This window comes from Vibrio sp. 1CM8B, assembly GCF_023161685.1.
Taxonomy (GTDB): Bacteria; Pseudomonadota; Gammaproteobacteria; order Enterobacterales; family Vibrionaceae; genus Vibrio; species Vibrio coralliirubri.
Genome location: NZ_JALNTU010000010.1, coordinates 1 through 57,050, shown reverse-complemented (window position 1 = coordinate 57,050; position 57,050 = coordinate 1). Strand labels below are relative to the sequence as shown.

Annotated in this window: 58 protein-coding genes and 1 other RNA gene; 27 read left to right on the top strand and 32 right to left on the bottom strand. The window is 44.8% G+C overall.

Annotated elements, in window-relative coordinates; genetic code table 11:
- Positions 1-173 precede the first annotated feature (173 nt).
- Complete coding sequence (locus MSG36_RS17825) at positions 174-1,043, bottom strand: patatin-like phospholipase family protein (RefSeq protein ID WP_050622070.1); 870 nt, start codon at positions 1,041-1,043, stop codon at positions 174-176.
- A 231-nt stretch (positions 1,044-1,274) separates the two neighbouring features.
- Here MSG36_RS17825 and MSG36_RS17820 point away from each other — a divergent pair, with 231 nt between their 5' ends.
- Both MSG36_RS17820 and MSG36_RS17815 read left to right on the top strand, forming a co-directional pair.
- Complete coding sequence (locus MSG36_RS17820; protein ID WP_082151294.1) at positions 1,275-2,165, top strand: AraC family transcriptional regulator; 891 nt, start codon at positions 1,275-1,277, stop codon at positions 2,163-2,165.
- A 138-nt stretch (positions 2,166-2,303) separates the two neighbouring features.
- On the top strand, positions 2,304-3,011 hold the full coding sequence (locus tag MSG36_RS17815; protein ID WP_248369099.1) for a fibrobacter succinogenes major paralogous domain-containing protein: 708 nt from the start codon (positions 2,304-2,306) through the stop codon (positions 3,009-3,011).
- 142 nt (positions 3,012-3,153) lie between these two features.
- On the opposite strand, the gene MSG36_RS17810 is transcribed toward MSG36_RS17815, so the two are convergent.
- Positions 3,154-3,645 carry a VOC family protein gene (locus MSG36_RS17810; RefSeq protein WP_050650295.1) on the bottom strand — a complete coding sequence of 164 codons (492 nt, stop codon included), beginning with the start codon at positions 3,643-3,645 and terminating at the stop codon, positions 3,154-3,156.
- Positions 3,646-4,091: 446 nt separating this feature from the next.
- Between MSG36_RS17810 and ahpC the strand changes: the two genes are divergently transcribed.
- Both ahpC and ahpF read left to right on the top strand, forming a co-directional pair.
- Positions 4,092-4,649 (top strand): alkyl hydroperoxide reductase subunit C, encoded by a 558-nt coding sequence (gene ahpC / locus MSG36_RS17805; RefSeq protein ID WP_016798107.1) that lies wholly within the window; start codon positions 4,092-4,094, stop codon positions 4,647-4,649.
- A 198-nt stretch (positions 4,650-4,847) separates the two neighbouring features.
- A complete protein-coding gene (gene ahpF, locus MSG36_RS17800; protein ID WP_248369097.1) occupies positions 4,848-6,440 on the top strand; it encodes an alkyl hydroperoxide reductase subunit F in 1,593 nt (530 codons plus the stop codon).
- Positions 6,441-6,576: 136 nt separating this feature from the next.
- Here ahpF and MSG36_RS17795 read toward each other — a convergent pair whose 3' ends face one another.
- Complete coding sequence (locus tag MSG36_RS17795) at positions 6,577-7,176, bottom strand: LysE family translocator (RefSeq protein ID WP_016798109.1); 600 nt, start codon at positions 7,174-7,176, stop codon at positions 6,577-6,579.
- Between the two features lie 122 nt (positions 7,177-7,298).
- Here MSG36_RS17795 and MSG36_RS17790 point away from each other — a divergent pair, with 122 nt between their 5' ends.
- Positions 7,299-7,784, top strand: a complete 486-nt coding sequence (locus MSG36_RS17790; RefSeq protein ID WP_248369094.1) for an Lrp/AsnC family transcriptional regulator — start codon at positions 7,299-7,301, stop codon at positions 7,782-7,784.
- 99 nt (positions 7,785-7,883) lie between these two features.
- Here MSG36_RS17790 and MSG36_RS17785 read toward each other — a convergent pair whose 3' ends face one another.
- Both MSG36_RS17785 and MSG36_RS17780 read right to left on the bottom strand, forming a co-directional pair.
- Positions 7,884-9,254, bottom strand: a complete 1,371-nt coding sequence (locus tag MSG36_RS17785) for an L-serine ammonia-lyase (RefSeq protein WP_248369091.1) — start codon at positions 9,252-9,254, stop codon at positions 7,884-7,886.
- Positions 9,255-9,280: 26 nt separating this feature from the next.
- Positions 9,281-10,822: a sodium/solute symporter gene (locus tag MSG36_RS17780; RefSeq protein ID WP_050634745.1), complete on the bottom strand. Its 1,542-nt coding sequence runs from the start codon at positions 10,820-10,822 to the stop codon at positions 9,281-9,283.
- A 348-nt stretch (positions 10,823-11,170) separates the two neighbouring features.
- On the opposite strand from MSG36_RS17780, the gene MSG36_RS17775 reads away from it, so the two are divergent.
- From MSG36_RS17775 to MSG36_RS17760, 4 genes are all read left to right on the top strand, one after another.
- Positions 11,171-12,475 carry an MFS transporter gene (locus tag MSG36_RS17775; RefSeq protein WP_061039340.1) on the top strand — a complete coding sequence of 435 codons (1,305 nt, stop codon included), beginning with the start codon at positions 11,171-11,173 and terminating at the stop codon, positions 12,473-12,475.
- Between the two features lie 125 nt (positions 12,476-12,600).
- Positions 12,601-13,617 (top strand): nuclear transport factor 2 family protein, encoded by a 1,017-nt coding sequence (locus MSG36_RS17770; RefSeq protein WP_017065254.1) that lies wholly within the window; start codon positions 12,601-12,603, stop codon positions 13,615-13,617.
- 248 nt (positions 13,618-13,865) lie between these two features.
- The gene (locus MSG36_RS17765) at positions 13,866-14,951 is read left to right on the top strand and encodes a porin (protein ID WP_061039339.1); all 1,086 of its coding nucleotides are present in this window, start codon (positions 13,866-13,868) and stop codon (positions 14,949-14,951) included.
- 198 nt (positions 14,952-15,149) lie between these two features.
- Complete coding sequence (locus MSG36_RS17760) at positions 15,150-16,175, top strand: LacI family DNA-binding transcriptional regulator (RefSeq protein ID WP_017104146.1); 1,026 nt, start codon at positions 15,150-15,152, stop codon at positions 16,173-16,175.
- Between the two features lie 68 nt (positions 16,176-16,243).
- On the opposite strand, the gene MSG36_RS17755 is transcribed toward MSG36_RS17760, so the two are convergent.
- Both MSG36_RS17755 and MSG36_RS17750 read right to left on the bottom strand, forming a co-directional pair.
- Positions 16,244-17,746: an arylsulfatase gene (locus tag MSG36_RS17755; RefSeq protein WP_248369089.1), complete on the bottom strand. Its 1,503-nt coding sequence runs from the start codon at positions 17,744-17,746 to the stop codon at positions 16,244-16,246.
- A gap of 9 nt (positions 17,747-17,755) precedes the next feature.
- A complete protein-coding gene (locus MSG36_RS17750) occupies positions 17,756-18,145 on the bottom strand; it encodes a DUF4345 domain-containing protein (protein WP_050622079.1) in 390 nt (129 codons plus the stop codon).
- A 139-nt stretch (positions 18,146-18,284) separates the two neighbouring features.
- Between MSG36_RS17750 and MSG36_RS17745 the strand changes: the two genes are divergently transcribed.
- Positions 18,285-19,055: a DUF481 domain-containing protein gene (locus MSG36_RS17745; protein ID WP_248369088.1), complete on the top strand. Its 771-nt coding sequence runs from the start codon at positions 18,285-18,287 to the stop codon at positions 19,053-19,055.
- A gap of 365 nt (positions 19,056-19,420) precedes the next feature.
- Complete coding sequence (locus MSG36_RS17740) at positions 19,421-19,981, top strand: hypothetical protein (RefSeq protein WP_248369086.1); 561 nt, start codon at positions 19,421-19,423, stop codon at positions 19,979-19,981.
- A 62-nt stretch (positions 19,982-20,043) separates the two neighbouring features.
- Here MSG36_RS17740 and MSG36_RS17735 read toward each other — a convergent pair whose 3' ends face one another.
- The 3 genes from MSG36_RS17735 to MSG36_RS17725 all read right to left on the bottom strand — a co-directional run bounded on the left by MSG36_RS17735 (position 20,044) and on the right by MSG36_RS17725 (position 21,957).
- Positions 20,044-20,445 (bottom strand): globin, encoded by a 402-nt coding sequence (locus MSG36_RS17735; protein ID WP_048616730.1) that lies wholly within the window; start codon positions 20,443-20,445, stop codon positions 20,044-20,046.
- 170 nt (positions 20,446-20,615) lie between these two features.
- A complete protein-coding gene (locus tag MSG36_RS17730) occupies positions 20,616-20,996 on the bottom strand; it encodes a VOC family protein (RefSeq protein ID WP_248369084.1) in 381 nt (126 codons plus the stop codon).
- Positions 20,997-21,072: 76 nt separating this feature from the next.
- Positions 21,073-21,957 carry a LysR substrate-binding domain-containing protein gene (locus tag MSG36_RS17725; RefSeq protein ID WP_248369082.1) on the bottom strand — a complete coding sequence of 295 codons (885 nt, stop codon included), beginning with the start codon at positions 21,955-21,957 and terminating at the stop codon, positions 21,073-21,075.
- Positions 21,958-22,061: 104 nt separating this feature from the next.
- Between MSG36_RS17725 and MSG36_RS17720 the strand changes: the two genes are divergently transcribed.
- Both MSG36_RS17720 and MSG36_RS17715 read left to right on the top strand, forming a co-directional pair.
- Entirely contained in the window at positions 22,062-23,390 is a 1,329-nt protein-coding gene (locus tag MSG36_RS17720) for a 6-phospho-beta-glucosidase (protein ID WP_248369080.1), read from the top strand.
- Positions 23,391-23,522: 132 nt separating this feature from the next.
- Complete coding sequence (locus tag MSG36_RS17715) at positions 23,523-24,287, top strand: carbohydrate deacetylase (protein WP_248369079.1); 765 nt, start codon at positions 23,523-23,525, stop codon at positions 24,285-24,287.
- Positions 24,288-24,304: 17 nt separating this feature from the next.
- Here MSG36_RS17715 and soxR read toward each other — a convergent pair whose 3' ends face one another.
- Complete coding sequence (soxR, locus tag MSG36_RS17710) at positions 24,305-24,745, bottom strand: redox-sensitive transcriptional activator SoxR (RefSeq protein ID WP_048609296.1); 441 nt, start codon at positions 24,743-24,745, stop codon at positions 24,305-24,307.
- 152 nt (positions 24,746-24,897) lie between these two features.
- A complete protein-coding gene (locus MSG36_RS17705) occupies positions 24,898-25,857 on the bottom strand; it encodes a LysR family transcriptional regulator (RefSeq protein WP_248369077.1) in 960 nt (319 codons plus the stop codon).
- 130 nt (positions 25,858-25,987) lie between these two features.
- Here MSG36_RS17705 and MSG36_RS17700 point away from each other — a divergent pair, with 130 nt between their 5' ends.
- A complete protein-coding gene (locus MSG36_RS17700; protein ID WP_248369075.1) occupies positions 25,988-26,800 on the top strand; it encodes an enoyl-CoA hydratase/isomerase family protein in 813 nt (270 codons plus the stop codon).
- Positions 26,801-26,910: 110 nt separating this feature from the next.
- Here the strand turns inward: MSG36_RS17700 and MSG36_RS17695 are convergent, their stop codons facing one another.
- The 4 genes from MSG36_RS17695 to MSG36_RS17680 form a co-directional block, all read right to left on the bottom strand.
- The gene (locus tag MSG36_RS17695) at positions 26,911-27,432 is read right to left on the bottom strand and encodes an NAD(P)H-dependent oxidoreductase (RefSeq protein WP_050652346.1); all 522 of its coding nucleotides are present in this window, start codon (positions 27,430-27,432) and stop codon (positions 26,911-26,913) included.
- A gap of 19 nt (positions 27,433-27,451) precedes the next feature.
- Complete coding sequence (locus tag MSG36_RS17690) at positions 27,452-28,243, bottom strand: arylamine N-acetyltransferase (protein WP_248369072.1); 792 nt, start codon at positions 28,241-28,243, stop codon at positions 27,452-27,454.
- Between the two features lie 325 nt (positions 28,244-28,568).
- Entirely contained in the window at positions 28,569-30,131 is a 1,563-nt protein-coding gene (locus MSG36_RS17685) for a glutamate synthase-related protein (RefSeq protein WP_248369070.1), read from the bottom strand.
- A gap of 226 nt (positions 30,132-30,357) precedes the next feature.
- Entirely contained in the window at positions 30,358-30,915 is a 558-nt protein-coding gene (locus MSG36_RS17680; protein WP_059021078.1) for a DUF1439 domain-containing protein, read from the bottom strand.
- A gap of 286 nt (positions 30,916-31,201) precedes the next feature.
- Here MSG36_RS17680 and MSG36_RS17675 point away from each other — a divergent pair, with 286 nt between their 5' ends.
- The gene (locus MSG36_RS17675) at positions 31,202-32,545 is read left to right on the top strand and encodes a sigma-54 dependent transcriptional regulator (RefSeq protein WP_248369068.1); all 1,344 of its coding nucleotides are present in this window, start codon (positions 31,202-31,204) and stop codon (positions 32,543-32,545) included.
- Between the two features lie 90 nt (positions 32,546-32,635).
- Here the strand turns inward: MSG36_RS17675 and MSG36_RS17670 are convergent, their stop codons facing one another.
- The gene (locus tag MSG36_RS17670) at positions 32,636-34,426 is read right to left on the bottom strand and encodes a hypothetical protein (protein WP_248369066.1); all 1,791 of its coding nucleotides are present in this window, start codon (positions 34,424-34,426) and stop codon (positions 32,636-32,638) included.
- A 401-nt stretch (positions 34,427-34,827) separates the two neighbouring features.
- On the opposite strand from MSG36_RS17670, the gene MSG36_RS17665 reads away from it, so the two are divergent.
- From MSG36_RS17665 to MSG36_RS17650, 4 genes are all read left to right on the top strand, one after another.
- On the top strand, positions 34,828-35,214 hold the full coding sequence (locus tag MSG36_RS17665; protein ID WP_102432873.1) for a DUF393 domain-containing protein: 387 nt from the start codon (positions 34,828-34,830) through the stop codon (positions 35,212-35,214).
- Between the two features lie 302 nt (positions 35,215-35,516).
- The gene (locus MSG36_RS17660; protein WP_248369064.1) at positions 35,517-36,836 is read left to right on the top strand and encodes an AarF/ABC1/UbiB kinase family protein; all 1,320 of its coding nucleotides are present in this window, start codon (positions 35,517-35,519) and stop codon (positions 36,834-36,836) included.
- A gap of 104 nt (positions 36,837-36,940) precedes the next feature.
- A complete protein-coding gene (locus MSG36_RS17655; protein ID WP_248369062.1) occupies positions 36,941-37,486 on the top strand; it encodes a glutathione peroxidase in 546 nt (181 codons plus the stop codon).
- The gene (locus tag MSG36_RS17650; protein ID WP_248369060.1) at positions 37,483-37,950 is read left to right on the top strand and encodes a DUF3429 domain-containing protein; all 468 of its coding nucleotides are present in this window, start codon (positions 37,483-37,485) and stop codon (positions 37,948-37,950) included. The genes MSG36_RS17655 and MSG36_RS17650 overlap by 4 nt, the downstream gene beginning before the upstream one ends.
- Before the next feature lie 42 nt (positions 37,951-37,992).
- Here MSG36_RS17650 and MSG36_RS17645 read toward each other — a convergent pair whose 3' ends face one another.
- The 5 genes from MSG36_RS17645 to MSG36_RS17625 all read right to left on the bottom strand — a co-directional run bounded on the left by MSG36_RS17645 (position 37,993) and on the right by MSG36_RS17625 (position 42,043).
- The gene (locus MSG36_RS17645; RefSeq protein ID WP_248369059.1) at positions 37,993-38,427 is read right to left on the bottom strand and encodes an N-acetyltransferase; all 435 of its coding nucleotides are present in this window, start codon (positions 38,425-38,427) and stop codon (positions 37,993-37,995) included.
- A 48-nt stretch (positions 38,428-38,475) separates the two neighbouring features.
- Positions 38,476-39,090 (bottom strand): LysE family translocator, encoded by a 615-nt coding sequence (locus tag MSG36_RS17640; protein ID WP_050634762.1) that lies wholly within the window; start codon positions 39,088-39,090, stop codon positions 38,476-38,478.
- 108 nt (positions 39,091-39,198) lie between these two features.
- Positions 39,199-39,552: a hypothetical protein gene (locus MSG36_RS17635; protein WP_248369058.1), complete on the bottom strand. Its 354-nt coding sequence runs from the start codon at positions 39,550-39,552 to the stop codon at positions 39,199-39,201.
- Positions 39,553-39,663: 111 nt separating this feature from the next.
- Positions 39,664-41,100 (bottom strand): lipopolysaccharide biosynthesis protein, encoded by a 1,437-nt coding sequence (locus MSG36_RS17630; RefSeq protein ID WP_248369056.1) that lies wholly within the window; start codon positions 41,098-41,100, stop codon positions 39,664-39,666.
- Positions 41,101-41,116: 16 nt separating this feature from the next.
- Positions 41,117-42,043 (bottom strand): glycosyltransferase, encoded by a 927-nt coding sequence (locus MSG36_RS17625; protein WP_248369054.1) that lies wholly within the window; start codon positions 42,041-42,043, stop codon positions 41,117-41,119.
- A 317-nt stretch (positions 42,044-42,360) separates the two neighbouring features.
- Here MSG36_RS17625 and MSG36_RS17620 point away from each other — a divergent pair, with 317 nt between their 5' ends.
- Positions 42,361-43,509 carry a glycosyltransferase family 4 protein gene (locus MSG36_RS17620; RefSeq protein ID WP_248369051.1) on the top strand — a complete coding sequence of 383 codons (1,149 nt, stop codon included), beginning with the start codon at positions 42,361-42,363 and terminating at the stop codon, positions 43,507-43,509.
- Between the two features lie 185 nt (positions 43,510-43,694).
- On the opposite strand, the gene MSG36_RS17615 is transcribed toward MSG36_RS17620, so the two are convergent.
- From MSG36_RS17615 to MSG36_RS17595, 5 genes are all read right to left on the bottom strand, one after another.
- Positions 43,695-44,468: a ribonuclease H family protein gene (locus MSG36_RS17615; protein WP_122082026.1), complete on the bottom strand. Its 774-nt coding sequence runs from the start codon at positions 44,466-44,468 to the stop codon at positions 43,695-43,697.
- 81 nt (positions 44,469-44,549) lie between these two features.
- Entirely contained in the window at positions 44,550-44,855 is a 306-nt protein-coding gene (locus MSG36_RS17610; RefSeq protein WP_050622104.1) for an NIPSNAP family protein, read from the bottom strand.
- A 62-nt stretch (positions 44,856-44,917) separates the two neighbouring features.
- Complete coding sequence (locus MSG36_RS17605) at positions 44,918-45,247, bottom strand: AzlD domain-containing protein (RefSeq protein WP_050644634.1); 330 nt, start codon at positions 45,245-45,247, stop codon at positions 44,918-44,920.
- 2 nt (positions 45,248-45,249) lie between these two features.
- Positions 45,250-45,978: an AzlC family ABC transporter permease gene (locus tag MSG36_RS17600; RefSeq protein WP_122082025.1), complete on the bottom strand. Its 729-nt coding sequence runs from the start codon at positions 45,976-45,978 to the stop codon at positions 45,250-45,252.
- Positions 45,979-46,082: 104 nt separating this feature from the next.
- Positions 46,083-46,916 carry an AraC family transcriptional regulator gene (locus MSG36_RS17595; protein ID WP_050646374.1) on the bottom strand — a complete coding sequence of 278 codons (834 nt, stop codon included), beginning with the start codon at positions 46,914-46,916 and terminating at the stop codon, positions 46,083-46,085.
- A 236-nt stretch (positions 46,917-47,152) separates the two neighbouring features.
- Here MSG36_RS17595 and MSG36_RS17590 point away from each other — a divergent pair, with 236 nt between their 5' ends.
- From MSG36_RS17590 to MSG36_RS17575, 4 genes are all read left to right on the top strand, one after another.
- The gene (locus MSG36_RS17590) at positions 47,153-47,491 is read left to right on the top strand and encodes a hypothetical protein (protein ID WP_248369047.1); all 339 of its coding nucleotides are present in this window, start codon (positions 47,153-47,155) and stop codon (positions 47,489-47,491) included.
- 330 nt (positions 47,492-47,821) lie between these two features.
- Positions 47,822-49,216, top strand: coding sequence for a glutamate decarboxylase (locus MSG36_RS17585; RefSeq protein ID WP_017105444.1), 1,395 nt, complete (start codon positions 47,822-47,824; stop codon positions 49,214-49,216).
- Positions 49,217-49,290: 74 nt separating this feature from the next.
- Complete coding sequence (locus MSG36_RS17580; RefSeq protein ID WP_029223436.1) at positions 49,291-51,018, top strand: transporter; 1,728 nt, start codon at positions 49,291-49,293, stop codon at positions 51,016-51,018.
- Positions 51,019-51,111: 93 nt separating this feature from the next.
- Positions 51,112-51,363, top strand: coding sequence for a GlsB/YeaQ/YmgE family stress response membrane protein (locus MSG36_RS17575; protein ID WP_017105442.1), 252 nt, complete (start codon positions 51,112-51,114; stop codon positions 51,361-51,363).
- An 88-nt stretch (positions 51,364-51,451) separates the two neighbouring features.
- Here MSG36_RS17575 and ffs read toward each other — a convergent pair.
- An RNA gene (ffs, locus tag MSG36_RS17570) (signal recognition particle sRNA small type) lies at positions 51,452-51,548 on the bottom strand.
- 196 nt (positions 51,549-51,744) lie between these two features.
- The gene (locus tag MSG36_RS17565) at positions 51,745-52,488 is read right to left on the bottom strand and encodes a hypothetical protein (RefSeq protein WP_017071711.1); all 744 of its coding nucleotides are present in this window, start codon (positions 52,486-52,488) and stop codon (positions 51,745-51,747) included.
- Between the two features lie 51 nt (positions 52,489-52,539).
- Between MSG36_RS17565 and MSG36_RS17560 the strand changes: the two genes are divergently transcribed.
- Positions 52,540-52,842 carry an MGMT family protein gene (locus tag MSG36_RS17560; protein WP_248369045.1) on the top strand — a complete coding sequence of 101 codons (303 nt, stop codon included), beginning with the start codon at positions 52,540-52,542 and terminating at the stop codon, positions 52,840-52,842.
- Between the two features lie 75 nt (positions 52,843-52,917).
- On the opposite strand, the gene MSG36_RS17555 is transcribed toward MSG36_RS17560, so the two are convergent.
- Positions 52,918-53,358, bottom strand: coding sequence for a YbaY family lipoprotein (locus MSG36_RS17555; protein ID WP_048664235.1), 441 nt, complete (start codon positions 53,356-53,358; stop codon positions 52,918-52,920).
- A 168-nt stretch (positions 53,359-53,526) separates the two neighbouring features.
- Between MSG36_RS17555 and tesB the strand changes: the two genes are divergently transcribed.
- Entirely contained in the window at positions 53,527-54,387 is an 861-nt protein-coding gene (gene tesB, locus MSG36_RS17550) for an acyl-CoA thioesterase II (protein ID WP_029224039.1), read from the top strand.
- A 140-nt stretch (positions 54,388-54,527) separates the two neighbouring features.
- On the opposite strand, the gene MSG36_RS17545 is transcribed toward tesB, so the two are convergent.
- Positions 54,528-55,193: a hypothetical protein gene (locus MSG36_RS17545; RefSeq protein WP_086970525.1), complete on the bottom strand. Its 666-nt coding sequence runs from the start codon at positions 55,191-55,193 to the stop codon at positions 54,528-54,530.
- 89 nt (positions 55,194-55,282) lie between these two features.
- Positions 55,283-55,756 carry an Lrp/AsnC family transcriptional regulator gene (locus MSG36_RS17540; RefSeq protein WP_050650332.1) on the bottom strand — a complete coding sequence of 158 codons (474 nt, stop codon included), beginning with the start codon at positions 55,754-55,756 and terminating at the stop codon, positions 55,283-55,285.
- A gap of 129 nt (positions 55,757-55,885) precedes the next feature.
- On the opposite strand from MSG36_RS17540, the gene MSG36_RS17535 reads away from it, so the two are divergent.
- Complete coding sequence (locus MSG36_RS17535; RefSeq protein ID WP_086970528.1) at positions 55,886-56,953, top strand: PLP-dependent cysteine synthase family protein; 1,068 nt, start codon at positions 55,886-55,888, stop codon at positions 56,951-56,953.
- Positions 56,954-57,050: the final 97 nt, after the last annotated feature.

Here is a 57,050-nt window from a genome sequence, read left to right as displayed (position 1 = left end):
TAAAGAGCAACATTGTCGGTTTGTTTTAGTGCAGCCGACGGTTTATCCGATGTTCCTAAATTAAGTCCCACAAACACAAAAAAGGATTGGTATCTCTACCAATCCTTTCTAAACGTTTAAATCTCAGTTAACCAGAGTTTGAGCCAAACAGTGTTTCAGCAATATCTCCGCCGCTAGATGGAGAGCATCGCCTTTATCTCAGGCATCGCCTCTTTTGCAGCTAGATAACCCGCTTGTATCGCTTGTTCTTTTTCATTAAAAGCCGCACTTCCATTCGGTTCATAGTCCAGTCTAATGACCACATCGGCACTGTTTAGCTCTTGCTCAGACAGACGACAGCTTTGCATGCGAAAAGCCGCAAGCGTAATCTTGCTCGCCGAGACTTCTGGCGTGATTTGATTGTGACAATAGATATCAACGGCTATCACCTTTTTAGCACCGAGATCTTTAGCCGCGTAAACAGGCACAACACTAAAAATACCACCATCAACTAAGATATCACCTTGGTTTTCAACGGGTACAAATGCGCCGGGAATGGTTGATGAGGTTTGAACAGCATGCCCCGGGTTACCCGAACGAATAATAACGGTCTCTCTCGATGTCAGATTGGTCGCGGTAAGCGCGACAGGCATTGGCATATCAGACAGGTCATCATACGTCACTTGGCTGTTTATCCATTCTGACAAGTTCTTGCCATTCACCAAGCCTTTTGAAGAAAAGACAAAATCGGCGATGTCAGACATGCCAACTTTCTCTATCGCGAGTTCCATCTCTTCATAACTCAGCCCTGAAGCATATAGAGTCGCAGCAATCGAACCCGCAGAGGTGCCGCTCACCACATCAGGGGCAATGCCCTCCTCTGCCAAGGCTTTGATCACGCCTAGGTGCATAAACCCACGAACGCCACCACCGCCAAACGCAATACCGAGTTCATGCTCACCCGTTTCCGTAGAAGGTATTGCATTGAGATCGTTATAAACATTAGGTGTTGAGCAGGCCATCAAAGACAGCGTAACCAATATGAGAATGAAGCTTTTTAACATGTTCTTTTTCCAACTCTTTATTTTAAAACCACTTATCTCCACCAAGCCTTATCGTTATAACGACCAGACCCAGATTGAGCTTTTGATAAAGCACGAAAGCAGTTTGCATGCACCTATCAGCGGTAGTATTGTTGTCTGAAGTTACTATAACTCTCACAGAGATTCATAAATAGGCGAATTAATCTCAAAAACATGCCTATTTGTATCAGGTCGAACTTACGGTGCAGGTTAATGAAGCAGAAAATTAAGCAGCTAGTAGAAAGTCGTATAACGGAAGATGGCATGATCGAAACGGGTATAAAGGGAGTTCGCCTATTTAAGGTAACTCAAGCTATTCCATGTGCTCCCGCCGTCTATGAACCAACGCTAATCGTGATTTTAAGCGGCAGTAAAGAAGCAATACTCGATGGCGATAAGTACATCTATGACAGCAGTCAGTACCTGTGCTGCTCAGTCTCCATGCCTGTTGAGGCGGGTACGCCAGCAGCGACACCTGAAAATCCATTGTTAGGGGTAGCTATCTCACTCGATACCAAAGTGATGACCGAATTAGCCATCGCAATGGAGAGTGTCAGCGGCGCAGTTAAGGTCCCTAAAGGTAGCCCACAACCTCAAGGGTTATCACTCGCCAATTGGGACGACACTTTTTCTGATGCTCTACTTCGACTCATTCAGTTAGGAGACGATAAAGCAGGAACGGCCATTCTCGGCGAGAGTCGTTTAAGAGAGCTCTATTACGCTGTCTTACAAGGCGAGGCTGGTCTTTCAGTGCGAGGCGCATTTGGCATTGGCAATGAAATTGCTCGCTCAATTGAGTATTTATCGTTGAACCTGACAAAGAACGTCACGATTGATGAGCTCGCATCGCATGTCGGGATGAGCCGAGCGGTATTCCACCGAAAATTCAAACAAGCGACCCGAATGTCACCGATCCAATTTATGAAGTCGATGCGCTTGAATAATGCGGCGATGAAAATAGCTGCGGGTAAGAATGTCAATGAAGCGGCGATGGCAGTTGGGTACGTCAGCTCTTCTCAATTTAGTCGTGAGTTTAAGCGTGTGTATGGCCAGTCACCTAAGCAGTGGAGCCAATCAAAACAGCTGATTGAAAACATCGCATAGCAATAAAACAAACTGACTATTAGATCTCTCCGCCATACTAAATGAGATAAATAGGCATGTTTTAGAGAGCATATCGCCTATTTTCAGCTCAACATGAGAGTTAAAGTAACCCCATAAGATTACGACGGGTTATTCATCATGAAAAAGCTAATTTCATCTATAGGAGTCAGTATGGTTATTGCTGCCACATCATCGGCTAACGACATCAACAAAGAGTTATACCAACTGACGGATACGGTTCAAGACGCGGAAGGCAACACTTATCGCACCGTTACTATCGGGGAACAGGTTTGGTTAGCGGAAAGCCTGAGAAGCACTCAGTTCCAAGATGGTAGCCCGGTAAGATCTGGCGCGATCCCAAAAGATGATCAAGAAAATCTATTAAAATACGGACGCTTGTACAATTGGCATGATGTTTCAGATCAACGAAACCTTTGCCCAGTCGGCTGGCGAGTGGCCACCGATGAGGATTGGAAAAAGTTGGAACTGGCCATCGGTATGCCTGAGGAAGAAGTACACCAAAACGGTTGGCGCGGGGGTGATCAAAAGTTAGGTTTGCAACTCAAAGAAGCTCAAGCAGACGGGCTATTTTCCAAAGTCGACCCATCTATTGTCAATAAACAGAACTTCTTTGCTAGACCAGCAGGCGTAAAATGGAATGGTTGGTATATCACTGAAGGTGCGTACACCGAGTTTTGGACCGCGAGCAGCGCATCCGACAAAAAAGGGATTATCCGAACACTTGCTTACGCTTGGTGGAATACACACAAAAACGAAATACGCAGAGCAACAAGTTCGAAAGACTATATGTTCTCAGTTCGATGCGTAAAAACCGAAGACCAATAACTCGTCATTGTGGATGCAGTACTCGCTGCCAACGGCACATCTCCCCTGCCCCAAAAAGCACAAACAAAAAAGGATTGGTATCTCTACCAATCCTCTTTAGGGGTGTTTCGGCTTTTCTACTTTATAGAAGGTAGTAACGCGATTACTCGTAATCAGTCGCGTACGTATCTTCGTATGAATGAGAGTAGAACTCGAATAGGTTGCCAAACGGGTCTTCTAGGTAAACCATTTGCGCTTGTTTTAGGTCGTCTTCTGGGTGGTAGCGCATGATGTCCATACGAACTTTACCGCCAAATTCTTCAACGCGTTTAATCGCTGAATGAAATTGCTCTTTTGGAAGCTGTAGACAGAAGTGGAAGATACCTAGACGAGAGAAATCAACCTTATGACGATCTTCACGGTCAACCATTTCGAACATCTCAACACCGATGCCATCAGATGTTACTAGGTGAGCAATGTTGAAGCCTTTGAAGCCTTCACCAAATACAGCGATACACATACGGCCGATTGCTGATTCGCGTTCTTCCATCACTTTAGTGTTGTTCATTACAACTCTTAGACCTAGAGCCTTGGTGTAAAACTCTACCGCTTGGTCCATATCGCCAACCATGATGCCTACGTGATTCATTTTCATAACTTTCTCCAATTCGTTTTTTATTCTGTGCTTTTCGAAGTCTAGCTTCGGTATCTCGTTTCGATGAAGAGAGTATAGGCAGAGAACTTGATTAACTGAAATTATCATAATTTATATTAATAATAATTTTTTGTTATTCTCAGATTAACATGGGATTTCAGCTCACTTAAAGAAACGCTATCTACATACATGCTCACACTATAAATAGACGCTCACATTAGCAGGAGGTCAGCCCAATATAGAGAACGACCTAAAGAGCATAGCTACTCAAATCGAGTATTGCTGAGGTTTGATAGCTTTTGTCGATAACTTTCTCCTTTCGAAGATAGGATTCGCCTATTGAATCTATAGAAATGTCCGATTTCACTAATTTTCGGTGGCAATGCAATATATCTACATCGACGCGGGATAGCGTTAAACACTACAAATTAGAAAGAGAGTCCAACATGATCAACACAGAAATCAAACCATTCAACGCAACAGCATTCAAAAACGGCGAATTCGTAGAAATCACTGAGCAAGACGTTAAAGGCAAGTGGGCTGTATTCTTCTTCTACCCAGCAGACTTCACATTTGTATGTCCAACTGAGCTAGTTGACCTACAAGACAAATACGCAGAGCTTCAATCTCGCGGCGTAGAAGTTTACTCAGTATCAACTGACACGCACTTCTCTCACAAAGCATGGCACGATACTTCTGACAAAATCGGCACTATCGAATACTTCATGGTAGGCGACCAAACGGGCAACATCACAAATAACTTCAACGTTATGCGTGAAGGTCAAGGCCTTGCAGACCGTGCAACGTTCCTAATCGACCCTGAAGGCGTTATCCAAGCAATGGAAATCACAGCTGAAGGCATCGGCCGTGACGCAGAAGACCTACTACGCAAGGTTAAAGCAGCACAATACGTAGCCGCTAACCCAGGTGAAGTTTGCCCAGCTAAATGGAAAGAAGGCGAAGAGACTCTAGCTCCATCTCTAGACCTAGTAGGCAAGATTTAATCTAAGCCTAGCTAACAAGAATAGCTAAACGGTTCTACAGGCGCGCTTCGGCCCCCCTCCTAAAGGGCAGTCGCGCGCCACCCTTTCAAAACATCAACACCACAATATTTGCCGACTTGCGCCCCCTTTTTATTTTCCTTTTTCAGCAAGAAGGTATTGGTCAATACCAAGACACAGAATTTAAGAGCAGGCACGATTATGTTAGATCAAGCAATGAAGCAGCAGCTAAAAGCATACCTAGAAAACCTAAAAACCAATGTTCAATTAGTCCTTAGCCTGGATGGCAGCGACACAGCGAACAAACTTCAAGATCTGGCGAATGATATTGCGTCTTTAACCGACAAAATTGAAGTGATCCGTGATGATAGCGCGAGCACGCGCAGCCCAATCATGCAGGTAGTGAACCAAGAGAAAGGCACCGCGATCGGTTTTGCCGGTTTGCCAATGGGTCACGAATTTACGTCACTGGTTCTAGCACTGCTTCATAGTGGTGGTCACCCTATCAAGCTTGAAGCGGACGTAATCGAACAAATTAAAGAACTCAATCAAGAGCTTAATGTAGAGATTTTCATCTCACTCTCATGCCAAAACTGTCCAGAAGTGGTTCAGGCATTCAACATGATGTCGGCGATTAACCCTCTGGTTAAGACAACGATGATTGATGGCGCAGCATTCCAAGATGAAGTGAAGTCTCGCGACATCATGGCAGTGCCAAGCGTGTTCGTTAATGGTGAGCTATTTGGTCAAGGCCGTATGTCACTGGCAGAGATCCTCAACAAGGTTGATTCAGGCGCAGCAGAAAAGAAAGCAGCAAACTTAAACCAACAAGCACCGTTTGATGTATTGGTTGTCGGCGGCGGCCCTGCAGGTTCTTCAGCGGCAATTTATGCTGCACGTAAAGGCATTCGTACTGGTGTAGTTGCTGACCGATTCGGCGGTCAAGTGATGGACACCATGGCGATTGAGAACTTTATCTCAGTGAAAGCGACAACTGGCCCTAAATTAGTGGCAAGCCTTGAAGAGCACGTAAAAGAGTACGGTGTTGAAGTGATGACGGAGCAGCGCGCTGCAAACATCATTGCGGCAGAAGACACAGAAGACGGCTACATCCACGTTGAGCTAGAGAGCGGCGCAACACTGCGATCTCGCACAGTTATCACAAGTACCGGTGCTCGCTGGCGTGAAATGAACGTTCCGGGTGAGCAAGAGTACCGCAATAAAGGCGTCGCTTACTGCCCACACTGTGACGGTCCTTTATTCAAAGGTAAGAAAACAGCGGTTATTGGTGGCGGTAACTCAGGTATCGAAGCGGCGATTGATTTAGCGGGTATTGTAGAACACGTAACCGTACTTGAATTTGCAGACACACTACGTGCCGACCAAGTGCTTATCGACAAAGCAAACGCAACACCAAACATCGAAATCATCAAGATGGCTCAAACGACGCAAGTAATTGGTGATGGCAACCGTGTAACCGGTCTGGAATACAAAGACCGCAACACCGATGAACTTAAACAGATAGAACTAGCAGGTATCTTTGTTCAAATCGGCCTGATGCCAAACAGCGAATGGTTGAAGGGTTCGAAAGTTGAGCTCTCACCACGCGGTGAAATTGAGATTAACGCTCATGGTGCAACATCGATGAAAGGTGTATTTGCAGCAGGCGATGTGACAACCGTACCTTACAAACAGATCATCATTGCGATGGGTGAAGGAGCAAAAGCAAGCTTAGGTGCATTTGACCACCTAATCCGTAACTCAGCTCCAGTTAAAGAGGCTGAAACCGCTTAACCTTTACACTGAAAAGCTTAAAGCTTTTAACTCAAGTTCCTTAAATATTTGTTAACTTAATTCTTTACTGTTAACGACTTAGTCGACATTTAGACGCCACTCCTATGGATTTAGGAGTGGTTTTTTTCTTTGTGATTTACGCCGGTTGATAAAGCATAAAGGCAACCACCATCGCTAAGCTTCCGCCCAAGCAACGGTTCACAAACATCATCTGTTTTGGTGATTGCAGCAACTTTTTAAGCATGGTGCCGCAATACGCCCACACCAACATGCACGGTACACCGGTAATCACCATACCCGCGATAATGGTCACTACTTGAATCAAGTAATCTGCGTTCGGAGTAATGAACTGTGAAAACACGGTTAATGACGCTATCCAACCTTTAGGGTTTAACACCTGCACCAACACACCAGACATAAAACCTGAACGATTGTCGGTCGTGCTCTCTTCGATTTGCATATTCGCAATCGACCACGCCATGAACAGCAAATAAGCCGCACCCGCGTATTTCAAAATATTGTATAGCTCTGGGTAAAGGGTAAATAGGCTCACCAAACCGACACTAGAACCCGCCAATACGATGATGATGCCAACAGCGTTCCCAGAGATAAAAGGTAAAGTCGCAGCAAATCCATAACGACTTGAAATCCCAAGTAATGCGATATTGCCTGCCCCAGGGGTAATTGCAATTGATGTTGAAAATAGCAAGAACGCCAGCATTAATTGAGAGCTCATTTCCTCTCACTCCTAATAAGTAAAGTATTGATAGGGAGAGAGTTTACAGATTCGACTAGGAATTAAATTGCTATATAGGCTAATATTAATCCAAATTTGAGCAAGACTTTTCTAAAATAGCCATGAAACAGAAAGAATCCACCAAAGAGGTGTTAGATGACACAGATATCGCCATCTTAGAGCATATCCAGAAAGACGGACGCATGAGCAACAGCAAGCTCGCAGAGAAGGTCAACCTCAGCGAAACCCCATGCTGGCGTCGTTGGAAACGCATGGAAGAAACTGGCTATATCGATGGTTACGCCGCTAAGCTGAATCGTAAGAAATTAGGCTTTCATGTGGCTGGTTTTACTCTTGTGACTTTAGGCAACCATGAAGTAGAAAACACAGAACCGTTCGAAGAGTTTGTCGCGGTAACCGATTGGATTCCTATGTGTCACTGCATTGCAGGCGGCGCCGATTACATGGTGCAAGTGTTGGCGAAAGATTTGGAAGAGTACTTTGAGCGTATTAGCTCGATCAGAAGAGTCAAAGGCGTGAGTGCGATTCAGTCGAACATCTCAGTAAAAGAGTTGAAAAACAGTTATCGATTACCGCTTTCAGATTAGCTCCCTAAAACACATCAAACAAAAAGCCCAGCCGCGATAGATTTCTAAAGTCTAAGGCTCTGGGCTTAACGTTACTATTTACTGGGTTAACTGGCTTAGCTATTCACAAGGGTGAGCCAAATGGATCAAGGCTAAACCACCGAGTGATGTTTCACGATATTTCTTGTTCATATCTTTACCCGTTTGATACATGGTCGCAATGACCTTATCTAACGAGATTAAAGATTTACTATTACGCTTCAAAGCCATGCGTGATGCGTTGATGGCTTTCATCGCGCCCATCGCATTTCGCTCGATACACGGCACTTGAACCAAGCCGCCAATTGGGTCACAGGTCATACCCAACGAGTGTTCCATCGCGATTTCCGCCGCAATACAGATCTGCTCATTGCTGCCACCGCGTAGTGCCGTTAATCCCGCAGCCGCCATAGAAGACGACACCCCTACTTCACCTTGGCACCCAACTTCCGCACCAGAGATTGAAGCGTTGGTTTTGTACAGAATACCAATCGCACCTGATACCGCTAAGAAATCTTTTAACTGCTTGGTATCCAACTCTTTAATGAAGCGATGGTAATACATCAATACGGCAGGAATAACGCCCGCTGCACCATTGGTTGGAGATGTGACAACTTGGCCACCTGCCGCATTTTCTTCGCTAACCGCAAACGCAAACAAGTTAATCCAATCCATGATTTCCATTGGGTCGTTTTCAACCGCCGCGTTCGCTTCTAACTTTTTCAGTAGGTTAGGCGCACGACGAGTTACGTTCAAACCACCATCAAGAATGCCTTCGGTTTCAAATCCGCGTTCCATACAACGACTCATCACTCGCCAGATTTGATCCGCTTTCTCTGAAATAATGTCAGCGCCTTCGAACTCCGCTTCATTTTTTAGAATCATGCCACCGAGGCTCATCCCACTATTATCGGCTTGTTGCAGCATTTCATCGGCGTTTTTGAATGGAAACGGGACTTCTACTGTTTGGGTTTGAGTGCCATTTTGCAGTTCGTCAGCAGTTGCGATAAAACCGCCGCCAATCGAATAATAAGTTTCATCGACAATCACGTTGCCACTCTGGTCGAACGCAGTAATCATCATGCCATTTTCATGCAGAGGCAGATTGTCTTTGTGGAACAACATGTCGGTTTCGTAGTTGAAGGCAATGTGCTTGGTGCCCGCTAAATCCATCTCACCACTGTCTACGGCATGACGCATTGCTTGGTTTGCGCTGGTGATTTTGATGGTGTCTGGCTTATTGCCGAGTAGCCCCAATATTGTAGCTCTGTCGGTGTGGTGACCTATGCCAGTCAATGACAAAGAACCGTATAAATCCACCTGAACACGCGTCACTTCAGCGATTTTATCAGCGATTAATTGTGTGAAATGGAAACCCGCAATCATTGGGCCGTTGGTGTGAGAGCTCGATGGCCCAACACCAATTTTGTAGATATCAAAGATCGATAACATAGATATACCAGTAAAGAATCGGTCAATTAAGAAAGAGCGGCATAAAGCCAATCAGGGATAACAGTACAAGCAGCAATCGTCACAACAGCGAACACCAACAAGCCGTAATGACTCGCGGTAGGCTTTGCAAACAAATGCTTTTGCTTGGCTATAAATTCATTTTGTTGCTCGGTTACCTCTCCCCAGAAGCGGCTCACAACAACACCTAACACTAAGAAAACCACAGTGCCAATCAAGGCAAACCAAGGCCAAGCTATTCCGCTGTATTTCGCAATGAATACGACGGCCACACTGCCAATACTGCCCGCAATTACCCCTTTCTCGTTTGCTTGTTTGAAGAACAAACCCAAGATAAAAGAGCCAAGGCGAATACCGACAAAAATAGAGGTTAGGCTCGCAATCGTTTTAAGCACTGATTCATTAGAAACAGCCAGTAATGCAGGCACAACAACCGACGCTGCAGCAACAAGGCTCATTTTTCTAGCAACCGATTCATAGTGCGCGTCAGAGGCTTTCTTGCGGAAAAATCGCTTATAGAAGTCGAACGTTGCGACCGTCGCCATTGAGTTATAGGTGGAATCCAGTGTCGACATGGCCGCTGCCGAAAGTGCTGAGATCACCAAACCAACAATGATTGGGTTGGTATGGTTAAACACAAAATCGAGAATCACTTCGTTGCTGTTTTCAAAACTGCTGTCTTGATAAAAGACACTTAGCAGCACCCCCATCACAGCAAAGAACAGATAAACAAAGAATGCGCCGTAGCCACAAAGCAACATCGATTTTTGCGCTGTTTTAACGCACTTAGTCGCCAAAGTTCTTTGAATAATCAGCTGGTTAGTGCCATACACACTCAGGTGCAAGAAGCTCACAGCCACGACGCCGGCCCACAATGTAGTATCGACGCCTAAGTCAAAATCGAGGTTGATGATATTCAAATGTTCAGGAGACAACACCTCGCCCGCATCGATCTTCATCAGCAATAAAACAAAGATCGCAATGCTGCCAATAATCAACACTGCTGACTGAAGCATGTCAGTCCAGATTACTGTCGAGATACCGCCCGCATAGGTATACAACGCGGTAAATACGCTGATGTAGATGATCGCCTCAGAGATACTCACTGGCAGCACTTGCACCAAGATCAGGGCTACCGCATACAGAATAACCCCTGCAGAAATACACTGAACCACAATGAACACGATGGAATTGATCGTGCGAGCAACAACGCCAAAGCGGTGCTCTAGGTATTCGTAAATCGAGGTTAGGCCGAGCTTGTAAAACACCGGAACAAAGAAAAGCACAGTGAAAAAGATCACTATTGGATAGTTCAAATGTACGCTCATCGCTTCCATACCTGAGCTATAAACCCAGCCCGGCATGCCAACGAACGTCATTGCGCTGATGTAGGTTGCAAGAATCGACACACCTGCCGTAAACCAACCAAACTGTTTTCCACCAGTCGAAAAGTCGCCACCGACGCTATAGCGCCTATTAACTAAGTAGCTGATAAACAAAGTAGTTAGTACATAAAGAGCAATAACCACAAAACTTGAGTACGTAACCATTTTTAGATTCCGTTTATTGTATGTCGCAAATCATTCGCCGCCAATAGTACTCAAAAATGGATATTTTCCCTCAAAAACCCACAGTAAGTGTGACTATTATCACTAAGATAGACGATTAAACACTCAAATCGCCCCACAAAGCACAAAAACGCGATCAAATGAGATCTAGATCACCAAAATACACAAAATGGGTACGCACTCATTTTAAAATTGACTTTGATCACGGATCTAATAACCACAAAAATTCTATTATCTCTCCCGAATTGAAGACGGTGTGATGAAGCTAAATAATCAACACACAATAATTAAAACCAAAACCACCCTATATAAAATAAAGGTTTATCGGTCATGACCATTAAAAAACACATGAGCGAAGTTCCTATGATTCAAAGGGTAGCCGCATATCTAGCAATTCTAGTAGGTTACTTTTTTTATTGTTATAACTTTGTAATTATTGACTACGTACGCCCATACATTGTGGAAGAATATGCTGGTATTAGCCTTTCTGATACCGCTCAGTTCTACACTTGGCAGTCGGTTGGTGCTCTGATTGGTGCACTGAGCTGTGCATGGTTCGCAACCAAGTTCGGCAAGAAGTCCACACTAGTAGCAATTACGGCACTAAACGGTGGTGCAACCATCATCAACATGATGTTTACCGACTACGCCACTTGGGCCGCAATGCGTTTCATCATTGGACTGTCTTTAGGTGGTTACTTCACTGTAGCTGTATCTTTGATGATTGGCCTATTTACACCAACGGTTCGCGGTAAGTTGACTGCTTTTGCTTCTTCAATGTTCTCTGTTGCTTTAGTGGCAATGGGCGCTTACGCAGCCTTCATCACAAGTGTTGATGCACCTTGGCAGAGCCTAATGTGGGTAGGTGGTATTCCACCGCTTGTAGCAGCAGCGTTAATGATCTTTGTATTACCAAGCGACAAAACAGTGATCGCCTACGGTGAAGAAGAACAACAAACAACAACCAATGCCGCTGGGGAAGTAACCGAAGCTAAAAAAGGTTCTTGGGGTGAGATGTTAAGCAAGCCTTACCGCAAAATTACGATTACTTGTTTACTTCTTTCTGGTCTTAACTTCTACGGATTCCAATTCTTCGGTGGCTTTGTAACTACCTACCTGAAAGATGTTCGTATGTTTGATGGTGCAACCATCGGTTTGATCTTCTCTATCTCAGCATTTGGTTCACTCTTCGGTGCTTGGTTCTGGGGATGGGCGGCAGATAAGTACGGTCGTAAGATCAACGCGTTCGGTTTCATCCTCGCAGGTATCATGGTTTCTATCTTCTTTGTCGCACCTGGTGACATGATGATTGGCGGCCTAAACATGCTGGCTCTTCTAGGTCTTATCTACAACTTCGGCCTGTCTGCTTCTGCAGTATGGGGCGGTTACTTCTCTGAATTGTTCCCAGCACGCTTGCGTAGCTATGGTGCAGCTTTATTCCATGGCGGTCGTATTATCGGCATGTGGGCACCAATGGTTCTTATCTTCATCCAAGAGCGTACCGACCTACAAACAGCAATGTGGGGCTCACCAATCGTATGGATTATCGCCGGCCTACTATGGCTAACACTGCCTGAAACTCTTAAAGGTGGCGTCTTCGATAAGAGCAAAAAAGCTGAAGCAGCAAAAGCTTAATTCGACACTCATACGCTGAAGTTCAAATACGAAAAATTTAAAGCCGGCTGATAAATCAGCCGGTAACAAAATCCAAATCGAGTCCTGTTCCGAATGTTGACTCGACAACACAAAGAGAAATTATTATGTCTAAATATCAAGAAGCTAAACGCATTGTTCGTGAATACTTCGATGCAATGGAAAACGCAACTCACGAGAACGTTGCTGAAGTTTTAAAAGCACACACTTCTGAAGATTACTTGTGGCGCGGTGTTTACCCATTCCGTGAGCAAGAAGGCGCACAAGCAGCAGCTGACGTATTCTGGGCACCAATGATGAAGTCAATGACTCGCATGCAGCGTCGTCAAGACATCTTCATCGGTGGTAACAACGAAGTTAACCCAGATGAGATTTGGGTAATGAGCATGGGTCACTTCATGGGCCTATTCGACGCTGAATACCTAGGCATGCGCCCTACTGGCAAGATCATGAACGTACGCTACGCAGAATTTAACTGTGTTGTTGATGGCAAAATCACTAAGACAGGCCTGTTCCTAGACCTTCTAGGCATGATGGATCAAGCGGGTTGCTACCCACTTCCACCATCAACTGGTAAGCACTTCGTATACCCTGGCCCACGTAACCACGATGGTCTGCTATTCGAAGACGCGGCTCCAGAAGAAGGCGTTGCGACACTTGCTCTAGTAAACAAAATGGTTGATGACCTGTCTGCTCTTAACGACAGCGGCGCGATGGGTTGCCCACCAGAAGTACTAGCGAAGAGCTGGTCAAAAGACATGATTTGGTACGGTCCATGTGGTATCGGCGCGTCTTACACAATTCCTCGCTACCAACAACAGCACCAACTTCCTTTCCGTAACAACCTGAAAGACAAGAAGTTCAACGGCCACGTTTGTCGTTTCGCTGAAGGCAACTTCTCTTGTTTCTTCGGTTGGCCAAACCTATCAAACACACCAACAGGTGGCTTCCTAGGTATGACTGGCGGTGAAGTACGTGCAAACATGCAAGTGGTTGACGTTTACTACCGTGACGGTGACAAACTATCTGAAAACTGGGTTCTTATCGACCTTCCTTACTGGCTACAGCAGCAAGGTCTAGATGTGTTCGAACGCACTTCAAGCATCATGAACCCAACGCTGTAATCGATACGCTTTAATCCAAAAGATTGAAACGAAATAGTGGCAACCTAAATAGACATCTGATTTAGGTTGCCACGCTTACTGGGGGCCCCTTCTCGCTCCTAGTAAGTGCTCCAACCAATTCATTATTGCTCCACTAATAACTAAATCTACTAGTGCCTCATGGATGGGGTACACCCTGCCAAACCATTACCAATATAACGGGCTTGAAAGCACGGTGGCTTTCTACGGCCTGAATAAAGAGAATTACAATGAAAAAGTCGATTCTTTCAGCAGTGATCCTGACAGCACTTACCTCAGGCTCTGCTTTTGCTGCACACACTTTTACCAATGACGCGGGCGATAGCCTTACTTTAGACGGTCGTTTCGACGTTCGTTACCAAGATAAGGGCGGCGACCACAACGGTGAGTGGAACAGCGGTAGCTCTCGTTTCGGCCTTAAAGGTCAAATGGGACTCGATAACGGCTGGACTGGCTTTGGCCATGCTGAATGGGGTTACAACTCAGGTGCTAACGGCGACAATATTTACGACCGACTTCTATACGCAGGCGTAGAGCACGACAAATACGGCAAGATCGCAGCAGGTACTAAGCAATGGTCTACTTTTTATGACGTAGCATGGTACACCGACTTAGGTCGTGTCTTCGGTACTCGCGGCTCAGGTGTTTACAACCTTTCTGACTGGGGTATTGCATCTGGTACAGGTCGAGCAGAAAACTCCATTACTTACCGTAACTCGATCAACGACCAAGTAAGCTACGGCTTCACTTACCAAACAACACGTGAAGAAGTGGCACTAGCGAGTAATGCGACAGCTTCATTGAAAAACGGTATGGGCGCGTCAATCACTTACAAACCGGTTGATGGTGTAACACTTGGTGCAGCTTACCACCAAAATGAAATTGCAGACCTAGACTCAGGTGTGGTTGGCGTAGAAAATGGCGACAACATGCGCATCATGCTATTGGGTGCGAACTACAGCAACGGTGGCTTCTACGCAGGTGCCACTTTCCATGTTGGCGAAAACTGGGAAGCAGTAAGCCAAGGCGGTACGGATGTAATGTTCGATACCCTAGGTGGTGAAATCTACACTTACTACCACTTCGACAATGGCCTACGCCCTACGTTGAACTACAACTACATGGAAGATCGTGATGACGAGACAGATGGCTATGAGCGTAACTTGCTTATCCCTGGTGTTGAATACCACTTCCAGAAGAACAAATTCCTAGTTTGGACTGAGTACCAATTCGACCTAGGTAAAGATCAGTTCGTTGGCGGTAAATTCGAAAACAGAGACGACCAATTCGCTGCAGGTATTCGTTACTACTTCTAACACCCAGTTAGTCGATTAATAAATTCTCTAAACAAAGCTCTGCTCTTAACGCAGAGCTTTTTTGGGTCATACCCAGAATAATATTCAACACTCTCTATCAACCCTTATTTTTCATCCAGTCATGGCATATTGTATTTTTGAGTACGTACCTAATTATGTTACTCTATGCACAATCAATTTGGTTCAAAAGTATGGTCTATGAACTCTCCAAAACACTCCACGGTGTCAAAGCCAACCGTCACATCTAAAGATGTCGCTAAACTTGCTGGCGTTTCTCAATCAACTGTATCTCGTGTATTTGTCCCGGGCAGTTCAGTGTCTGAAAAGACCAAGCAAAAAGTGTTCGATGCAGCAAAATCGTTGAATTATCGTCCCAATGCCTTTGCCCGCAGTCTGACGACAAATGAATCCAAATTGATTGGCTTAGTTTTCCCAGATGCCGACTACCCTATCCACATGAAAACTCTGCAGCTTATCTCTACTGAACTACAAAAACAGGGTTACTCTGCGGTATTGATTCCTTGGCAAGTTGATGGAAACGACAACCACTCGATTCCTAATATCTTCCAATACCGAGTTGATGGCGTAATTGCTGCTTCGGCGACCTTTAATAAGTCGCTTTATGAAGAGTGTGAAGAGTTCAACATCCCCATTGTTCAGTATGCTCGTGTAGTTGAGGGGACTAAGAGTAGCCATGTAATAAGTGACAACTACGCCGCTGGCCAAGTCGCCGCTCAGCATTTACATAGCGTAGGAACAAAGTCAGCGGTTTACCTGACAGGTAACGTGCCAACCTACACCAACGGCGAGCGTGAATCGGGCTTTTGCTCAGAATTCGAAGATCTAACAGGCAAGCAAGCTCGTGTTATTGAAGCTGACTATGACTACCTTGATGCTCTAGATACCATTCGGACTCTGTTTTCAGAACCCACACATCCTCAAGCGATTTTCTGTGCGACAGATAACCTCGCGATGGCGGTAATGGATGTGGCGCGCTTAGAATTCAACCTGCGTATTCCAGAAGATCTTCAAGTGATTGGTTTTGATGATATCCCACAGACTCAATGGTTGAACTACCAACTTACTACCTTCAAGCAAGATTTCAGACGCCTTGCACGTGAATCAGTGAAAATTGTCGTTAGCCAGATTCAAGAGCAAGACACGAGCTTGGTTAAGCTGATGGTGCCAGTGAAGTTCATTGAACGAAACACGACACTAAAATAGAACCAACGTTAAGACGCATTCAAATAAAAATCCCGCTCAGTGTGAGCGGGATTTTTTATGATATTCAACTAGTTACCTACACCCCCGGTCTTCTCTGCCGGAGAATCAGGCGTCACTGGAGGCCACTCTTGGAAGGTTGCTAGATGTTGTTGGACTGCAGCTTGTGCAGGACCAAATGCCCACATTTTTTGCCCCATCCACTTCAAGTACATGCCCGACTCTTCCGCCGCTCTCTCGTATGGGTCACGGCGTAAGTTAAACAGTAATGGTGCATTTAACGCTTCTTTAGGACCACTCCAACCGTGATTTTGCACGATGAAGTGCGCCTTCCAATCACCAACACGAACCGCTTGCAGCTGATCTCGTTCGTAGTAGTAGATCTCTTTACGGTTTGATTCGCCTTTCTCAGTCAGCATATCCACTTGGTTGTAGCCATCAAGGTGCGCTTTAAAGCCATCGTGACCTTTCAGCAGTTTGTCTTTTAGATCCGTTGGACCACCAGCCGCAGCGACCAGAGTGGGTAACCAATCCATACCATCAAAGATGCCATTGCCTACAGTACCCGCTGGGATTTTACCCGGCCAGCTAACCAGTGCAGGGGCTCTTACGCCACCTTCCCAAGTTGTGCCTTTCTCACCGTGATAAGGTGTCATACCACCATCAGGCCAAGTCATGATCTCTGGGCCGTTATCGGCAGTGAAAATGATGATGGTATTGTCGGCAATACCGAGCTCTTCCATTTTCGCCATCATCTCACCGACGTGATCATCAAGATCTTTCATGACCACTTCTTGAAGCCCCCAACCATTTTGGCCGAGCATCGCTTCGTATTCAGGTGACAGGTGCGTCCAAACGTGACCACGTGATGGACAGTACCAAGTGAAGAAGGGCTTATCCGCTTCAACCGCCCTTTCGATGAAGTTGATCGCGTGTTTATTCACTTCGTCATCGAGGGTACGCATACGCTCGATCGACAATGCACCATCGTCTTCGATCGTTTGACCACCTTTACCGTCTGATCTTGCGTAAATAACATTACGAGGTGCAAAGGCATCCAAAGAGCCATCTTTTGGCCAATCTGGATCTTCTGTGTATTCCATTGCATTCAAGTGATACAACCAACCCCAATACTCATCAAAACCGTGCATTGTCGGTAGGAATTCATCTCGGTCACCGAGGTGGTTTTTGCCAAACTGACCCGTAACATAACCCATGGTTTTAAGGATTTCAGGAAGCGTTGGTGTGTCAGCACTTAAACCAACTGGGCCACCTGGCAATCCAACAGAGTGCATGCCTGTTCGCACAGGAAGTTGACCCGTTAAAAATGCAGAACGACCCGCCGTACAAGAAGGTTGAGCGTAATAATCTGTCAGTAGCATGCCCTTTTCAGCAATACTATCAATGTTCGGTGTTTCACTACTCATCACACCATTGTGATAAGCACTCAGGTTTGAGATCCCAATATCATCCGTGAAGATAACAAAAATATTCGGTTGCTCTTGTGCTGACCATGCCGATAGCGAAAAGCTACTCAACACACTCATCACAACAAGGTGGAAAATCCTTTTCATAGAATGTCCTTATACTGTTTCAGATTGCTCTTTGTGAACCATTTTTATTCCTACCAAACCAAAGCCAAGCTCCAATAGTAGATAGACGACAAGTAGCCAGTGAGGCATGCCATCTATCAACAAGCTAATGACTCGACCGGCAGCCAAACCCAACATGAAGACCACCAAACTGTAGAGTGCTGGCAATCGGTATTTCTTTAGTAACGCCCCTGCTATCCAAAACAGAGCCAACGCTAAGTACAACCCCATTACGGCACGAAAGATATGAGTGACATTGATAGGGCTAGCATCAATTCCGAAAAGATAATCAAGGGAGACAACGGGGGCATAACCGTACGACAACGCAATCGGTGTTAACCCCAAAACAGCGACGAACAAAAAAATGCTTTGTGGCTTCATATCCTTACTCTTTTAATTTGGCTCTTTTCAAAAAACATAGTCTACAATCAGCAATATACAAGTTGCATATGTGAAAAATGGATAGTTAAAACATACATTCACATTCGTACTATTTCACATCGAAGATAAGGATATCAATATGGCTAAATGGCGTTACCTACTCGCATCAGCATTGGCTGCAAGTTCAACCGTAAATGCTCAGGAAGCAAGTGCACAAGCGGATACAAAAAAGTGGCAACATAGCTTCGAGATTTACGCGCTTGCACTCAATATCCGTGGAGACAGCACCATTGGTGGCTTGTCAGCAGATGTCGATGTTGATCCTGCATTCATCATGGATCACCTTGATATGACCGCAATGGTGCGTTTAGAGGGTATCTATGACAATCAGTGGGGCTATTACATTGACTACAGCTTCATGAAGTTAAGCGGAAAAACAAACTCAGTGTTAGGTAGCAACCTAGAGGTATTGAGGGGCAACCTTGATATCCGACAAGGTGTTTTAGATGTGAAGGGGTTTAAGCGCTACCAGTACGATTTTGGCACGATTGATTATCTGTTTGGGCTTCGTTGGTGGGATAACGACATAGATGCCAAGCTTTACACTTCAGTTGGCGACTTAAATAGAAGTAAATCATTAGATGAAGATTGGATAGATTACCAAATAGGTGTGAGATGGATAACGCAGATCAATAAGGATTGGAAGTTTCACGCAACTATTGATGCAGGGCTTGGTAATGACACCAACTTTACCTCATCTCTCTTAACTGGACTTAGATACCAGATAAACAGTTGGTCTGACTTAAATGTTGCCTACAAATCGACCTGGGTTGATTACGAAAACAAGGGCACCTTTGAATACGATACTGCATCGCAAGGGTTCCTGATTGGTTGGGCTGCTCACTTTTAATCCAATTATCGTAACGTGTTAGAACCTGGGCCAACCCAATATTGCTCATTTGGATTTAATTTCTATTAAAACGTAAGCCTCAAATGATTCATACCTCTGGTGGTGCTCTCTATTGCCAGAGGTTTTTCTTCGTGAAACATGCACCGCCCTCCCTCAAAGAAAATCCATAAAATCATAGAGTAACACCTGAACATCGTTCATTTAATCTATCTAAAAAGTTGTAATTTTAGATCATGGAAATACAGGTTTATATCTTGAGATATTTAATCTTCATTTAATCCTTCCCGCCCCATTCGAACAGTGTTTTTTATTTTGAGAATATCGCTAGAATCCTCTCCCGAAATTTACAAACCAGAGTGGAAACAATGAAAAAATTAACCTTAGCAGCTCTTACGATTGCCTCAGTTACCGGCATCGCATCAACTTCAGCTTTTGCATCAAATGAAATGTACGCACTAGGCGGTTTCGGGATGGATGATAGCGATGTCGGTGGTCAATTCACATTTGGTAGCCAAGTCATGCAAAGCAACTGGTATGTTGAATCAACGTTGCTTGTTATCAGCACTGATGAAAAAGATCTTAAAACAGAGCAAGAGTTCGATTCTTTAATGCTTTCATTAACACCTATGTATAAGCACAGCTTCAGCGAAAACTTCGCTGTTTATGGTAAGGCGGGCGCTTTTTACGCACACTCAGATACCAAATTGGTGTTCCTATCTAGCGATAATAATGAAGTCCGCAAAGGGTCCCATGGTGATCTTGGCTTAACTTACGGTATCGGCGCAGAATATAAGTCACTAGAACCCGTTTTCGGCCACTCCAAGTTTGTGACTCGAGCTGGATTTGATTGGTATGAGTTCGGAGGAAGTACTGGTTGGTATACCACTGAGTCGGCACTAAGTATCCAAGCAGGCTTTACCTTTTAATTGAGTAGAAAAAATGAGTAAGCCTCTCGTTAGACGAGGCTTACTTCGTTACACATTTTGATTCAGACTACGCACTCTTTCTTCATGATAGTTAAGCCAGCTTCAAGAGTTTCTGTCCAAGCTTGTTCAACGCTTTCATCATAGTGAGGATCGTATTTTTTAACTGTATTGAGTAACGAATTGAACCACTCATTGAGTTCTTGCTCAGAGATATCCATTCCTAAATCTTTATGTCGCTTCCCAAGCTTTTTCACCGAGTTTCGTACGCTCGGTAGACCAGCAGAGTTATAGATAAGAATGATCGAGGCTTTAAGCATCTTGGTTTGCTGCTCTAACCCTATCTTTTCAAAACGTTCTGAAAACCTTGGGTTATGCTCGCAAAAATCCGCCAAAAACGTTTCGAGAAATTCTTGGTCAATCCGGCAGCGCTCAAAGCTTTCATAAAACAGTTCATTCGGTTTCATTTAGCCAGTCCTTTGCAAAATTTTGAGTCTTCGGGAAGCTAACAAGTTCAGAGCCGCGACTTCGCCAACTCTGAACCATCAACATGATCTAAGTATACGCCACTGTGGCATAAAATGAACGATGGCATAAGGCGAACTGTGGCATAACGTATACTATGACATAAAGCGAACTATGGCATAAAGTGAGTTGCACAGATCTTGTTTCCATCAGGATCTCGCAAATAAGCCATGTACAAACGACGCTCATCAGAACCTCTCGCTCCGGGACCGTTTTCAATACTGGTACCGCCATTCTCGACGCCAATCCGATGCCACTCATCTACAACTTCAGGAGAAGAGGCAAGAAAACCCACCGTCATGCCATTGCCGTGAGTCGCAGGCTGACCATCAATCGGCTTCGTTAAACCCAACACACCCGTTTGGCTAACGTAAACACAGCGCCCTTTGGGATCCACAGAGCCTTCGCTATAACCAAGCACCTTCATGATTGGGTCATAAAAAACCTTCGCCCGTTCAATATCTTCAGTACCGAGAAAAACATGGCTGAACATAACTAACCTCTTCTTTTATTGAAAGAGCTACCTAAACTAGACCTATAATTCGTGTTTGTCTAGGCACGCTATTCGGTCACAACTGTTGCTTAACCCATTGAGCAAACACCTGAAACTTAGTTCGCTGCTCCATGCCTTTCGGACACACTAAATCATACCCTTTGCCCGACTCAATGCTCATAAGAGGCGCGACCAATAAGCCTTGTTCAATCTGTGGCGTCATGAACTCTAACCGCCCTAGTGCCAGCCCCATCGATAATATCGCCGCATCCATCGCCAAGCGGTTATCGCTGTAATAGTCACACTGAAGTGCGCAGTTGGTATCACTTTGAGCTTCATACAACCAACGTTGCCAGGCAGTGATATCGCCACTGTGAATGAAACGAACATCGTCTAAGTGTTGAATGCCTTGGTCTAGTTTGAAGCGTTTCGCGTATTCAGGGCTGCACACAGGGGTTCTTACTCCACTGAATAATCGCTCACTGTAATGGTTTGGGTAATGGCCTTCGCTATAGAAAATTGCCACGTCATAAGGTTCAAACTGGAAGTCTGACTGGCTCTGTTTGGTTTGCAGTTTGATGCTTAGATTCGGATACAAGCGTCTGAATTCTGGCAAACGCGGCATTAACCATGATGAAGCAAAATAAGGCGATGTCGCGATGTACAACTCCCCACTTAGCTCACCCGTTTGAATATCCACGAGTTCGGAAAAGATAGACTCAAACGAGACGTTCAACATGGATAACACGCGCTGACCTTCTGGCGTCAGTTCGAGCTTTCTTGTCTTGCGCACAAACAGGTTGAACTTCAGTTGTTGCTCCAGTTTTTTGATGCGATGGCTGACCCCTCCCTGAGTTAAGAAGAGCTCGTCGGCGGCAAGCGTAAAACTTAAATGTTTAGCCGCAACACTAAAGGTGTGCAGCAATGACAGCGTTTGTTGGCGATTTTCGAACAGCCCCATGCATTAACCTCACTAATTCATAAGTCGTCATAACTGGTTTGTCGGTATATGTAACCATCATATAAATTAAACCAAGTAATCTACAACATTAAATGGTGAACAGCATGCAACAGAATCAAAAACTCAAAGTAACCGTGATTGGTGGTGGCTCAAGTTACACCCCAGAGCTCGTTGAAGGACTGCTCAAACGCCATCACGAATTACCGATCTCTGATCTGTGGTTGGTCGATATCGAAGAAGGTATGGAAAAAGCAGAGATAATCGCGGCGCTCACCAAGCGAATGATAAACAAATCGGGCTGTGAGATTAATGTTCACCTCACCACGGATCGAAAATCAGCCCTGAAAGATGCGGATTTTGTCTGCTCACAATTTCGTGCAGGAGGAATGGAAGCAAGATTACGCGACGAGAGGATTGCTCTGAAGTATCGCATGATCGGTCAAGAGACCAATGGCTTGGGTGGCTTCTCTAATGCTTGCCGAACCATTCCGATTGCGCTCGATATAGCGAAAGAGATGGAAGAACTGTGTCCGAATGCGTGGTTACTCAACTTCACCAACCCATCAGGCATGGTAACGGAAGCACTGATTAACCACTCAACCATTAAAACCGTTGGCCTATGTAACGTTCCCGTCAACATGGAGCTAGGCGCGGCGAAAATGCTCGGTGCAGAACGTAAAGATATGACAATGCAAATTGCCGGATTAAATCACCTAGTGTGGGCTCGTAAGGTGCTTCATAAAGGTGAAGACAAGTTGGCAGAACTCATCGAACAGCTCCTTGGTGGTAACGATCAAATGATGCCAAAGAACATCCCTCCCTTTGAATGGGACGCTGAATTGATTCGTTCTCTGAACATCGTTCCTTGTGCTTACCTACGTTACTACTACCAATCCAGAGACATCTTAGACAAAGAGTTTGCTGCGTCTGAAAACTGCACCAATCGCGCAGACTTAGTTGCCAAGGTTGAACAACAGTTATTGGAGATCTACAAAGATCCCATGCTCGATACCAAGCCTAAATTGTTAGAAGAACGAGGCGGTGCTTACTACTCTGAAGCGGCCTGTGAGCTGATGAGCAGTATTCACAATAACAAACGTTCTATCATGCACGTCAACACTCGCAACAATGGTGCGATTCAAGGATTACCCGATGATTGTGCGGTAGAAGTAAGTTCGGTAATCACCAGCAGTGCGATCCTGCCACTCAACGTTGAACCTTTTGATAGCGATACGCTGCGCTTGATTCAGCAGATGAAAGAGTTTGAAACCTTGACCGTTAAAGCGGCGATGACGGGTGACATCGCAACAGCGAAACGTGCCCTGATCTTAAACCCTATCGTCGATAGTGGTTCGCATATCGACGAGGCTTTGCAAGAAACTATTCGCGAGAACTTAGACTTCATGCCTGCGTTCGCTCATCGACTCACTTAATGTGGCATTTTGTTAGCAGCTAATAAGTTCGGTGATAACAGTTAATAAGCTCGGTGATAACAAGCTAATGAGCTCAGTGACAGCAGAGTTCATTCAAGATATTGAATCCAAATCTTTTAATAAGAGGTCATGATGAAATTGATACTCAACGCCGATGATTTCGGCCTCACTGAAAGCGTGAACCATGGCATCGTTGACTGCTTCAAGGCGGGTTTGGTTAAGTCGACCACCATCATGATGAATCAACCGGGTACACAGCACGCGATTGAGCTCTATCATCAAGGTTTAGTCCCTGAAGTTGGCTTGCACTTTACGGTCACCGCAGGCAAGCCACTGACTTCACCAGAGTTAGTTCCAAGCTTAGTCGACGAACACGGCCACTTCTTTAGCAACGTCACCCTGTTCGATAAATCAGACGTGAATGAAGATGAGGTGATGCTCGAACTCAACGCGCAATATCAAGCCGCTGTCGATGCCGGTTTAAAGATTAACCATATCGACAGCCATCACTTTGGTGGTGTGTTTAAACCTCTAAAAGCAGCGTTTACCCGCACAGTGAATCGCATTGGTCTTCCAGTTAGACGAATCGATAACATCCTAAGTGGCCAAGATGCACTGCGAGTGCCAACGCCAGACGCTTTCGATATGCGTTTCTTTGACGAAGGCGTATCGCTGAATGGCCTGCAAGATTTATTACTGAGCTACCAAACTATGATGCCTGATGGTGTGCTTGAGTTAATGTGCCACCCTTCATCAGTGGCAAGTGAACAGCTTAAGTCCCTATCAAGCTACAGTGACAAACGCGTCGAAGAGCATCAACTTCTCACTAGCCCAGAGCTAAAACAGTGGCTAGCTGACCATCAGATTGAGTGCATTGGATTCGACGATCTCAGGTAGGGAACCTTAAGTCAGGGCTACTCAACGATCCGTTGTGCGCCCTGCCCTTGGTCATGCAGAATATCTTCAGGGTTCAACAAGTGGCATTTCTGCATACTCAAACACCCACAGCCGATACAGCCTGTTAAGTTCTCTTGTAGCGATTTAATCTGCGCCATTTTACTGTCGAGTTGCCCCTGCCACTTCTTAGCAACTCGCTCCCAGTCTCGCTTAGTCGCGGTATGGTTCATCGGCAGTGTCGATAACTCTTCGGTGATCTCTTCCAGCGTGAAGCCTATCGACTGCGCGACTTGTATCAGCGCGATTCGACGCAACATCGCCGACTGATAACGGCGCTGATTTCCGTTAGTGCGAATCGAAGCAATCAACCCCTTGGTTTCGTAAAAACGTAAGGCCGAAGGAGCCACGCCACTACGCTCTGACAGCTGACCAATGCTGAGGTATACGATGTTTCTCATGATCTTTCTCTTCCTGTTTGAATAGCCGTTTCGTCCTGATAATGACCAGTATAATAGAGTTCACTTTAACTTGAATTTTGGGTTCAAATTTAGGTTTGGGCTAGGTTACAAAATACGAGCGACAAAGCAACCTAACGTATTGATTCTCAGAGCTATGATTTTTTTCTCTGATTACCATACATGTCGTCAAACCCGGGAATGCCTTGCTCCCACACGGGTTTATCTTCACCGACAATGGTTTTCAATGTATCAATGAAGAGCTTGGTTTTTATGGGTGCATCTCGGTGTGGGTACACCGCATAGAAAGTGCCAAAGTCATCCAAGTTTAAGTGAGTCATTATAGGCACCAACTCACCACTCAGCACTTCATCTTCAATCATCTGCGCAGTGACGACCGCGAGAGTACTCCCAGTTAACGCGCTCTTGGAAATCATCTCAACGTCATTCACTTTATAAGCGGCATTAAGCTGAAAATGCTGCGCTTGCCCCTCTTGATCGACATAAGAAAACTTATCGATCAACAAACCCGGAGCTGCATAAATAGTCGCAGGTAATGACTCTAACTTTTCGATGGTGTTGATCTCTCCATGCTGAACAATGAACTCAGGTGAAGCAACAATCAACAATCGACTTCTGGCTATCTTACGGCTGATTAGGCTAGAGTTTTTGGGCTTACCTATACGGAAACCAATATCAAACCCTTCTTTAACCATATCGACGATTCGGTCTTCGAGTCTCAATTCAAAATCAACATCTGGATACTGCTTCTGGAAAACCGCAATCGCCTGCTGAACATATTGTCGACCAAACATAGTAGAGCTGGTGATTCTTAATAATCCTCGAGGCTCTGCGTGGTAGTTTTGCGCTAGGCGTCGAGTGTTGTTCAACAATGCTCGAAGTTGATGCGCTTGATTGACCATCTCATTACCAGCCGCAGTCAGAGATAACGAACGGGTTGTTCTATTCAATAACCGAACGTTGAGCTCTTCCTCAAGACGGCTAATCTGCTTTGAGATAACAGAGCGATCAACGTTTCTTTGCTCCGCCACTTTGACAAACGAACCCAGCTCAACCACTTCAAGTAACAGTAATAAACGACTCGATATATCCATAACGCCCTTTGTTGCATTTAAAGCACCAATCAAGTGCCAATATGACTATTTTTCTCATCTTATTACAAATCTATAGTAGCTGCACATAACGGAGACAACATTCAGTCCCGACCTAATAGAGGAACACCCCATGACACTACTATCTGTGACTAACCAAAATGGCATCGCAACGGTATCAATCAACAACCCACCAGTGAACGTGCTGACTTTCGACTTGATCAACGAGATCAATGCCTTTGTACTTTCATTGAAAGATGATCGTGATACTAAGGTTGTGGTCTTTAAATCATTACATGAGAGCTTCTTTCTGGCTCACTTAGATCTCAATGTGATCAACGGTACACAAGGTGGACAAGCCGGTTCGATTGAATTCAATCACATGATTGAGAACATCAAATCAATGAAGCAAGTGTCTGTTGCAGTGGTTGATGGTGTGGCTCGTGGGGGCGGTAATGAATTTGTGATGGCGTGTGACCTTGCTTATGGCACTGAAAACTCAGCGTTCGCACAACCTGAAATTCATGTAAACATCCCAACCGGTGGCCAAGGCGCAGTTCAATTTGCAAGACGCATGGGCAAAAACAAAGCGCTACAAGCTTTGCTGCTTGGTAACGACTTTACGGCTCAGCAAGCAGAAGACCGTAACATCATTACGCAGTTCGTACCGAAGGCAGAGCTAGAGGGTTTCTTAGCAGCGACACTCGGTGTGATCAGTCAATTAGAAGTACGTGATATCGTGATGTACAAAGAGATCATCGCAGCCTCAATCAAAGATGAGCAAGCGGGTGCCGAGCTAGAATTGCGTTACTTCTTAGAGCGCGCAAAAGAGCAGAAAACCGCGGCTATTATCGGTGCGTTTCTAAAACACGGTGGTCAAACTGAACGTGAAGCGAAAGATATTCAAGGTATCTTCGTTGACACCGCAGCAGAGTTATCACAATAGACAATGACGCAATTAAATGGCCATCGCTTGATGGCCATTTATGTCTCTAACTATTTATTTATCTATTTATCTGTGCACCGATGTAGTAATTATCTCACTCACTGAAGCAGTTAGATCTGACTCATGATCGATTTCAAGTTCTCGGCCATTTCGGCATTGATGATCTCACCCGTTTCCACATTAAAGTTGTCGTAGAAACTTGGCACCGACATCGACCCCTTCACATCAGCATCAAAGTAAGGTGCCGAATTTACCGCAGACGACAACACAGAGCTTGCGCCGCCTGGGCCTGGTGATGTGGAGAGCATCACAACAGGTTTGCCTTGATACACTTTCATGTCGATTCGTGATGTCCAATCAAACACATTCTTAAAGGCTGCGGTGTATGAACCGTTGTACTCTGCAAAAGAGATGACTACAGCATCTGCTTCGCCAATCTTGCTGAAAAAGCGCTGTGCGTGTTGATGAACGCCAGACTCTTTTTCTCTATCTTCACTATAAATAGGCATCTCGAAATCATTAAGATCGAGCACCTCTACTTGAGCGCCCTCAACTAAGCTTGCGGTGTACGCTGCCAATTGTTGGTTAATCGATGCTTTACTGTTGGTCGCGCCAATCGCTAATACTTTCATTGTTGATCCTCGAATTTGGTTAGAAACATTTCTCTAAAGTTTGAAAAGGCACATTTGGCGCTAAACCAAAGTACGTTTGTAATGCAGCAAGGTACGTAGGCTCGTCTTCAAGTAGCCATTCCTCTGTTGAGCCATTTTTGCTAATTTTAATTTTCTGGTTAAGCAGCGTGACAATCCCACCTTCAATCGGCAGTGCCGCAATACAGTTTGATGTAAAAATGGATTTCGGACTTTTTGAAGTGAAGAAGTTGCTCGACTCTAAGTCGTTGGCACCCACATACGTCATGTCTAGGCTGTAGACGTTCATCCACTCATCACCCTGCTTTATCTGCAGTAAGAAGCCATATCGTTCGTCTTCGATAAAGCGGAAGGTCTGTAAGTCATTAGATTGCTCTATATTGGTTTCAATCAGCAATGGAGCACGAGGGGTAAAGGTGCCAAAGCCCGCATCCACCAACCACTGTTTGCCTTCAATCGTCGCCAACGTCACTCGATGGCTACGCCCGGTAGGCTCTCCCGCTAGGTGTACTCGACCAAGCAAGGATCTCGCTTCAAAGCCCATATGAGTTAACACATTCAGCAACAACCCATTAAGTTCTTGGCAATAACCACCTCGCTGATTAACCACCAGCTTTTCATGCAATGCCTCTTGAGACAGTTGAATAGGCAGCCCCTGAACCACATCAAAATTCTCGAACGGAATGGTTCGGTGTTGATGTCTATGGATCGCTGTTAGGTTTTCGATCGTGATGTCATTGGGTTGAGATAAGCCGATTCTCGAAAAGTATTCAGTTAATTGATTCTGTTCCATGTCCTAGCCCTTGATGCATTGTTCTCGCCTTATTGCTTCTTTCTTTCGTTTCTTTAGAGCTAACTTCTGAATGTTCAGTTTTTAAGCATGTCGCTTTTAAACATCTAGCTCTTAAAGTGATAAGACGATGAGTTGTGTTTTTAGATTGGGGATGATGATAGAACCTCAAGTTAACTTGAGGTAAAGCGATATTTTCAAAAAATAGGAAATAATTTAAAAATACTTATAAAGCAGTTGATTACGAAAGGTTAAACATAGACTGGCATTGCACAGATAAAAATAAGCACACCCAAAATACAGTGAGTGTGCTTTATCGAAATACTATTTACTTAAATTGGTTTAATGGGCTGACACCAGAGTAAGCGACTCCAGATAGCTCGGCCATTTCGCGATTCCATGTTGCTAGATCGTGAGGGTTAAACTGATTCAAATGATCATGACCGCACGCTCTCGCCATCACTTGCATCAATTCAGTCGAGGCTTCGAAGAAATTCTTCAATTGATTCGATGCCTTCTCGACATTTAAGCGTTGGCGTAAATCGGCTTTTTGAGTCGCGATGCCCGCCGGGCAATTATTGGTGTTACACATTCTGGCAGCAACACACCCAATCGACTGCATGGCACTGTTCGAAATAGCGACACCATCTGCGCCAAGCGCCATCGCTTTTACGAAGTCCATCGGAACACGAAGCCCACCAGTAATGATTAAGGTGACTCTGTCACTTACGCCTTGTTTATCTAGATAGGCTCTGGCACGAGCAAGTGCTGGAATGGTCGGCACACTAATATGGTCACGGAACATTTCTGGCGCCGCTCCAGTACCACCGCCTCGACCATCCAAAATGATGTAATCGGCACTGGCATCGAGTGCAAACTGAATATCTTCTTCGATGTGATTAGCACTTAACTTAAAGCCAATTGGGATTCCGCCTGTCACTTCTCGAACTCGGTCGGCGAAATTTTTGAAATCCTCGACGGTTTTTAGATCAACAAAGGTGGGTGGTGAAATCGCGGCGGTACCTGCTTCAATGCCCCGCACTTCTGCTATCTTGCCAATGTTCTTCGCACCCGGTAGGTGACCGCCTGTTCCGGTTTTAGCGCCCTGCCCACCTTTAAAATGGAAGGCTTGAACATTTTTGAGCTTAGATTCATCGTAACCAAATTGTGCGCTGGCTAATTCATAAAAGTAGCGAGAATTGGCCGCTTGCTCTTCGGGTAACATTCCACCCTCGCCCGAGCAAATTCCCGTTCCCGCCAGCTCCGCGCCTGTCGCTAAAGAGATTTTCGCTTCTTCAGATAACGACCCAAAACTCATATCAGAAACAAACAAGGAGATGTTCAATTTGAGCGGCTTTTTCGCTTTTGGCCCAATAATAAGCTCAGTACCGACTGGCACATTTTCCAATAACGGCTTGGTCGCCATTTGTGCAACCATCACTTGAATATCATCCCAGTGAGGTAATAGATATCTTGGGACACCCATTGAAGTCATTGGCCCATGGTGACCTACTTTGGATAAGCCATCTCGTGCTAATTGATGAATGAATTCGACCGTGGGCTCTTCTTTGGTTGCAGAAGCCGCAGGTGAGAGATCGGGCGTTGCCGCTTGGATATGAACATCAGGGCCTTCTTGACCCACTTGCTCAGCAGTAAACTGTTTATGGGTGCCATCGCAAAAAGGGAGGTTGTTCGAATACTTACAGCGGCACAGATAAGCGTCGCCGCTTTCCTCGGCCACGAAACTCTTTGGTTTGAAGCCCGTTCCTGCATGAGACCCATCACAAAACGGTTGGTTTTTCGATTTGCCACAGGTACAGAAGTAATACTCCTCGCCTTCGGTTAGCTCGACCTTAACGGGTTTGTTATCCGCTATTACTGGATTATTCATAGTTCGCTCACCTTTTCTTTCTTATGATTTGATGACTGAAGCGATGACTTGCTCACAAGAGTAAAGTAAAGGTGAGATACGCGGCGAATTCAATAAATGAGCCAGTGAAAACAAGCTTGATAGACAGCCTCAAAACAGAAATCTTGCTGACTCAACACAAACAAAAATGGCCACCAAATCGGCAGCCATTGTGTTTTAAATCTGAGTCCAAGCTAAACGGGAAGGGTTAATCAAATAACTCGATGACCAGCTTGTTGTCTTTAATCACTAGATTAGGTTCCGATGACTTGATCAATGACTCTTGAACCTTATTGCTGTCCAATTTGTAAACCGGTGACTGGGACAAAGCAAAGCCAATCATAGAAACGGCAGGCTTAAGTAACTTCTCTATTTCAGGAGAAAGCTGCTTTCCCTTCTCCTCAAAGCGCTCAAGACGCAGAGACTTTAAGTAGACCTCACCACTCTCTTTATCGTATTCGGGAATCGCGCTGAATTCGATATCCAGATCTAGCCCCATGTTTGGCATGTTAAACACTTGAACCGTTGCATTGGTATTCGCCAAAACAGACACTCGCTCGGCATCAGCTCGACCAATTTGCACCGCTAAGTCATCAACCGCCACTTGCGCATACATAACGTTTTGCACACCGACTTCTTGTTCTAACATCACCGAATCTTGCAGGTAGTTCGTCATGTCTTGTTCAGTAACGCTGTAGCTAACACAACCACCTAGCACCAGCGCAGAAGCTGCCAAAATGAACTTTTTTGCTACGTTAATTATCATCAATATCAGCTCTTTATCGTTAGTGATTAGCGCGGAGTTTACTGTGTGATCATCAATAAACAAAACAGTAAAAACACGATATTCGTGAATACCTTTAATTAATAAGCATAAATATCAGTAAGTAAAGCACCAGATTAGCTTTCCCGCTTGAGATAATGACACTTGTCAGCCAAACGCCATCAGATTTGTGTGCTCGAATTAATTGAATTTTGCTTCTAAGCTTATGGATATTTAGGGGGCTTACTGAAGGTTTCATCATGGAGTCGAAACATGAAGAGTGAGCACAATGCGATCAAAAAGAGTATCACCTGAGCCAATAACTCGTTCTGTGATTCTGTTATGCAACACCGCATGCCTGCACCATAGTCAGTGGGTAGGAGAGCTGCGTCTCCATAACTGGGAAGCTCAAGTTGCAGAAACGACAGAACAGGCCATTCACTTACTTGATAGACGCAGCGAAAGCTACGCACCAATTGTCGTTTCTTGTCTAACATCATCCTCAATCGACAAACAGTGTGAGCAAATATCAGCGTTAAAGGTTCACTCTCCAAGTTTAAAAGCAATCGCTATCTGCAACCAACCACCAAGCCGCAACTTATCGCTCATTAAGCAAACCTTTTGGGATTATTACCACCTACCTATTGATACAGAATGGCTTTGTCGAAATTTAGGGCATGCGTATGGCATGGTAGATACCAAGCAAACTAAACCTAGGCCTGCCTTGTGCCATGAATGTCAATTGGTAGGTCAATCCAGAACCATCCAACAACTTAAAAAGAAGATAGCCAAGATCGCTAACAACGATTTTCCAGTGCTGATTCAAGGGGAAACCGGAACAGGAAAAAGCCTATGTGCGCGTTTAATACATGAGGCCTCAGCCCGCAGTAAAAAACCTTTCATCGCTGTAAATTGTGGCGCAATTCCACAATCCCTGATTCACTCAGAGTTATTTGGCTTTGAAAAAGGCTCGTTCACGGGTGCAAACAAACGCTACGTCGGACACGTGGAAAGAGCGAATGGTGGCACACTATTTTTGGATGAGATCGGCGACCTTGAACTTTCGCTGCAAACTTACCTGCTCCACTTTCTTGAAAATAGTTCGATAGAACGACTCGGTAGTAATAACCAATTGCCCGTAGATTGCCGTGTAATTTTCGCCACCAACGTCAATATCGAACAAGCCGTTGCTGCGGGTAAATTTCGAAAGGATCTCTTTCATCGCATCAATGTACTTCCATTAGACCTAGTACCACTCAATGATCACAAAGAAGACATTGAAGATTTGGTTCGATTTGAACTGAAGCACAATTACGCATCCAAAACCAAACTGCCTAGTGACACCCTTGAGCAAATGAAACAGTACCATTGGCCGGGCAATGTTAGAGAGTTATTCAACTGCATAAAAAGGGCGATTGTTCTTTCTAATTCAAGCGCCCTCTCTACTCGTCATATGGGGATTCAATTGAAAGACGCGTCGCCCGATACTGAGAGTGACGCACGACTGTCTTCAAAAAATGTTCGTCGAGTGATTCAGCTACACCACTACAATATTTCCCAATCCGCTAAAGCGTTATCTATCTCTCGGACAACCTTATATAAGCTGATCAAAAAACATCAGATAGTAATTTAAGTCGCCTGGCTAGCTAACTAACTAACTAATAAAGCAGCCTAACGAACTAGGCTGCTTTGGAGTTTAGTTGTACTCAATTAATGAAAGTACTTATGGCTCAGGAACAGTAAACGGACAAACATCACAGGTTGCAATGTTCGATGTTTCCATAAATGCTTGTTGCAAGAACAGCGAGTCAAACGTTGCTGTCACTTGATTAGATAGCATTCCTGCAGTTCCGGTTGGTAACACATTTGGCGCATAAGTTTTACTTACTTGTGTACACACTTGGCCAATCGCATCACCAAAGTTCGGTATCCACTCTCCTTCACCCGTTTTACAAGCAAACAGCTCAGGGTCGGCACTTAATGCACTACACATATTGCCAGCACCACATGTGGTCACATCCTCAAGATCATCACAAGGTAAAGCAAAGTCGAGGTAATAACTGCTGTTGACTACTTCAGTAGGTAAATCAGAGCGGCTCAAAGAGTCATCCTTAGAATCCACCAGCGATTCAATGGCTAATGGGATATCACCGGTATTACATATTTCAACATCATAGGTTTTCTTAAGCACAACTTGACCGCCATCAACCTCTAAGAAGCTATTACACACCTTAGAAATTTCAACCATCGGGCTCAAGTCTATTGGTGGACAATTGTAGGCCACTGGCGCTTGAGCATTCACGATAAGCCCATCAAGATCCACCGAACCATCTATGACACCGACAGCACCATTATTTACAGACAAGTAATTACCCATGAATGAGAATGACTCACCGACACTCCACACTTCATCACCATTACCAACCACTGGAAGCGCGCCTAAGATTGGTGACTCCGATAAAAAGGCCACTTCGTAATCACCATTGGTGCCTAACGAACCTGGACCAGTATTGGTTACCATCACGGTGTAATCGATGTTAAACATGCCATCAACCGTAAAGCTGGTTGTGTTACAAGTCGCCGCTATGCTGATGCTACATAAACTGAATGAACCGACAACGAAGTCAGCCAAAGATGCATCAATCGAACGAGAAGCTCGTGACTCAACTAAGAAGCTACTGAAACAAGGAATGTCGCTGATACCAAACTCATCGTTCAACAACGCAGATAAATTCAGACGTCCTTCAACAAAGCTCTCCGTCGGAATAGACGTAGTTTCACCCGTTTTAGCTAGATAATCCCAACCTTGTACATTGGGTAGAGCAATTGCCCCGATAGAATCATCATTTGAAATCGCACATATCTTATCGACACCGACTGCGCCACTGCCACATCTTGCACCAACGAAATCATTCGATTTAGGGTCTCCAGCCGTCTGGAACAGTCTGGTCATGTTGTCGGTAACATCGCCATTATTAAAATCCCACTGCAATACTTCTATATACGGATTACCGCCACTGGCTTGTGGGAATGAAATCAACACAAGGATGTCTCCATTGACATGCTGCCCAACAAAGTCGCCTTTGGTTTGTCCATCCGGTAACCCTACTTGGTCTTGTAGGAACCAGAATCCAATGTACATATCACCATTATTCGCATATCGGTCTGCACCAAAGTAAATCAGTAAATCGCCTTCGCTTTCAAAGGCAGCGGCATACGCATTAGTAAAGTCATCTTTCGGTTGTGGTGACGCCGTACGGAACGCCCAATTTGTAATGTCGGAATCATCTTTTGATCCACCTTTCCAAAAGATTTGGTCGATACCGTTACGGTCTTTTTCGAAAAACTCTGCAATCCCAACCATGCTGTTGGGATCATTTACATCGTCCCAATCAATACCACTATTATCACTGGTCGCATTACCATCAAGTTCCATCACATCAACAGTAGCCCACGCCAACTGGGGGCTACTAAACAACAAAAGCACACTAAGTAAATAATTTATAACCTTCATGTTCTCTCTCCATTTGTTCATACTTATGCTTTTAGGGTTTTCTGCCTTGCCCAAATTGGAGAAAATCCTTTAGCAATTCGTAGGTTCGATAGAGCATATTCCAAGCCAAGTTCAACTAATTGATTTGATTGATGTTTATATATTGACGGAACACCTTTATTGGACGCTTTGTTATCATTTGTCCATAGACCAGAGATTTGACCAAACAATCAAGGACTTGAAAGGGTGAACAAAGTGTCTAAGTCAGACATCTTTAGAACTTTGATTCGAGAAGAGTGATCTTTAAAAGGTACAATAGCGTAGCCATTTTAAGATTATCGAATAACAAGCGATTGAATCGAAGGGTGCCGACTTAACGGGTAACTGAAGGTTCTTCTAGCTAAGCCACTGGCGAATAAACAATGACACAACTGACGATATTTTATGATGGGACTTGTCCATTGTGCGCAAAAGAGATGGCGGCACTTGCCAAGCATGATATCGAGAATAAGATTCAAACCATTGACATCTACAGCGAATCCTTTTCAGACTACCCTCAGATTGATGCGGACGCAGCCAACACCATTTTGCATGCACTGGATGAGAACGGCAAAGTGCTGTTAGGTTTAGACGTGACCTACCAAGCTTGGCGCTTAGTAGGAAAAGGTTGGCTATATGCTCCATTGCGTTGGGCGATATTTAAGCCAATCGCAGATTGGTGTTATTTACGATTTGCCAAGAACAGATATAAAGTCTCTTTCTGGCTAACTGGAAAATCACGCTGCAACGGAAACAGCTGCATTAAATAGGGTTGAGTTAAGACATGCCGCTGGCGACTTTGTAGTAAACGATGCCAAACAGAGCTGCGAATACCAATACCGTAACGGCCACTTTCAACCAAATAAATCTCATGCTTTGTCCTTTTAATTCTGTTTACTGTTTCGCGAGACAAGTTACCACAACAAAACATTCGGTTGTGTAATGATTGGCAGAACTTTGTAGTCATACCAATCACAGTAAGTAAGTGATCAAAAATAGCGCAGGAAAAAAGCTAGGGTGAACAGTTATTTACTACGATTGGTATCAACCTTGATTCTCAGAGAGAACCTTTATGTCGGCAAAAGAGAGAAACCTTCCCACACATCGAATTTCTAGATTCAGTAAGTTTGCCTCATTGGCGACAAGGGTCGCGGGCAACGTGCTAACGGAAGGCACCAAGCAGCTTGCACAAGGCAACAGACCCAAAGCAAAAGACTTACTGTTAACGCCACAGAACATTGCTCGCCTGACCGATCAACTGGCGCACCTACGTGGCGCTGCGATGAAGCTGGGGCAGATGCTATCAATGGATGCGGGCGATGTTCTAGAGCCAGAATTAGCCGACATTCTTTCTCGCCTGCGCTCCGACGCTGACCCACTGCCAACAAAGCAGCTCAATCAAGTCTTAGAGAGCTCGCTTGGGCACCAGTGGAAAACCGAATTCCTTTCCTTCAACTTTAAACCGATTGCCAGTGCGTCTATCGGACAAGTTCACCAAGCCTATAGCGATGCCGGGGACAAACTCGCCGTCAAAGTCCAATACCCAGGCATTCGAAAAAGCATCGATAGTGATGTGGACAACGTCGGCACACTGCTCAACATTGTTGGCTTGATACCAAAGTCGGTCGACTACAAAGGCTTGTTAGAAGAGGCAAAAAAACAGCTCCATGATGAAGCGGACTACGCTCGAGAGGCTGGCTATGCAACTCGTTATCACAATGCATTAAAAGAGCACTCTCACTTCGTCGTACCTAAGATTCATCCGCAAGTCTCTTCAGAATCCGTGCTCGCCATGGACTTCATTGAGGGCATTTCGATAGAGCAAATTGAAGGTTATGATCAAAGTACTCGAGATTTTGTGATGCACAGCTTGCTCGAACTCATGTTCAGGGAATTGTTCGATTTTAAGATGGTGCAGACCGACCCCAACTTCGCCAATTACTTGTATGTGGCACAAACACGACAGATTGGCTTACTGGATTTCGGTGCCACCCGTGAATACAGCGACCGCTTCAGTGATGGTTATCGCATAGCTTTCACATCTGTAGTCAATCATGATGAGCAAGGGTTAAACAAAGCCCTAGAGCAAATTGGATTTTTTAGCGAGACCATCCTCCCAGACCAGCGCCAAGCGATTCTTAACTTAGTGACTATGGCGTGTGAACCCATGCTTGTCGATGAAGATTACGACTTCAAAGCCAGTGGTTTAGCACAAAGGCTTCGTGAAGCAGGAACCATACTCAGCATGGAGCAAGAGTATTGGCACACACCACCAGCCGATGCCCTATTCCTCCACCGAAAGATCGGAGGCATGTACCTGCTGGCATCTCGTCTTGGAGCCAAGGTCAATATCAGGCGCTTGGTGGAGCCCTATTTGCTAAGCGACAATTGACACTCAAGCGACAGCTGATACTGGAGCGATTCTGGTCTTTAAAGTGATCATTTTAAGTCGCTGAACAGTAATAACAGTTACGCCAACTAAAATGAGTCAGACTTATGAAACATTCACTGCTGTGCTCCACCGCCCTAATATCGAGCCTAACAAGTTCATTCGCTTTTTCAGCAAGCTGCCCTGAGATACTCAACGGCAAACAAAGGCTGTTAAATTCAAACGAAGAAATTGAGCTGTGTGAAGAGTTTCAAGGCAAGACTTTATTGATCGTCAATACGGCAAGCCAATGCGGTTTCACGCCACAGTTCGAGCAACTTGAGCAGCTTCACCAAACGTATAAAGATGAAGGGTTCACGGTTGTTGGTTTCCCAAGCAATGATTTTCGCCAAGACAGAGGAAGCGAGGAGCAATCCGCTAAAATCTGCTACCTAGATTATGGTGTGACTTTTCCGATGATGGCGCGCGCTTCACTCTCAGGGCCAGACGCAAACCCAGTCTTTGCCGAAATCCAACATCAAGCCGGTATCAAACCGAAATGGAATTTCTACAAGTTCTTGGTCAGCAAAGAAGGCAAAGTGATAGCAACCTTCCCGAGTTCTACATCGCCAACCAGTAGTACCCTCAAAAATGCAATAGAGCAGCAGTTATGAGGTCAGATTACTTGGAGACAACTCAAACACGCAACACCATGGCCAAGCTCGGTTATATGGGTTTAATACCCTTTTTATTCGGCGTACTGTTATCACTCACCGACAGCCAATTCTTTAGCTTTAGCGGAGAATCACTCTTCATCACCTACAGCGTGGTTATCTTGAGCTTTTTGTCGGGCATCTTGTGGGGCAATGGGATAGATAACTTCGAAAGCCAATCCAGCAACAAGGCTCTGATTCTAAGCAATGTTATTGTGTTAGCTGCGTGGCTAGCGGTGCTACTCGGTGAGCAACAAGAGTTTCTCACCACTCTGATTCTTATCATTGGCTACATTGCGGTTTGGCGAGCGGAGAGGTCAATGAGAGAAGAGAACCAAAGTGAAGGCCCAGACGGCTATTTTGATATGCGAACCCGACTGACCTCTAGCGTGGTGTTGATGCACGGTATCGTAATGTTGACCTAAGCGCGTGATGCCTGCATCTAAATAGACACAATGGAACGGGAACTAGACGATGAGCTGCATGATCAGACGAGGCTCATCGTCACCGAAATAATTGCTCTCTTCCTTGATGGTGACGAACCCCATCGACAAGTACAGCTCACAAGCCGAGTTGTTATTTGGATCAACAGTAAGCAACAGCTTGGAATCTTGTGGCAATGTTTCTATCGCCTGCTGCATCAATGAACGGCCAATCCCCATGCCTCGGTAAGCAGTATCTACAGCCAGTGACAAAACCCAATACTCTTGTTGTTTGTCGGTTGGCGTCATTAACACGTAGCCCGCAACCTGCGAATCCTGTTTCGCCACCAACAAGCCCTTCCCCCAGCAATCAAATGCCTGACGAAAGAAAAACAACGGATAGGCGTGATCGCCAAATAAAGCATGTTCCAATTGGTAAATATTAGCGAGCTCTTGTTTTTCCGCACAAACAACATTCATACATCGACCTTAAAAAGATTAACTATAAACTAAAAAGCAAAATAAGAGCTACTGACGGCTCACCAACAAATTCGCACCAGATAAGGCAAGAAATACAGAACATGCTTTATTGAAGCGCTTGGCCATCTGAGGTTTTGAAAACCAATTTCGTAGATATAAACCAAATGTCGCATAGATAGAAATCGCAAGCATTTCTAATACTAAGAATGTGCTTCCTAAAACAAAGAATTGAGTATTTACGTTCGCTGAAACATCGACAAATTGAGGAAGGAATGCAGTGAAAATGAGTATCGCTTTTGGATTGCCAGCAGCGAGTGCAAATTCTTGTTTAAACAGACCAAACCAGTTCTTATTTCGTTCGATATCCGCGACCGGGCTAGCTTGTGAGCGCCATAGGTTGAACGCGATCCATAACAGGTACATCGCGCCAAATAGCTTGATCAGGAAAAACAACGTTTCAGAGGTGTAAAGCACAACCGCTAAGCCAGATGCAGCCAAAGCAATCATGCCAGAAAAAGCAAGGATTCTTCCTAGGCCTGCGACAAAGGCGGCCTGAAATCCGTAACAACGGGCGTTGTTCATTGATAACAAATTGTTTGGGCCCGGAGTCATGTTGAGCGCAAAACAAGCGGGGATGAACAGCAGCAACTTCCATATTTCCATTGGTATTTCCTAGTTTAAATATGCCAAGGTTGTCGTATCATTGAGTGAAATATGACCTTTATAGCAGCTATTAAAACCAGTACCAATCCTACTACCGTATCCTTTCAACTAATTCTCAAAAAATTTCTCGTACTCTGGTGTCGCTAAGTTTTCTGCAATCCCCATTTCACCCACTATGTAAATGGCACTCGCAAGGGTTTCGATGGTTTGATTAGGCTCTCTATCGGGCACTTCACCAACAACAGGAACGGGTTGACGTGCAGATGTCGAATTGCAGACTACGCTTTCACAAACGATGTTGTGTTGTTCCTGCTGAGAAACTTTAGGTGGCTTGAAATCCGGTGAATTGAAGTCGGGAACAGTCATACCCTCACTTGAAAAATCAGAGGCGCTGTATGAAGCCGCTGAAAACAGAGAAAGGAGCAGTATCCACTTATTCATATATCTTTCCATCGTTAGCATTCACTGAATTTATAAATACTATCTAATTCGAACCATTGTGAACAGTGTTTTATTTCACGGATAATTATATCTCCAAGTGCCAATTACCCCTGTACTTTGGATGGCACGAATTCAACTCACATGTGAATGCTTGCCTAACATCAACTTATCGAGAAGCGCCTGTGGAACTGGGATAACAGAGTATCGAATGAAGGCCACTAACGTCACTATCGCCACAAAACTGCCTAAAACAAAATCATGAACATCAACCAGCGCCAAGCCAAGAACTCGATCACAAATAATGGCAAGTATGGAGATACTCAGCGCTGCCATCCATTTACGATGATCGTAAGGCAAATACTCCATTTTTTGGCTCACGATATAGAGCAGTGACAGTCTCACAGCATAAGTACTACAAAGCACCACCACCACTCCCCACACTCCATAAATCGGTGTCACAACAAAATAACCAATCGCAGCTAGAATCGCACACCCGCCTTGTATCCACATTTGCGATTGGCTTGAGTGACCACTGAAACAACCAAGGTTTAGGTAATCCCCAGCGTTTTTAATCACACTAATCGCCAAGAGTGCTACGACAATCGTACCTGCATATTGATAACTGCTTGGCAGAATCAAAGTAATAAAACCAGGTACAGTGAGGATCATCAAACACCCCAACACAATGGCCAGATTAACGCCGACAAGCGCTCTGTCCGCACACTCTTTCTTACCATCAGGTTGTTGTAACATGGCCACTCGATTTGGAAACCACCACAGAGCATAAGGCTGCAGTAGCAAACCAAGCAGCAACGCAAACTTGCCACTGACCGCATAAATCGCAAGTTCTTCAACACCAACAAAGCTTGCCATCACCCAGCGGTCTAGCCCTGTAATCATATATATTGAAGCGCCACCAACTAATGTGGGCAATCCAAATTTCAGGATCTTAGCGGAGTATTTGAGGCTGCCAAATGAGCCCATCTCCTGCCATTGGTAACGCAGTAAACACAGCATCAACAACACACTCGAAACAGCGGCAGATATTAGTACACCATCGATGCCATAACCTGCTTCAAGCAGTACAAACGTCATAGCAGCTTGCACACTCGCCTTCATTACATTGAGCATGCAAAAGCGCTTAGCCATCGCATTCATTCGCATCAATGTAAGCGGGATAGAAATCGCACCATCTAACATGGTCGGTATTAACAGAAGTAGGATCTGATAAGGTTGGAACTCGACGGGAAGCATCAGCAACAACAGCGGCATGCTCAAAGCAATTAAGCTCCCGCCAAGCACACAGACCAAGACACTCAACGTGAAACAGTTTGAGACCAGTTTTCTCTTTTCTTCGCCCTCAGCGACGCCAACATATCGATACATGGCTTCAACAATTCCGAAGCTAAATAAGATCGTCCCGATGTCAGCCAATAAGACAATGGCTTCTAAAGAACCATATTCAGCCAACGTCATCTTATGGGTGATATAGGGGATCATCACGAGCGAGATCCCTTTCATCATCACAATGCCAATGGCGTAATAGGCGGACTGTTTTAGTGACCCCATAGCAGACACCTATTCCTTACAATGCAGGCATTAGGAAACTCTTACAGTCTCCAAGAAGATGTCGTAAGGTTCGTTTTTGCGGAGCCAAAACTAACGACCGGATACTGTATGAAATGGCCAATCGGTTTTGTTGTAAGCCTCGATAATAGTCAGCGTAGCCTTCCAGTATTCTCGCCTTTGCGATTTTGAAGCTGGAAGTGGGTAGATTCCATCGTTGACTGTCATTTTGATAATGTTGAAGAATGGTCTCTATAGACTGCAAATTTCTCAGTTTAAGATTTTCAGTTTGGGTAACGGAGCTCGCTCTCATCAAGTAGCCAACCTGCACCGAGTTCAACACGCCGATCTGATGGTTTTCACTCATTCTAAGCCACAGTTCCCAATCTTCCCCATACTTGATGTCAGCATTGAAACTGTCTGTTTGAGAAAACACATCCGCTTTTACCATGACCGTCGACGTTCCAATCACATTGTTTTCAATGATGAACTCCAACGGGTTTTCGATATTGATGAACAGCTCGTCTTGGTCTTGAAACTGCGACCAGTAACTAAAGCAATCGACTATCGCTTGGTAATCTTCAGTCAGGTGTTCGTAGTTAGTAAAGCTCATCGCAAGTTCTGGGTATCGTTGATGAAATTCGAGTTGGCGCTCAATTTTTTCTGGAAACCAGAAGTCGTCCGCGTCTAAAAAAGCGATGTATTCACCGGTCGCCTTTTCAATCCCTAGGTTTCTCGCTTGAGGCGCACCAACACCCAATGTGGACAACGTAATAATGCGTTCATCGTCTATAGAAGCAAGATACGTCGACGTTCCATCGTTGCTGTTATCGTCAATGACAATCAGCTCAACATCTTGATGAGTCTGCTTTAGTACACTGCCAATCGCTTTCGGCAGGTAATCCAAACAATTGTAGGTAGGAATAACAACACTTACTTTAGCCATAATGACGCCCTCAGATTTATACGTTATATGGCTGACGTTGCATGTTCTATGCCGAAAGTGTCTTGCTATGAAATCACATCTAGATCAGCCACCTACGCGTCCATTCTCAAAATGACGACCAAACACAGATGTTCAAAAAAACTGCAACTCCAATTTGATTATCAATTTGAGAAAACGAGTTACCTCTTAAGGGGTAACCTTCGAAAAGCAAGCGAAAAGCCCTCTAAAGCTACGATTCGATCTTGGTTCGTATCTTGCTTTATTGGTTATTACCTTGGCTTTAATCGCTTTAGTCATATGGATTTGAGGAATAAGGAATGAAGAAAGTAGCATTTGTGGCGCCAACCTACCCTGTACTCAGTGAGACCTTCATTCAAACAGAAGTCGACTCTGTGAAAGCGTGTGGGCACGATGTTTGTGTAATGACATTCAAGATTGAAAACAGTGAAAAACAGTTCGACTACGACATTGTCGAAATAGGTAAAAATGTTCGGAAGGGTAAAGTCGCTAGCATTAACTGGATAGGGTTCATCAAGGCTGTCTCATTTATTTCTAAGCAAACCAGCATGCCCAAAAAGTCACTGTTCGCTTATGGGTTTAAATTAGCGCTGCAACTCGCGGAAAACGACGCCGAACACGTACATGCGCATTTCTGTCAGCACACTACTGCTCACGCCATCGTCGCGGCAAAACTGCTGAATATCACTTGCTCGTTCGTTGCTCACGGTCATGATGTTTACGAGTTCGCTTATGACATTGAACATAAAATTTCATCGAGTGATTTTGTGGTTGCAGTGTGTAAAGACATGCTTGCTGACTTCAACACCATGGCGAAAGGAAACATTAAACTCTTGCACTGCGGAGTTAATACCAAACAATTCCAACTCAACCCAAAAACCGAAACGAAGCAACTTCGCTTTATTTTCCTTGGCCGATTAGTGGAGCAAAAAGGTATCCACCATCTTATTGATGCATTGGCGCCGATTGCCGAACCTCTCGACATTCATCTCGATATCATCGGTACTGGCGATTTAGAGCAACAATTAAAGTTACAGGTCAAAGAGCAAGGGCTCACTCGAAACGTGACCTTTCTTGGCGCTAAGCCTCATGAATGGGTGAAAGAGAAACTATCGAATTATGACAGCCTAATCGCGCCCTTCTGTTTTTCCGAAACCGGGTGTGTGGATACAGGACCACTGGTTTTAAAAGAAGCGATGGCCGTAGGAACGCCAGTTATTACCACCAACATCATGGGATGCAAAGAGATCGTCTCACCAGAGACAGGTTTTGTGGTTAGCGAAAAGAATGTGGAAGAATTAAGAGAAGCGATTGAGCGTTTCGCGCAACTAAGCAGCAACGATAAAGCATCGATGGGGTTAAAGGCACGTGAGAGAGTGAAAGACAGTTTTAATTCGATCAAACAAGCTCAGCAATTATCTCGTTGGATAGAGAACCCAGCTCAATAAGGATTAACTCAGGCAGTAAGCATCACAAGGACCGCTACGCCTCACAAGAACGACTAAGCACCATAAGAAAACGGAGCACCACAAAAACAAAAGAGCGCTACATCAATTTGAAATGTAACGCTCAACTTAGCACTGCCCAATGATCGCGACTTATGCTTTCAGTAGCTTTTCATTAAGAAGCCTAACTAGCCTGCTCGCAGTGCCAAAATAGACTCAATATCGTCGATGTCACGATATTGAGCGAGTTGTTGCTCTTTCGATGAAATAGCCACAATCGACATTCTATCGGCCAATTCGTTACCTTCAATACCAACGTGTCCGTTCACATGGTAGATGGTAATTTTTGAAGCCAGCTCTTGGTAGAGCGCATACGCCGGCTTAATAATATCGAGGTTTTTGATCTCGCCACCCGACTTGGTCCAGCCCTTTTTCTCCCAACCCGTAGCCCACTTAGTAATACAATCAATTGAGTACTTAGAGTCACAATAAATCGCTACAGACAGACCCGCGTTTAGCTTCTCGTTTGCGAGAATAAACGCTTGCTTAAGCCCATGTAACTCGGCGGTATTATTGGTACCAACAGGTTGATACAAGCCATACCACAATTCGGTTAATTGGTTGTTTTGGTATACCGCTAAACCCGTCCCTGCTTCACCAGGGTTTGGTTCACAAGCACCATCGGTAAAGATCTTGATATCAAAAGGCATATCTGTGATTTGCTGCTCCGAAAGAGGCGGCACCTTTGCTTTCGTCGCCTTACCCGCAGAGCTTGGCTTTGTCGCTGTAGAACCTGACGCAGACGACGTTTTACCACCGAAAGCAGACTCTGCCTCACTTAGTGTTGGAAACGATTTATATCTCGCGCCAGCGAAGCCATCGACTTGCGCCTTACACTCGTTCCAAGTTGTAAAAATGCCCGGTGTACGACCTTTCCAAACCACATAATATTTCTTAGCCAAACTAACTCCTTACCAAAACCTAAACACACAAACAGTGAATCAGTACATTAGATGCCACCAAGCTATACGTTGCAAGGTCTATCACTCTAAAACAGGTCTAAAAAAGCTACGTTCATAACTCACGATACAATCAACTTCGTCTGCAAATTCAAACGCTTTAATGCACTCAACATCGCTCAGCGATTTAATCCGATACTCTTCATAGGCAGCCAAACTTTCAAAGGTAAACAGCGCCAAGGCAATATTGTTCGCCCCTTCCGACGGTAAGAAATAACCATTGTGTTGACCTCCGAATTTAGCGACCAGAGGAATCCACATTTTTGCGTATGCCTCAAACTCATTTACCTTTTTAGGATCAATCACATATCGAACATAACAAGTAATCATATTTGTACAGCCCTTAAATAATAGGAGAAACATAAAGCCGAAGTTGACGTTGACGTTGAAGCTCAAGAAAAAAGGTAATCAACCGCGACAAGGTTATAGAACAAAAACACCGCCATGCTAACGCCGATCGTTAGTAGCACATTGCCTGTTTTCCAAATCAACAGACCGGTGACCACCGCGCCTATCAAGTATGGGTTTTCAAGGCTTGGCCAAAATGTTTGTTCAGGAGCAAATACAATCGGCCCCCAAATCGCAGTCAGCACCGCGGGGCTTGAATAGCGTAATAGGCGCCTTGCGGTTTGATTGAGTCGAAGCGGGATTGCAGGCTCAAGAAACAAATACCGACTAAAGAAAACAATCGCAGTCATGAGTAATATCGTTAACCAAATCATCTCTATTTCCCCTCCACGATTGTCTTGTTACCGTTGTTTCGCTCTTGGAACGATTCACTGAAAAAGCCCGCTAACATACCGGCAATCGCTGCAACCATTAGCCCGCCCTCAATATTGTTAACCGACATGGCAACCGAAGTGACCAGTGAAACAACCACACACACCACGACGGGTAGAGTTCGGATTAATGGGAAAACCAAAGCGATAAAGGTTGCTGCGACCGCAAAGTCGAGCCCAATTTCATTAAGCGAAGGAATTTGGCTTCCCGCGACAATGCCAACGAAGCTCGCGATATTCCAAACAAGATAAAAACCACCACCCACGCCAGCCGCGTACCAACGATTAAACTCTTGCTGAGATTGCCCACTGCATATCGCAAACAGCTCGTCGGTGAGCCAAAAACCGAGTAATAGACGCCAACGCGCAGGAAGATGGCTGATTTTGTCACGCATCGATACGCTATACAGAAAGTGCCTTGAGGTGATGAACAGTGTGGTCAACAACATAGTGCCTAAACCAATACCCGCTTTAAACATACCTGCAGCAACAAGTTGTGCTGAGCCAGCAAACAAAATAGCCGACATCGCTTGCGCTTGAAGTTGATTCAATCCGGCATCTATCGCATATGAACCCGCTAGAATTCCCCAAGGGATGACCGCAATGCTCAAAGGCATTCCCGCTAAAACGCCTTTCCATAACTGTGTTCGTCTATCCATTGTTTCACTGTCCATATCATTCTTTTCTCTCTTTACATTCGCTATTCAATGTAAGAAGAGTTGAGTCGGTTCGATTGTACAAACTTGCTCGATTTCGCGAACCAATTAAGGTGTCCGATTTAGAGCATTTTGATGTATTGCCCCGGCGTGTAGCCATTGGCTTTTTTGAAGTGTCGATGAAAATGGCTTTGGTCGTGAAAGCCACACTCTTGCGCGGTATCAGAAATGGTATGCCCTTGCTTCAATAACTTACGAGAAAGCCTTAACCGAGATTGGATTTGATACGCATGTGGCGGAAGACCAAACTCTTTTTGGAAAGAACGCACTAAGTGAAACGGGCTCAATGCCGCTAACTTAGATAGTTCATCTAGGGAAACGTCGGCTTGTGGAAAGTCATCTAAGAACTCTTTAACCAGAACGAGCTGACGCTGAGTTTTCCCATCGAGTTGAGGGTTAAGCGGCGATTTTCCATGTCGGCTAATCAGCTTAACCAACATCCCATACATCAAGGTCTCTCTTAACAAGCGATTGTCGGATTCATCAATCGTGTTGAAGACCAACCTCAATTGATTGGCGAGTTCAGGATCTTCAACAACCGCTCTTGGGAAGTAAGGTGCGCCGTAATTGGGTAGGTTTAGCTCTTGAGTGATCTTGGCAAGTTGCTCTGGGAGTGGATACATGGCTCGATACGCCCAACCGCCTTCAGTGGCAGAGTGACCGCTATGAACTTCGTCGGCATTGACCAGAATAATCGCATTTTGTGGCGCAATATGATGTCCGCCCGTTCGATAGAAACGCTGAGCGCCCTGCTCGATGACTCCCAGCGTGTAGCCCTCGTGGCTATGGCGCGAGAAGTTCTGCTTTTCGTATTCAGCATTAAGAATTTCAAGGCCACCGAGCTCTTCGGTTATCTTATATTCGGCCTTTTCTTTAGAGCGTTTCTTGTTCTCCATAACAATTACCAAGCCTGTTGATTATCGAGCGACTTATCAGTCTACTCTATAGTCTCTTTCAGCTTTTGTACAAAATTGCGCTTTTGTTTGTTAATACGGTTTTTGTCGTTAGCTTAACAACGCTTTCTAATTGGGAGGAAGGTCTTGGTCTATAACTAGTTGGCAAAAAATTGACAATAATTTAATCATACACGCCAATACTGTCTTCAAATCATCGGCAATAGACCTGATACACCATGAAAAATACGCTAGTCCTTTTCTTTTTCCTGAGCCTAACTGGGTGCACTCATAACCAATCAAAAGCACTGAGCATGAACTCCTCGTCGGTTAATACATACCCACAATCAATGTCGAACCTACAACTGTGCGACACCTTGTATTACGGGCGCTCAAGTAACCAGACACTCGCAGCAATTGGCAGTGAATTCAATCGAAGAGGGTTATCCAAGAGTTGGTGTGACACCGAAACCAATAAGCTTTATTTAACCAAGACAATTGATTGGGTTGCTGACCAAGTAGAAGACAAAGAAGATTCAGAGGAAGAAGCGTCTGCGGTTGTTTTGCCTGCGAATTAAGAGGATTAAAAATTTAACATCGTAGAATGACCAAATTATAATCAGCCACCAAAATTATATATCCAAAACTTACAATACTAAAAAATAAGCATTAACACTCATATAAAGTTCATCATGACAACTCCGTTTTTTCACCACACAGTGTACTTTTGAAATATTTGTTTTACCGTGCACAAAACAAGATAAAACAATGTGAAATAAGCAACCAGACTCTTATTTAAGCTGAATTTTTATAAAATCCTGCTATGTTTATGTAGCTGCCAATATTGCTATTTACTGATGTTTCAATGGCAATAAGTAAAATAAATTCAATAAGATAAAGGATTCACCATGCCTCTTCATAAAAAATCGACTGTTCGTGGTTCACTCTTAGATGATGTTTATTCTTCCAAAGATCTTTCCGTTGTTATGCCCAAGTATCGAATCCCAGAGCAAGAGCATGCACCCGCTCATGCTTACCAAGTCGTGCATGATGAACTAATGCTAGATGGCAATTCGCGGCAGAACCTTGCGACCTTCTGTCAAACATGGGTCGAAGACGAAGTCCATAAATTGATGGATGAATGCATCGACAAAAACATGATCGATAAAGATGAATACCCACAAACGGCAGAAATCGAATCTCGATGTGTACATATGCTCGCCGATCTTTGGCATGCACCTAACGCTGAAAATCCAATGGGATGTTCAACAACTGGCTCAAGTGAAGCCGCAATGCTTGGTGGTATGGCGCTAAAATGGGCTTGGCGTGAGAAAATGAAGAAGCAAGGTAAGCCAACTGACCGTCCTAACCTTATTTGTGGTCCAGTTCAGGTTTGTTGGCATAAATTTGCCCGTTACTGGGACATTGAACTTCGCGAAATCCCAATGCAAGGTGATCGTCTGATCATGACCCCAGAGGAAGTAATCAAACGTTGTGACGAGAACACGATTGGCGTCGTCCCGACACTAGGCGTGACCTTTACTTGCCAATACGAGCCAGTACAAGCGGTACACGAAGCGTTAGATAAACTACAAGAAGAGACCGGATTAGATATTCCGATTCACGTTGATGGTGCAAGTGGTGCCTTTCTCGCCCCATTCTGCGACCCAGATTTAGTGTGGGATTTCCGTTTGCCAAGGGTCAAATCCATTAATGCTTCTGGGCATAAATTTGGTCTTTCTCCACTTGGTGTTGGCTGGGTTGTTTGGCGAGATGCGGATGCTCTGCATGAAGACTTGATTTTCAACGTCAACTACCTCGGTGGCAACATGCCGACCTTTGCGCTCAATTTCTCCCGCCCTGGGGGTCAAATCGTTGCGCAATACTATAACTTTTTACGTCTTGGTAAAGAGGGCTACCGTAAGATCCATGATGCTTGTTATGACACGGCTCGTTACCTTGCCAAAGAAGTCGAAAAGATGGGTATATTTCACATCATCTACGATGGCCATGGTGGTATCCCGGCCTTGAGTTGGTCAATTAAAGATGGCGCAACCCCAGGCTTTAACCTCTACGATCTTTCAGATCGCATCCGATCTCGTGGTTGGCAAATTGCCGCTTATGCGATGCCCGCCGAGCGTGAAGATCTGGTAATCATGCGTATTTTAGTTCGTCATGGTTTTAGTCGTGATATGGCTGACCTTTTGATTTCCGACTTACAACACTGCGTTGATTTCTTTGACAAACACCCGGTCGTCAATGGTAGCGACGCTGACGAGTCGAGTAACTTTAATCACAGCTAATTGTCCCATCTTACTTAAAGCAAGGAGCCTTGATGGTTCCTTGCCCTTATATCAACAAGTTAGCAGGTGACATTATGTCCTTTCTATTTAGTTACTTGTCAGAGAATCCGTTTGTATTTCTCTTTCTATCACTCACCATTGGTTATCCACTTGGTCGACTCACTTTTAAAGGTGTGAGCTTAGGCACAACAGCTGGCACCCTAATCGTTGGCGTAGGTATCGCACTGACGTCCTTCTCAGTTTATGGACTAAAAATTGAAGAACCAGGATTGGTCTCCGACATTTTCTTAATGATGTTCATGTACGCCATTGGGATGAAAGTAGGACCGCAATTTTTCTCCGGCCTTGCTAGAGGAGGCATCGACTTCGTCGTCATTGGTTTAATTGTCGTGTTCAGCAATTTTGCGATTGTTGTCATCGGCGCCAAGCTCATGGGCCTTGAGCCCGGCTATGCAGCGGGCATCATTTCTGGCAGTTACACAGTGACGGCAGTAATGGGCGTAGCGCAGTCAGCAATCAGCTCTGGGGCATTTACGCCACCAGAAGGCATGAGCATTGATCAGGTCAGTGCCAATATCGCGGCGGGTTACGCGATAAGCTATGTCCTGTCGACCGTCCTCATCATCTTGTTCATTAAATACCTCCCTTCTCTCTTTGGAATTGACCCCGTCAAAGCAGGTAAAGAAGCAGAAGCAGAGTTCTCAACTGGCGATGACAACGAGAAGCTCCCAAGTACCTTTGGGTTCTCAGATGTTGGCATCCTACCCATTGATGTTCGCGCTTATAAGGTCACACACCAAGAGTTAGTCGGTCGTTCAGTGCAGGAGCTGTATCGAAACTTCCCTGATGCGGCCGTGCTTAAAGTGGTTCGAGGTGAGCAAGTCATTGATGCTTCTGATAATCCAATGCTTGAGTTAAATGATGTCATTGGCATTCGCGGAGAATATCGCGTCTTGATTGCGGAAGGTGAAGCTGATATCGGAAATGAAGTCGATGAACCACGAGCTAGAAATGTCGATATCGAAGTAGCGGACATTCACGTTGGGAAGTCCGAACATGCAGGAAAAACGATAGCGCAGTTACATTCCGAAGTCGGTTTTGGTGTTTACTTTAAAGCAGTCTTCAGACAAGGCCACCAGCAACCTCTATTACCACAAACCCAGATCGAAGTTGGCGATGTGGTTCGAATTGCCGGCTCTCAGTGGTGTGTAGAACAAACAGCCACTAAGTTGAACAGTGTACCCATCGTCGAGAGTACCGTCACAGAAACCTTCTATCTCGCCGTTTCTTTATTAATTGGTTATGTCTTCGGCCATTTAAGTGTCACAGTCGCAGGTATTCCATTTGCATTGGGAACCTCGGCAGGCTGTATGCTCACCGGGATCATTTTTTCCTTCCTACGCACGCGGAATCCAAGTTTTGGCGGCCCTATGAGCGAGGGAGCAAGAAGCTTTCTACAAGACATCGGCCTAAATCTGTTTGTTGCTGTATTGGCAGCGACGGTAGGCCCCAAAATACTGGCCTCTTTTCAAGGCATCGTTGTCATAAAGATAGCTTTGCTCGGGGTGACAGCTGCTTTAGTACCCCCCTTATTAGCTTGGTTGTACGGCTTATATTTCCGCAAAATGAATCCTGCAATTTTAGCTGGAGCTTGTGCCGGAGGCAGGAACAGTACGCCTGCAATGAAAGGCGCACAAGATGCCAGTCACAGTGACATGCCAGCGATCGGCTATCCTGTGCCCTACGCTTTAACATCGGTATTGGTTCTTATTCTGGGTTACATCGCAATGGTCATCAGTTAGTTAAATCGAGTTTTGATGTATGGTCTATGATTTAAACGTAACCATAGATGTGTGACGACATGCACCTAACACAATAATGAGTAAGGAGAAGTTATGGGGTTTATATCTTGGATTATTCTTGGGTTGATTGCAGGGGCGCTAGCTAAGTGGCTAATGCCGGGCAACGATGGTGGTGGATGGATCGCCACCATGGTTCTAGGTATTGCTGGTGCCTTTGTTGGTGGTTTTTTAGGGAGCTTCATCGGCCTCGGCAGTGCTGACGGCATTAACATCGGTAGTATTATAACCGCAACGCTTGGCGCATTCGTTTTGCTGTTTGTTTATAACCGTTTCCTCAAAAACTGATATTTTCGCACCTCTAGTCATAAACAAGATAAAATTAAGCTTCAGATAGCAAAAAGCCGCTCATGAAGAGCGGCTTTTTTAAAGGGTGGGAACCCAGCCACATCCCGGCACACAAGTCACTCGCTGCGGCTGCTCCCTTCCAGGCCTGACCGAGTTCACGAGCTATTGTTGCGGGAGGACCAGGCCCCCATAGATTCGTTTTCTAAGAGGCTTGCCTCAAAGAGTGATTGGATTATTAAGCATCACAGCAACCATTGCAAGCCCTTCCACCCTATTTTTGAACAATTACGGTCTAAGTGCTTATCCTTTATTCAAACCACTAGAAAATCGCAGGTAAATTCACCATTTACCTGCATTTGGAAGGTTTGGGTTGCTGTAGTACTAGATATCGATGTCTTCGTTATCTTCTGTGCGAATGATGTAGTCTGTCATCCACGCGGTACCTAATAGACACAACCACACCACAAAGACAGGGCTTGGTACTTCGATACTTGGAGTAATCACCAGAGCCGCAAAACCGACCGTTGGCAGTGTCCAACACAGTAGTTTATTCCAGCGAAAGGTTTTCAAGCGCGTCAGCGTTTCCATCGATGCCATGATGCCCGTTATACATAAGGCAACCAAAGCGGCATAGGGTAAGTCGGCTATCCATAATGGAAGTATTAAGCCTAATGACCACCAGCTGTGTCGGCTAGCGGGCTTAAGATGATTTGCCGCCCACCAAATCACGATGATTGATAAGGTTTGAAGTGTGGTAACCCACGGGACGCCTTCAAGCTTGCCTGCTGATTGTGTCACCATGATCCCGACCTGCAAAGTAGTCACAATCAAGCCGGAAATAATCACGACCGACAAACTACTGCGTCTTGAGAAGACCACCATCAATAGCGGGAATAGTACCCATGCACTGACAGACAGCGTGATAGGCTGTAAAGGAAGGGTTAGACCATAAGTGGTCATGGCAGCAAGCAAAGCTAATCCTGCTATGCCTCCCTGCGGTAAAATCCATAATGCAGGAATTACCATTGCAAGCACCGGGATATCTCCCTCACTTAAACTGATTGCTCTCGCGCAAACAACCGCTAATAATGTGGTGATCAAGAACTGAAACGTTGTAAATACCATAGCCCTCTCCTTCTACCGATCCGTGGTATTAATGAACTAGGAACATTTAGTATGGACCAATTTTTGAGCCAAATCTTTGCTGTAATTCACCAAATTCCATATGGAAAAGTAACAACTTATGGAGACATAGCACGTTTTTCAGGATTTCCGGGCTATGCGCGCCATGTTGGTAAAGCGCTGGGTAACCTGCCAGAAGGTAGCAAACTGCCTTGGTATCGAGTGATAAACAGCAAGGGTGAGATATCTTTAAAGGGTGATTCGTTCGACCGACAAAAGCAGCATTTGGTTAAAGAAGGGATTGAGGTGAGTGATGTAGGAAAAGTCAAACTCAGAATATACAAATGGCAGCCCTAGAGCTGCCACTAATCGCTGATTCAGCTGGCTAAGTTAAGCCAATCAAGATGCCTTAACAGTGGCATCGATTTCTGATTAACGAACACCAACCAAACGTAGGTCTGCTTGCTGTGTATTTTCTACATCAGTAATTACTGACTTAATCGTGTCCGTTGTGAAACGCAGTTTGCCGTCAACATGAATCGATGCGCGCATGTTGTAACGGTGGTTAGCTTTAATTTTGTTGTTGTCGTAGCTTAACTCGAATGCGAACGGTACTTGCTTACCGTCTGTGGTGAACTCTTGAGTTGCGATAACCGTCGATGGTGCGTCAGCCAGTGAGATATCTTCTAGCGTAACGGTAACTACTGCATTCTCTGGCAATGCAATTCTTTCACGGTAGCTTACTGTTCCTGAAATCACTTGAGTGTTCTCTGCAACCACTTCTTGAGAAGCGTTCGTTTCTGATGTTGCTTGGCAACCAACAAGTAGGCCAAACGATACTAAAGACGTAATAAGAATTAGAGCCTTTTTCATATTCAATTTCTCTCAACATGTTTGCCGGACTCGGCAAATCTACTGACCAATTATAAGAGAGCTTTCATATTCTGTCTTGAAACCCTATGATTTATTGACAGATATCTGACTAAGCTAAATGATTAACACCATAATCTGACACCCATTTTACGAAGAGGAATGCTGGCGATGAGTCAACCTTTACAAGAATTACTAAGTTTACTTCAGCTAGAAAAACTGGAAGAAGGTTTATTCCGTGGGCAAAGTGAGAACCTAGGCCTACCACAGGTATACGGCGGTCAGGTATTGGGACAAGCGCTTTCTGCTGCTCGTTATACCGTTCAAGACGACCGTAGCGTTCACTCGTTCCACAGTTATTTTCTGTTTCCCGGCGACCCTGAAAAGCCAATCATTTACGATGTTGAGAACCTACGAGATGGACGCAGCTTTAGCACACGCCGTGTAAAAGCGATTCAAAATGGCCGCCCTATTTTCTATCTCACCGCTTCTTATCATGGCGATGCGCCAGGTTTTGAACACCAGATTTCAATGCCTGATATTCCTGGACCAGAGAACTTCGCCTCAGAAACTGAGTTAGCGAGCCACATCGCGGAATTCTTACCAGAGAAACTGCGCAAAACCTTCTGTGGCGAAAAGCCGATTGAAATGCGCCCGGTGACGGTGGTAAATCCACTGAAACCTAAGAAGACGGAAGCGAAACAATACCTTTGGGTAAGAGCGAATGGCGCGATGCCAGACAACCAATTGATTCACCAATACCTGCTGGCTTACGCGTCCGATTGGGGATTCTTGGTGACAGCACTTCACCCTCATGAGGTTTCTATCATGACGCCGAATTTCCAAGTGGCGACGATTGACCACTCAATCTGGTTCCACCGCCCGTTCAAAATGGATGAATGGCTGCTTTATGCGATTGAAAGCCCGACGGCAGCTAATACTCGCGGCCTAGTTCGTGGTGAAATTTTCAATCAGAAAGGTGAGCTCGTAGCGACAGCAGTACAAGAAGGTGTGATGCGCTTTACTAAATAGCGCTCAAATAAATAGCGAATAAACGCTGTTTTAAAAGCCCCAAATATGTACGAGAAAACAAAAAGAGAGGCTAAGTTTAATACCTAGCCTCTCTTTTTTATAACACTTACGAAAATCCGTCACTTAAGAGTGACTAAAATCTATTCTGCTTCTAGCGTAGGCTCAAACTCGCTTTGCACTCGCGTTTTGATGCCATCTCCGGCATCTCGGAGAAGGTTAAATGGTGATAGTACCACACCTTTCACAGCGCCTTCTGCAGCGTCCTGAGCCAAAGCTTGACTCTTATCTGCCAACAAATTAGCTTGCACCAAAATATTCGGCACTTCCGCTCTTAGCATTTCAGATTCAGTAACAACAGCGGGGATAGTTTGCTCGCGGTACGATTTACTTTCAGCGAGCATCGGTGGCATGACATCCACACGGTATCGCTTCAGCTCAGTCAATGTTGGTGGGATGACATCGGTTCTGACCTGTTCGACTTCCGTTCGGACATTTTTCACTTCATCTAATATCGCAGGGATTTTGTTGTCGACCGATGAAACGGTTTGATTCACGTCATCTATCGTCTTTCTGACCTCTTCGACTGTGTTCAAAACTTGAGGAGCAAGATCGCTGACATGTTCTGCAAGCGCTAATAGCTCTTCTACTTTGAGCCCTTTGGTGAGGCCCGATATGTCTTCGATAACTTGCGGATAAGTATCAACGATTTCACCGACTTTATTGGTAAACGAGTAGATGGTGTAACCCAAGTAAAAAATGGCGACCGCCAATACTAGCTGGATAGCGGTAGATACTTTTGCAAACATGAATAATCCTTTTCTTTATCGCAGAGGCGAGATCTAAACTGAGAAGATATCTAAACTAAAGCGATAGTTAATCTATTACTAGGCGCAGCTTAAAGCGGCAATGCTGTCGTGTACTTCAACGGTTCCATCGCAAACGTCGAGGTCACATTGGAGATACCATCAATGCTATTCACCAAGCGCTTATAGAAATCATCAAAGCACTTCATGTCTTTAACCTGAACCTTCATCATATAATCATATTCGCCAGCCATGCGATAGAACTCCATCACTTCTGGAAATTCCGACACAGTATTCACAAAACGACCATACCACTCATGAGAATGATCACTGGTTTTCACTAATACGAACGCAGTAAAGGAAAGATCCAGTTTTTCTGGGTTCAGCAGTGCAACTCTTTTCTCAATAATTCCGTTCTCTTCGAGGCGCTTAAGCCTTTTCCAACAAGGCGTTGTAGTGAGATTGACCGCTTCAGAAATATCGTTCAATGACAGGGTACTGTCTTCTTGCAGTAACCCTAATATTTTTTTATCTACGGCATCTATCACAGTTTCACCAAATTGCATTTAAAGAGAATAATTTTCTACAATTTAAGCAAAACAAAGCAAATATGGCAAAGTTTTTCTCTCCGATTATGGATAAATTAGAACCATACCAATTACAAAGAATTCCTACACTCGATCAGGAGAACGCTTATGTGCACTGACCATCAATGGATTAACAACGCGATTCGTAAAATTGAAGCGGACTACCAACGCTCAGCGGATACGCACCTTATCAAGCTCGATCTACCAAGTATCGAAGGCATTGATGTTTACCTTAAAGATGAAAGTACACACCCTACAGGCTCTTTAAAGCACCGTTTAGCGCGTTCTCTGTTCTTATACGCTATCTGTAACGGTTGGGTTGGCCCAGAAACAACAATCATTGAATCTTCATCGGGCAGCACTGCCGTATCTGAGGCGTATTTCGCTCGCCTACTTGGCCTGCCGTTTATTGCGGTAATGCCAAAATGCACAGCGAAGAAGAAGATTGAGCAGATTGAATTCTACGGCGGCCAAGCGCATCTTGTTGACCGCTCAGATGAAATTTACGATGAGTCTCGCCGTTTAGCAGAAGAGTTGAATGGTCACTACATGGACCAATTTACTTACGCTGAGCGCGCAACCGACTGGCGTGGTAACAACAACATCGCGAACTCGATTTTCAATCAAATGCAGATGGAAGATCACCCAGTTCCGACTTGGGTAGTAATGAGCCCAGGTACTGGCGGTACTTCAGCGACGATTGGCCGTTTCATTCGCTACCAACAACATGAAACTAAGCTTTGTGTTGTCGACCCAGAGAACTCTGTATTCCACGAATACTTCCAAACCGGCAATGCGAACGTGAAAGGCAGTACATTCAGCAAAATTGAAGGCATTGGTCGCCCACGAGCAGAACCAAGCTTCATTCCTGGTGTGGTTGACGAAATGCGCAAAATTCCGGATGCAGCAAGTATCGCAACGACACATTGGTTATCTGACATTCTTGGCCGCAAGGTTGGCGCATCAACCGGTACTAACATGTACGGTGTACTTCAGCTAGCCAGTGAGATGAAAGCGCGTGGAGAAAAAGGTTCTATCGTGACTTTACTGTGTGACAGCGGTGAGCGTTACCTAGACACTTACTTCAATGACGAGTGGGTAAATCTCAATATCGGTGACCTACAACCTTATGCTGCGAAACTAGAAGCTTTCTCGCAAACGGGTGAGTTGGCTTAAGTCCATTAACTAACAAGTTTACTGTCTCGTCCTAAAATACGTTGACAGTATTTCTACTAAGCCAACAGCGTCAGCTGTTGGCTTTTTTCATGCACCT

Excerpts from the sequence above, each read along its gene's own strand:
- MSG36_RS17825 (WP_050622070.1), bottom strand. The coding sequence starts at position 1,043 with ATGTTAAAAAGCTTCATTCTCATATTGGTTACGCTGTCTTTGATGGCC.
- MSG36_RS17820 (WP_082151294.1), top strand. The coding sequence starts at position 1,275 with ATGAAGCAGAAAATTAAGCAGCTAGTAGAAAGTCGTATAACGGAAGAT.
- MSG36_RS17815 (WP_248369099.1), top strand. The coding sequence starts at position 2,304 with ATGAAAAAGCTAATTTCATCTATAGGAGTCAGTATGGTTATTGCTGCC.
- MSG36_RS17810 (WP_050650295.1), bottom strand. The coding sequence starts at position 3,645 with ATGAAAATGAATCACGTAGGCATCATGGTTGGCGATATGGACCAAGCG.
- ahpC (WP_016798107.1), top strand. The coding sequence starts at position 4,092 with ATGATCAACACAGAAATCAAACCATTCAACGCAACAGCATTCAAAAAC.
- ahpF (WP_248369097.1), top strand. The coding sequence starts at position 4,848 with ATGTTAGATCAAGCAATGAAGCAGCAGCTAAAAGCATACCTAGAAAAC.
- MSG36_RS17795 (WP_016798109.1), bottom strand. The coding sequence starts at position 7,176 with ATGAGCTCTCAATTAATGCTGGCGTTCTTGCTATTTTCAACATCAATT.
- MSG36_RS17790 (WP_248369094.1), top strand. The coding sequence starts at position 7,299 with ATGAAACAGAAAGAATCCACCAAAGAGGTGTTAGATGACACAGATATC.
- MSG36_RS17785 (WP_248369091.1), bottom strand. The coding sequence starts at position 9,254 with ATGTTATCGATCTTTGATATCTACAAAATTGGTGTTGGGCCATCGAGC.
- MSG36_RS17780 (WP_050634745.1), bottom strand. The coding sequence starts at position 10,822 with ATGGTTACGTACTCAAGTTTTGTGGTTATTGCTCTTTATGTACTAACT.
- MSG36_RS17775 (WP_061039340.1), top strand. The coding sequence starts at position 11,171 with ATGACCATTAAAAAACACATGAGCGAAGTTCCTATGATTCAAAGGGTA.
- MSG36_RS17770 (WP_017065254.1), top strand. The coding sequence starts at position 12,601 with ATGTCTAAATATCAAGAAGCTAAACGCATTGTTCGTGAATACTTCGAT.
- MSG36_RS17765 (WP_061039339.1), top strand. The coding sequence starts at position 13,866 with ATGAAAAAGTCGATTCTTTCAGCAGTGATCCTGACAGCACTTACCTCA.
- MSG36_RS17760 (WP_017104146.1), top strand. The coding sequence starts at position 15,150 with ATGAACTCTCCAAAACACTCCACGGTGTCAAAGCCAACCGTCACATCT.
- MSG36_RS17755 (WP_248369089.1), bottom strand. The coding sequence starts at position 17,746 with ATGAAAAGGATTTTCCACCTTGTTGTGATGAGTGTGTTGAGTAGCTTT.
- MSG36_RS17750 (WP_050622079.1), bottom strand. The coding sequence starts at position 18,145 with ATGAAGCCACAAAGCATTTTTTTGTTCGTCGCTGTTTTGGGGTTAACA.
- MSG36_RS17745 (WP_248369088.1), top strand. The coding sequence starts at position 18,285 with ATGGCTAAATGGCGTTACCTACTCGCATCAGCATTGGCTGCAAGTTCA.
- MSG36_RS17740 (WP_248369086.1), top strand. The coding sequence starts at position 19,421 with ATGAAAAAATTAACCTTAGCAGCTCTTACGATTGCCTCAGTTACCGGC.
- MSG36_RS17735 (WP_048616730.1), bottom strand. The coding sequence starts at position 20,445 with ATGAAACCGAATGAACTGTTTTATGAAAGCTTTGAGCGCTGCCGGATT.
- MSG36_RS17730 (WP_248369084.1), bottom strand. The coding sequence starts at position 20,996 with ATGTTCAGCCATGTTTTTCTCGGTACTGAAGATATTGAACGGGCGAAG.
- MSG36_RS17725 (WP_248369082.1), bottom strand. The coding sequence starts at position 21,957 with ATGGGGCTGTTCGAAAATCGCCAACAAACGCTGTCATTGCTGCACACC.
- MSG36_RS17720 (WP_248369080.1), top strand. The coding sequence starts at position 22,062 with ATGCAACAGAATCAAAAACTCAAAGTAACCGTGATTGGTGGTGGCTCA.
- MSG36_RS17715 (WP_248369079.1), top strand. The coding sequence starts at position 23,523 with ATGAAATTGATACTCAACGCCGATGATTTCGGCCTCACTGAAAGCGTG.
- soxR (WP_048609296.1), bottom strand. The coding sequence starts at position 24,745 with ATGAGAAACATCGTATACCTCAGCATTGGTCAGCTGTCAGAGCGTAGT.
- MSG36_RS17705 (WP_248369077.1), bottom strand. The coding sequence starts at position 25,857 with ATGGATATATCGAGTCGTTTATTACTGTTACTTGAAGTGGTTGAGCTG.
- MSG36_RS17700 (WP_248369075.1), top strand. The coding sequence starts at position 25,988 with ATGACACTACTATCTGTGACTAACCAAAATGGCATCGCAACGGTATCA.
- MSG36_RS17695 (WP_050652346.1), bottom strand. The coding sequence starts at position 27,432 with ATGAAAGTATTAGCGATTGGCGCGACCAACAGTAAAGCATCGATTAAC.
- MSG36_RS17690 (WP_248369072.1), bottom strand. The coding sequence starts at position 28,243 with ATGGAACAGAATCAATTAACTGAATACTTTTCGAGAATCGGCTTATCT.
- MSG36_RS17685 (WP_248369070.1), bottom strand. The coding sequence starts at position 30,131 with ATGAATAATCCAGTAATAGCGGATAACAAACCCGTTAAGGTCGAGCTA.
- MSG36_RS17680 (WP_059021078.1), bottom strand. The coding sequence starts at position 30,915 with ATGATAATTAACGTAGCAAAAAAGTTCATTTTGGCAGCTTCTGCGCTG.
- MSG36_RS17675 (WP_248369068.1), top strand. The coding sequence starts at position 31,202 with ATGCGATCAAAAAGAGTATCACCTGAGCCAATAACTCGTTCTGTGATT.
- MSG36_RS17670 (WP_248369066.1), bottom strand. The coding sequence starts at position 34,426 with ATGAAGGTTATAAATTATTTACTTAGTGTGCTTTTGTTGTTTAGTAGC.
- MSG36_RS17665 (WP_102432873.1), top strand. The coding sequence starts at position 34,828 with ATGACACAACTGACGATATTTTATGATGGGACTTGTCCATTGTGCGCA.
- MSG36_RS17660 (WP_248369064.1), top strand. The coding sequence starts at position 35,517 with ATGTCGGCAAAAGAGAGAAACCTTCCCACACATCGAATTTCTAGATTC.
- MSG36_RS17655 (WP_248369062.1), top strand. The coding sequence starts at position 36,941 with ATGAAACATTCACTGCTGTGCTCCACCGCCCTAATATCGAGCCTAACA.
- MSG36_RS17650 (WP_248369060.1), top strand. The coding sequence starts at position 37,483 with ATGAGGTCAGATTACTTGGAGACAACTCAAACACGCAACACCATGGCC.
- MSG36_RS17645 (WP_248369059.1), bottom strand. The coding sequence starts at position 38,427 with ATGAATGTTGTTTGTGCGGAAAAACAAGAGCTCGCTAATATTTACCAA.
- MSG36_RS17640 (WP_050634762.1), bottom strand. The coding sequence starts at position 39,090 with ATGGAAATATGGAAGTTGCTGCTGTTCATCCCCGCTTGTTTTGCGCTC.
- MSG36_RS17635 (WP_248369058.1), bottom strand. The coding sequence starts at position 39,552 with ATGCTAACGATGGAAAGATATATGAATAAGTGGATACTGCTCCTTTCT.
- MSG36_RS17630 (WP_248369056.1), bottom strand. The coding sequence starts at position 41,100 with ATGGGGTCACTAAAACAGTCCGCCTATTACGCCATTGGCATTGTGATG.
- MSG36_RS17625 (WP_248369054.1), bottom strand. The coding sequence starts at position 42,043 with ATGGCTAAAGTAAGTGTTGTTATTCCTACCTACAATTGTTTGGATTAC.
- MSG36_RS17620 (WP_248369051.1), top strand. The coding sequence starts at position 42,361 with ATGAAGAAAGTAGCATTTGTGGCGCCAACCTACCCTGTACTCAGTGAG.
- MSG36_RS17610 (WP_050622104.1), bottom strand. The coding sequence starts at position 44,855 with ATGATTACTTGTTATGTTCGATATGTGATTGATCCTAAAAAGGTAAAT.
- MSG36_RS17605 (WP_050644634.1), bottom strand. The coding sequence starts at position 45,247 with ATGATTTGGTTAACGATATTACTCATGACTGCGATTGTTTTCTTTAGT.
- MSG36_RS17600 (WP_122082025.1), bottom strand. The coding sequence starts at position 45,978 with ATGGACAGTGAAACAATGGATAGACGAACACAGTTATGGAAAGGCGTT.
- MSG36_RS17595 (WP_050646374.1), bottom strand. The coding sequence starts at position 46,916 with ATGGAGAACAAGAAACGCTCTAAAGAAAAGGCCGAATATAAGATAACC.
- MSG36_RS17590 (WP_248369047.1), top strand. The coding sequence starts at position 47,153 with ATGAAAAATACGCTAGTCCTTTTCTTTTTCCTGAGCCTAACTGGGTGC.
- MSG36_RS17585 (WP_017105444.1), top strand. The coding sequence starts at position 47,822 with ATGCCTCTTCATAAAAAATCGACTGTTCGTGGTTCACTCTTAGATGAT.
- MSG36_RS17580 (WP_029223436.1), top strand. The coding sequence starts at position 49,291 with ATGTCCTTTCTATTTAGTTACTTGTCAGAGAATCCGTTTGTATTTCTC.
- MSG36_RS17575 (WP_017105442.1), top strand. The coding sequence starts at position 51,112 with ATGGGGTTTATATCTTGGATTATTCTTGGGTTGATTGCAGGGGCGCTA.
- MSG36_RS17565 (WP_017071711.1), bottom strand. The coding sequence starts at position 52,488 with ATGGTATTTACAACGTTTCAGTTCTTGATCACCACATTATTAGCGGTT.
- MSG36_RS17560 (WP_248369045.1), top strand. The coding sequence starts at position 52,540 with ATGGACCAATTTTTGAGCCAAATCTTTGCTGTAATTCACCAAATTCCA.
- MSG36_RS17555 (WP_048664235.1), bottom strand. The coding sequence starts at position 53,358 with ATGAAAAAGGCTCTAATTCTTATTACGTCTTTAGTATCGTTTGGCCTA.
- tesB (WP_029224039.1), top strand. The coding sequence starts at position 53,527 with ATGAGTCAACCTTTACAAGAATTACTAAGTTTACTTCAGCTAGAAAAA.
- MSG36_RS17545 (WP_086970525.1), bottom strand. The coding sequence starts at position 55,193 with ATGTTTGCAAAAGTATCTACCGCTATCCAGCTAGTATTGGCGGTCGCC.
- MSG36_RS17540 (WP_050650332.1), bottom strand. The coding sequence starts at position 55,756 with ATGCAATTTGGTGAAACTGTGATAGATGCCGTAGATAAAAAAATATTA.
- MSG36_RS17535 (WP_086970528.1), top strand. The coding sequence starts at position 55,886 with ATGTGCACTGACCATCAATGGATTAACAACGCGATTCGTAAAATTGAA.